This window comes from Nonomuraea sp. NPDC005692 (genome assembly GCF_040631115.1).
In the GTDB taxonomy this organism is placed as follows: Bacteria; Actinomycetota; Actinomycetes; order Streptosporangiales; family Streptosporangiaceae; genus Nonomuraea.
Genome location: NZ_JBEXYU010000056.1, coordinates 1 through 46,318 on the forward strand (window position 1 = coordinate 1; position 46,318 = coordinate 46,318).

General features: G+C 70.5%; 44 protein-coding genes and 5 pseudogenes. 20 read left to right on the top strand and 29 right to left on the bottom strand.

Going from position 1 to position 46,318, the window contains the following annotated elements:
- Window positions 1–229: 229 nt before the first annotated feature.
- From ABZ459_RS50770 to ABZ459_RS50800, 7 genes are all read right to left on the bottom strand, one after another.
- Window positions 230–1,042, bottom strand: coding sequence for a hypothetical protein (locus tag ABZ459_RS50770; protein ID WP_357988137.1), 813 nt, complete (start codon window positions 1,040–1,042; stop codon window positions 230–232).
- Window positions 1,043–1,307: 265 nt separating this feature from the next.
- On the bottom strand, window positions 1,308–2,828 hold the full coding sequence (locus tag ABZ459_RS50775; RefSeq protein ID WP_357988140.1) for a pentapeptide repeat-containing protein: 1,521 nt from the start codon (window positions 2,826–2,828) through the stop codon (window positions 1,308–1,310).
- Window positions 2,825–3,133, bottom strand: coding sequence for a site-specific integrase (locus tag ABZ459_RS50780; protein ID WP_357988143.1), 309 nt, complete (start codon window positions 3,131–3,133; stop codon window positions 2,825–2,827). Before ABZ459_RS50780 ends, ABZ459_RS50775 begins: the two co-directional genes overlap by 4 nt.
- Window positions 3,134–3,813: 680 nt before the next feature.
- Window positions 3,814–4,053: a cold shock domain-containing protein gene (locus tag ABZ459_RS50785; RefSeq protein ID WP_357988146.1), complete on the bottom strand. Its 240-nt coding sequence runs from the start codon at window positions 4,051–4,053 to the stop codon at window positions 3,814–3,816.
- 606 nt (window positions 4,054–4,659) lie between these two features.
- The gene (locus ABZ459_RS50790; RefSeq protein WP_357988149.1) at window positions 4,660–4,845 is read right to left on the bottom strand and encodes a hypothetical protein; all 186 of its coding nucleotides are present in this window, start codon (window positions 4,843–4,845) and stop codon (window positions 4,660–4,662) included.
- Between the two features lie 533 nt (window positions 4,846–5,378).
- Window positions 5,379–7,865, bottom strand: coding sequence for an ABC transporter permease (locus tag ABZ459_RS50795; RefSeq protein WP_357988152.1), 2,487 nt, complete (start codon window positions 7,863–7,865; stop codon window positions 5,379–5,381).
- Window positions 7,862–8,572, bottom strand: a complete 711-nt coding sequence (locus ABZ459_RS50800; RefSeq protein ID WP_357988155.1) for an ABC transporter ATP-binding protein — start codon at window positions 8,570–8,572, stop codon at window positions 7,862–7,864. Before ABZ459_RS50800 ends, ABZ459_RS50795 begins: the two co-directional genes overlap by 4 nt.
- 130 nt (window positions 8,573–8,702) lie before the next feature.
- Between ABZ459_RS50800 and ABZ459_RS50805 the strand changes: the two genes are divergently transcribed.
- Window positions 8,703–9,914: a sensor domain-containing protein gene (locus tag ABZ459_RS50805; protein ID WP_357988158.1), complete on the top strand. Its 1,212-nt coding sequence runs from the start codon at window positions 8,703–8,705 to the stop codon at window positions 9,912–9,914.
- Window positions 9,902–10,546 carry a response regulator transcription factor gene (locus ABZ459_RS50810; protein ID WP_357988161.1) on the top strand — a complete coding sequence of 215 codons (645 nt, stop codon included), beginning with the start codon at window positions 9,902–9,904 and terminating at the stop codon, window positions 10,544–10,546. Before ABZ459_RS50805 ends, ABZ459_RS50810 begins: the two co-directional genes overlap by 13 nt.
- Window positions 10,547–10,562: 16 nt before the next feature.
- Here ABZ459_RS50810 and ABZ459_RS50815 read toward each other — a convergent pair whose 3' ends face one another.
- The 4 genes from ABZ459_RS50815 to ABZ459_RS50830 form a co-directional block, all read right to left on the bottom strand.
- Window positions 10,563–11,732 carry a serine hydrolase domain-containing protein gene (locus ABZ459_RS50815; protein WP_357988164.1) on the bottom strand — a complete coding sequence of 390 codons (1,170 nt, stop codon included), beginning with the start codon at window positions 11,730–11,732 and terminating at the stop codon, window positions 10,563–10,565.
- A gap of 135 nt (window positions 11,733–11,867) precedes the next feature.
- The gene (locus tag ABZ459_RS50820) at window positions 11,868–12,050 is read right to left on the bottom strand and encodes a hypothetical protein (RefSeq protein WP_357988167.1); all 183 of its coding nucleotides are present in this window, start codon (window positions 12,048–12,050) and stop codon (window positions 11,868–11,870) included.
- 256 nt (window positions 12,051–12,306) lie between these two features.
- Window positions 12,307–12,507 (bottom strand): hypothetical protein, encoded by a 201-nt coding sequence (locus ABZ459_RS50825; RefSeq protein WP_357988171.1) that lies wholly within the window; start codon window positions 12,505–12,507, stop codon window positions 12,307–12,309.
- A gap of 283 nt (window positions 12,508–12,790) precedes the next feature.
- Window positions 12,791–13,117 carry a hypothetical protein gene (locus tag ABZ459_RS50830; protein ID WP_357988174.1) on the bottom strand — a complete coding sequence of 109 codons (327 nt, stop codon included), beginning with the start codon at window positions 13,115–13,117 and terminating at the stop codon, window positions 12,791–12,793.
- Window positions 13,118–13,710: 593 nt separating this feature from the next.
- Here ABZ459_RS50830 and ABZ459_RS50835 point away from each other — a divergent pair.
- The 5 genes from ABZ459_RS50835 to ABZ459_RS50855 all read left to right on the top strand — a co-directional run bounded on the left by ABZ459_RS50835 (window position 13,711) and on the right by ABZ459_RS50855 (window position 18,874).
- The gene (locus ABZ459_RS50835; protein ID WP_357988177.1) at window positions 13,711–14,079 is read left to right on the top strand and encodes a hypothetical protein; all 369 of its coding nucleotides are present in this window, start codon (window positions 13,711–13,713) and stop codon (window positions 14,077–14,079) included.
- Between the two features lie 169 nt (window positions 14,080–14,248).
- The gene (locus ABZ459_RS50840; RefSeq protein WP_357988180.1) at window positions 14,249–15,499 is read left to right on the top strand and encodes a sensor histidine kinase; all 1,251 of its coding nucleotides are present in this window, start codon (window positions 14,249–14,251) and stop codon (window positions 15,497–15,499) included.
- Complete coding sequence (locus ABZ459_RS50845; RefSeq protein WP_357988184.1) at window positions 15,496–16,146, top strand: response regulator transcription factor; 651 nt, start codon at window positions 15,496–15,498, stop codon at window positions 16,144–16,146. The genes ABZ459_RS50840 and ABZ459_RS50845 overlap by 4 nt, the downstream gene beginning before the upstream one ends.
- A 753-nt stretch (window positions 16,147–16,899) precedes the next feature.
- Window positions 16,900–18,015 carry a hypothetical protein gene (locus tag ABZ459_RS50850; protein ID WP_357988187.1) on the top strand — a complete coding sequence of 372 codons (1,116 nt, stop codon included), beginning with the start codon at window positions 16,900–16,902 and terminating at the stop codon, window positions 18,013–18,015.
- Window positions 18,016–18,214: 199 nt separating this feature from the next.
- Window positions 18,215–18,874 carry a recombinase family protein gene (locus tag ABZ459_RS50855; protein WP_357988190.1) on the top strand — a complete coding sequence of 220 codons (660 nt, stop codon included), beginning with the start codon at window positions 18,215–18,217 and terminating at the stop codon, window positions 18,872–18,874.
- 47 nt (window positions 18,875–18,921) lie between these two features.
- Here ABZ459_RS50855 and ABZ459_RS50860 read toward each other — a convergent pair.
- From ABZ459_RS50860 to ABZ459_RS50875, 4 genes and pseudogenes are all read right to left on the bottom strand, one after another.
- Window positions 18,922–20,225: pseudogene (locus ABZ459_RS50860) on the bottom strand (IS256 family transposase).
- Between the two features lie 201 nt (window positions 20,226–20,426).
- Window positions 20,427–20,990, bottom strand: coding sequence for a cellulose binding domain-containing protein (locus ABZ459_RS50865; RefSeq protein ID WP_357988264.1), 564 nt, complete (start codon window positions 20,988–20,990; stop codon window positions 20,427–20,429).
- Between the two features lie 192 nt (window positions 20,991–21,182).
- Entirely contained in the window at window positions 21,183–24,290 is a 3,108-nt protein-coding gene (locus ABZ459_RS50870; protein WP_357988193.1) for a S8 family serine peptidase, read from the bottom strand.
- Between the two features lie 486 nt (window positions 24,291–24,776).
- Window positions 24,777–25,733: a YafY family protein gene (locus ABZ459_RS50875; RefSeq protein ID WP_357988196.1), complete on the bottom strand. Its 957-nt coding sequence runs from the start codon at window positions 25,731–25,733 to the stop codon at window positions 24,777–24,779.
- 82 nt (window positions 25,734–25,815) lie between these two features.
- On the opposite strand from ABZ459_RS50875, the gene ABZ459_RS50880 reads away from it, so the two are divergent.
- A complete protein-coding gene (locus ABZ459_RS50880) occupies window positions 25,816–26,199 on the top strand; it encodes a hypothetical protein (RefSeq protein ID WP_357988199.1) in 384 nt (127 codons plus the stop codon).
- 458 nt (window positions 26,200–26,657) lie between these two features.
- Window positions 26,658–27,095: a hypothetical protein gene (locus ABZ459_RS50885; protein WP_357988202.1), complete on the top strand. Its 438-nt coding sequence runs from the start codon at window positions 26,658–26,660 to the stop codon at window positions 27,093–27,095.
- A gap of 212 nt (window positions 27,096–27,307) precedes the next feature.
- Here ABZ459_RS50885 and ABZ459_RS50890 read toward each other — a convergent pair whose 3' ends face one another.
- The 3 genes and pseudogenes from ABZ459_RS50890 to ABZ459_RS50900 form a co-directional block, all read right to left on the bottom strand.
- Window positions 27,308–27,628, bottom strand: coding sequence for a hypothetical protein (locus tag ABZ459_RS50890; RefSeq protein ID WP_357988205.1), 321 nt, complete (start codon window positions 27,626–27,628; stop codon window positions 27,308–27,310).
- Window positions 27,629–27,699: 71 nt separating this feature from the next.
- Window positions 27,700–28,206: pseudogene (locus ABZ459_RS50895) on the bottom strand (WD40 repeat domain-containing protein); the annotation flags it as partial.
- Between the two features lie 14 nt (window positions 28,207–28,220).
- A pseudogene (locus ABZ459_RS50900) lies at window positions 28,221–28,568 on the bottom strand (hypothetical protein); the annotation flags it as partial.
- Between ABZ459_RS50900 and ABZ459_RS50905 the strand changes: the two are divergent.
- The 3 genes from ABZ459_RS50905 to ABZ459_RS50915 all read left to right on the top strand — a co-directional run bounded on the left by ABZ459_RS50905 (window position 28,527) and on the right by ABZ459_RS50915 (window position 30,007).
- Window positions 28,527–28,718, top strand: coding sequence for a hypothetical protein (locus ABZ459_RS50905; RefSeq protein WP_357988208.1), 192 nt, complete (start codon window positions 28,527–28,529; stop codon window positions 28,716–28,718). The pseudogene ABZ459_RS50900 and the gene ABZ459_RS50905 overlap by 42 nt on opposite strands.
- 409 nt (window positions 28,719–29,127) lie before the next feature.
- Window positions 29,128–29,280 (top strand): hypothetical protein, encoded by a 153-nt coding sequence (locus tag ABZ459_RS50910; protein ID WP_357988211.1) that lies wholly within the window; start codon window positions 29,128–29,130, stop codon window positions 29,278–29,280.
- Window positions 29,281–29,542: 262 nt separating this feature from the next.
- Window positions 29,543–30,007 carry a TFIIB-type zinc ribbon-containing protein gene (locus tag ABZ459_RS50915; protein ID WP_357988214.1) on the top strand — a complete coding sequence of 155 codons (465 nt, stop codon included), beginning with the start codon at window positions 29,543–29,545 and terminating at the stop codon, window positions 30,005–30,007.
- A gap of 318 nt (window positions 30,008–30,325) precedes the next feature.
- Here the strand turns inward: ABZ459_RS50915 and ABZ459_RS50920 are convergent, their stop codons facing one another.
- The 3 genes and pseudogenes from ABZ459_RS50920 to ABZ459_RS50930 form a co-directional block, all read right to left on the bottom strand.
- A complete protein-coding gene (locus ABZ459_RS50920; protein ID WP_357988217.1) occupies window positions 30,326–31,219 on the bottom strand; it encodes a hypothetical protein in 894 nt (297 codons plus the stop codon).
- A gap of 105 nt (window positions 31,220–31,324) precedes the next feature.
- Entirely contained in the window at window positions 31,325–31,732 is a 408-nt protein-coding gene (locus ABZ459_RS50925; RefSeq protein WP_357988267.1) for a hypothetical protein, read from the bottom strand.
- 28 nt (window positions 31,733–31,760) lie between these two features.
- A pseudogene (locus ABZ459_RS50930) lies at window positions 31,761–31,961 on the bottom strand (response regulator); the annotation flags it as partial.
- Window positions 31,962–32,019: 58 nt separating this feature from the next.
- On the opposite strand from ABZ459_RS50930, the gene ABZ459_RS50935 reads away from it, so the two are divergent.
- The 4 genes from ABZ459_RS50935 (at window position 32,020) to ABZ459_RS50950 (ending at window position 35,271) form a co-directional block, all read left to right on the top strand.
- Window positions 32,020–32,259 carry a hypothetical protein gene (locus ABZ459_RS50935; RefSeq protein WP_357988220.1) on the top strand — a complete coding sequence of 80 codons (240 nt, stop codon included), beginning with the start codon at window positions 32,020–32,022 and terminating at the stop codon, window positions 32,257–32,259.
- 151 nt (window positions 32,260–32,410) lie between these two features.
- On the top strand, window positions 32,411–33,079 hold the full coding sequence (locus ABZ459_RS50940; protein WP_357988223.1) for a hypothetical protein: 669 nt from the start codon (window positions 32,411–32,413) through the stop codon (window positions 33,077–33,079).
- Window positions 33,080–33,351: 272 nt separating this feature from the next.
- Window positions 33,352–33,867 (top strand): peptidase inhibitor family I36 protein, encoded by a 516-nt coding sequence (locus ABZ459_RS50945; RefSeq protein ID WP_357988226.1) that lies wholly within the window; start codon window positions 33,352–33,354, stop codon window positions 33,865–33,867.
- Between the two features lie 585 nt (window positions 33,868–34,452).
- Window positions 34,453–35,271 (top strand): transposase, encoded by an 819-nt coding sequence (locus tag ABZ459_RS50950; RefSeq protein ID WP_357988229.1) that lies wholly within the window; start codon window positions 34,453–34,455, stop codon window positions 35,269–35,271.
- Window positions 35,272–35,828: 557 nt separating this feature from the next.
- Here the strand turns inward: ABZ459_RS50950 and ABZ459_RS50955 are convergent.
- Window positions 35,829–36,167, bottom strand: coding sequence for a hypothetical protein (locus tag ABZ459_RS50955; protein ID WP_357988232.1), 339 nt, complete (start codon window positions 36,165–36,167; stop codon window positions 35,829–35,831).
- A 159-nt stretch (window positions 36,168–36,326) separates the two neighbouring features.
- Complete coding sequence (locus ABZ459_RS50960; protein WP_357988235.1) at window positions 36,327–38,858, bottom strand: LuxR C-terminal-related transcriptional regulator; 2,532 nt, start codon at window positions 38,856–38,858, stop codon at window positions 36,327–36,329.
- Between the two features lie 66 nt (window positions 38,859–38,924).
- Between ABZ459_RS50960 and ABZ459_RS50965 the strand changes: the two genes are divergently transcribed.
- Complete coding sequence (locus tag ABZ459_RS50965) at window positions 38,925–39,995, top strand: phosphotransferase (protein ID WP_357988238.1); 1,071 nt, start codon at window positions 38,925–38,927, stop codon at window positions 39,993–39,995.
- A gap of 115 nt (window positions 39,996–40,110) precedes the next feature.
- Here ABZ459_RS50965 and ABZ459_RS50970 read toward each other — a convergent pair whose 3' ends face one another.
- The 4 genes from ABZ459_RS50970 to ABZ459_RS50985 all read right to left on the bottom strand — a co-directional run bounded on the left by ABZ459_RS50970 (window position 40,111) and on the right by ABZ459_RS50985 (window position 42,707).
- The gene (locus tag ABZ459_RS50970; RefSeq protein ID WP_357988241.1) at window positions 40,111–40,458 is read right to left on the bottom strand and encodes a hypothetical protein; all 348 of its coding nucleotides are present in this window, start codon (window positions 40,456–40,458) and stop codon (window positions 40,111–40,113) included.
- 244 nt (window positions 40,459–40,702) lie between these two features.
- Entirely contained in the window at window positions 40,703–42,016 is a 1,314-nt protein-coding gene (locus tag ABZ459_RS50975; protein ID WP_357988244.1) for an ABC transporter permease, read from the bottom strand.
- Window positions 42,013–42,195 carry a hypothetical protein gene (locus ABZ459_RS50980; protein ID WP_357988247.1) on the bottom strand — a complete coding sequence of 61 codons (183 nt, stop codon included), beginning with the start codon at window positions 42,193–42,195 and terminating at the stop codon, window positions 42,013–42,015. Before ABZ459_RS50980 ends, ABZ459_RS50975 begins: the two co-directional genes overlap by 4 nt.
- Entirely contained in the window at window positions 42,144–42,707 is a 564-nt protein-coding gene (locus tag ABZ459_RS50985) for an ABC transporter ATP-binding protein (RefSeq protein WP_357988250.1), read from the bottom strand. Before ABZ459_RS50985 ends, ABZ459_RS50980 begins: the two co-directional genes overlap by 52 nt.
- A gap of 178 nt (window positions 42,708–42,885) precedes the next feature.
- On the opposite strand from ABZ459_RS50985, the gene ABZ459_RS50990 reads away from it, so the two are divergent.
- Window positions 42,886–43,206, top strand: coding sequence for a hypothetical protein (locus ABZ459_RS50990; RefSeq protein ID WP_357988253.1), 321 nt, complete (start codon window positions 42,886–42,888; stop codon window positions 43,204–43,206).
- A 158-nt stretch (window positions 43,207–43,364) separates the two neighbouring features.
- Here ABZ459_RS50990 and ABZ459_RS50995 read toward each other — a convergent pair whose 3' ends face one another.
- Window positions 43,365–43,958 (bottom strand): winged helix-turn-helix domain-containing protein, encoded by a 594-nt coding sequence (locus tag ABZ459_RS50995; RefSeq protein ID WP_357988256.1) that lies wholly within the window; start codon window positions 43,956–43,958, stop codon window positions 43,365–43,367.
- Window positions 43,959–44,159: 201 nt separating this feature from the next.
- Between ABZ459_RS50995 and ABZ459_RS51000 the strand changes: the two genes are divergently transcribed.
- Together ABZ459_RS51000 and ABZ459_RS51005 are read left to right on the top strand one after the other, a co-directional pair.
- The gene (locus tag ABZ459_RS51000) at window positions 44,160–44,336 is read left to right on the top strand and encodes a hypothetical protein (protein ID WP_357988258.1); all 177 of its coding nucleotides are present in this window, start codon (window positions 44,160–44,162) and stop codon (window positions 44,334–44,336) included.
- A 189-nt stretch (window positions 44,337–44,525) separates the two neighbouring features.
- Window positions 44,526–45,221, top strand: a complete 696-nt coding sequence (locus ABZ459_RS51005) for a hypothetical protein (RefSeq protein ID WP_357988261.1) — start codon at window positions 44,526–44,528, stop codon at window positions 45,219–45,221.
- A 53-nt stretch (window positions 45,222–45,274) separates the two neighbouring features.
- On the opposite strand, the pseudogene ABZ459_RS51010 reads toward ABZ459_RS51005, so the two are convergent.
- A pseudogene (locus ABZ459_RS51010) lies at window positions 45,275–46,318 on the bottom strand (ISL3 family transposase); the annotation flags it as partial.

Sequence of the window (46,318 nt, forward strand, 5' to 3'; positions counted from 1 at the left end):
ATCCAGTCCCGTAACCCACTCCCGCAGATCAGCAGCGGTTAAGTCATCTGGCATGTTTACACGCTACAGATCTCAAAGCCTCGCTGTAGTACTAGGACGCTGGTCAACAGCCGCCCATCGTCATGCCGTGCGCTGGTCGCTGATGCGCTGGAGTGTTCGGTGGGCGCAGGTCACCGAGGCATGTAGTGGTGGAGGTTATGCGCCCAGGCCGGCGGCGAGACGGGCCGCGCTATCCCGCCTCGCCCTGTGACGCCTGCTCGATCGCCATATGGGGCTCGCACGGCAGGTTGGCCACGCCCCCCGTGAAGAGGAGCGCGTGAAGGTCAGCGGGCCTGCGCTGAAGGTCCGGTCGTGCCTGAAGAATACGCACTTCGGCAGGGGTCAGTTCTATGCCGTAGGGGATGCCGTCAACCCGTAGGGCAAGGAGGTTCCCCAGGAGGATGAGGCCGTTTTCGACGTCGCCGATGGAGTTCAGCATGACCTGAAGCGCTTCGGCGTTGGTCTTGTTGATCGACGCCTGGGTCTCCCCGTAGACCTTGTTCTTGATGGCCGCTGCCCCGTACTCGCCAGCCCCGTTCGCGAGCTCCGGTCTGGCCTCACGCTTGAAGACCGCCACGAAGGCTTGCCAGACGCTGCCCCGGACGATCGGCGTGGAGTCGCGGATCTCCCCACCAAGCTCGCGGATCGCCTTCTTGACCTGGTCTAGTGCGGCGTCGTCGTCCCGTGACTCCAGATAGACGATGACGAGCGGCAAGGCCTCGTCTGAGGAGCTAAAGATGGGGGCCACCAACCGGCTCCTCAGCTGCTTGATCAGCTTCCTGAGCTGGCTGTCGGAAGGTGCTGGTGAGCCCTGCACCGGGGGGATCCTCGACACGCGACTGAGGTCAGGACCTGTGTGCCGCTTGACGACTTCCTTGTATGCATGGAAGTCGTCGGACCCGTTGTAGCTAAGGTCCAGGTGTCCCAGGCACGGGTCCCGATCTTCTGGAAGGGCGAGCAGGGGCCAATTCTCTTGCGAATCTTCAGGGGGCAGTTTGCCCATGACAGCCTCCAACAGCGTGGGAAGTGGCCCGTGCCCCTGCTACGTGGAATCTTCGCCTGCGCCGGGCTCTGCGGGGGAACTACTCGGCAAGCGTAGCCGCTTGACCGCGGCTCGGCGGGTGGCTTTCGGCCGCCGGCCGTAGCAGGCGGTCGTAGTGGTGGAGGCGTGACCGGCGAGGGCTTGGGCGGTTAGGGCCTGTCCACGATCTCGTCATCCTCGGTCGGCAGGAGAACATGGCCCTGAGGATCGAGCACGACCTCGACCGTCACTTCTCCTTAAGGTATTCATCGCGCGATAACGGCCCGAACCGTGTCTGGTCGTCAACGGTTGCAGCCGCGCGTATGTCTTTCTCTACGATGCCCTCAATACCGCGCAGGTCCGTGCCCCGTAGATCAGCTTTGTACAGGTTGGCTCCGCTCAGGTCCGCACGGCCTAGATTGGCTCCGCGCAGGTCTGCGCTGGTCAGGTCTGCGCCCTGTAGGCCCGAGCCGCGCAGTTCCACTCCGCGCAGGTCCGCGTTGGCCAGCTTCGTGCCGCGCAGGTGCGCTCCGCGCAGGTTCGCTCCGCGCAGGTTCGCTGCGCTCAGCATCGCTCCGCGCAGGTTCGCCCCGGACAGGTCCGCGCCGTGCAGATCCGTGTACGGCATGGTCGCGTCACTCAGGTTCGCGATGGCAAGATTCGCGCCGCTGAGGTTCGCATATATCGTGAACGCTCCGCGCAGGTTCGCTTTAGTCAGCTCTGCCCTCCGCAGGTCCGCCCTGAACAGGTACGAGCGACTCAGGTTCGCGCCATACAGGTCCGCGTGACGCAGGTCAGCCTCGCCCAGGAGGACGTGCGACAAGTGTTCGGCTCCAAACTCTGTGGCAGGGAAGCGCACTTGAGTGAAGTCAAGGGCAGTTTCGCTGCCGCGTGCCAGATCGACGGCGACGGTGAGTGCTGCGGCCACGTCCGCCTCTGGCCTAGAACGCGATAACTTGACCAGCTTGTCCAAGCTCTTGACGGTACAGGACGGGGGGAGTTTTTTCTGGTCAGCCGGAAGGGCGCAGACATCATGGCCACGGACGTAGGCAGACAGTACGCTGCGCACGGTGTCTCTGTCGCGTGGAGAGTCGCCGACGAGGCGCTGGAGTGCGTAGATGCCGCCCAGACGCACGTCCTGTTTCTCTGAGCCGAGCTGTTCGACGGCCTTCGTGTAGCGGTCGGTGATCTGACTTTGCTGTGCTGTCTCTACCGTGCGGGCGGTGTACCAGAGGCCGAGGGCGGTGAAGGCTACGCCGCCGATGACGACGAGGCCGGTGGCAGCCTGGATCAGGGTGTGGCGGGCGGCGTTGAGCGCTTCGATGCGCTCGGTGACGGTCATCTGCTTGCGTTCGGTCTCGGTGATCGGGGTGCGTTCGCCGGACAAGTAGCGGGCGGCGGGGCCGATCAGGAGCGCGATGACCAGGCAGATGGTGGCGCCCGCTGCCAGGGTGCCGAGGGTCCAGCGCGTCCAGGCCAGCAGCAGGGGGTTGAGGGCGGCCCAGGTTGCGGCTGCGATGCTGGCGAGGAGGAGGACGAGGCCGAGCGTTCGCAGCAGTCGTCTGCGTCGTAGCGGAGGCGGGGACGTGGCCGGTGGCGGGGGTTGCGCGGGTTCGGGGGCGGGGGCTGGCGGAGGGCTGGGCGTTGAGGTTCGGGCGGAGGCGAGGGCCGCGCCCGCCGCGCCCGCCGCAGCGGACGCAAGGATCGCGGCCAGCGCTAAGGCTGTGCGGGCCCCCCAGGAAGAATCTGCACGATTGCGGTAGCTCACTGGTCAGCTCCTGGCTGTGGGGGCCGGTTGGGCAAGCGTAGCCGTTTGACCGCGGCACGGCGGGTGGCTTTCGGCCGCCGGTCGTAGCGGGCAGTCGTGGTCGGTGAGGCGTGCCCGGCGAGGGCCTGCGCGGTGGCCAGGTCCACGCCGGCGTCGAGCAGGTCGCCGATGAACGTGCGCCGGAAGTCGTGCGGCGCGACCTTCTTCCCGGCGATCGTGGGCTCGCTCTGGGCGGCCTGTTCGAAGCGTTTGAGCAGTATCTTGCGCAGGGCCTGCCCGGTCATGTGGGCGGGCCGGCCGTCCACTCAGTCCCGACCAGACAAGCCCGAGTAGCAACACCCATCACCCCAGCATCGCCGCTGCAGCCATCGCCACCGCGAAGCCCGAGGCGAGTCTCCACAGCGCTGAGGTTCCCAGGAGACGGTGAGCGGCCGATGAGCTTCCGTTCGCGCGGTGATCGCCTCGGAGCCGAACGAGACTACAGCGACCGTCAGCATGACCGCCGCAGCCCAGAGGTTATTGCGCTCGGGACACCCACATCGCGATCACCGACGTCGCGAACGCCCCCGACCCCACTCATGATCCGTGCAGATCACCGGTGCACAGCCGCCCCTTGGAGGTATGCAAGCCATCGCATGCCCCGCCAGAACACGGGCGGCGTCGGCAGGGGTAGAGCCCCGAATCGTGCGACGGTCTGGCGTGCGGGCTGGACCCTCTCCGTGACGATCTGCCGCCCCGCGGTGCGCGTCCGGGGAGCCACCATGACGAAGGCGCGGTCGCGTACTGGCGCAGCCAGGAAGCGACGAGCCTGCTCACCACCACCTCGACATCGGCTACGCGCTCGTCATGGCACCCACGGACGTGAGCAACACCCAGGAGTCCGTGGCGCGGCGCGCGGCGTAGTACTCGCCACCCGCGTCTCTGGTCGGCCTGTGATGACTGGAGAGGCTTGATTCGCCCGCTGGCCGTCGCCACTCGTCCTCCCCTACAGGAGGCGGACGTTCTCGGCCACGTAATCGAAGCTGTCCTGTGACCGTTTGACGACGTCGAATTCGACCTCGTCACCTGCCTCCAGAACGCGACGCCCACTCGCCGCGATATCGCTGAAGTGCACAAACGCATCACGATCTGCCGGAAGGTCAGGAGAAGAGATCGCTCCCCAACCCTTCTCAGGCAGAAAGAACTTCACCGTGCCTCTAGTCATGATCGTACTCTCGCTGTCCATCTCTGAGGTCATCCTTTCGGAGGGACCGGATGACGGGCTGGTGATTCCCCACCATCAGCAAAGTGCGGCGGGCACTGCCGCACGATGCCATCACGGTGGGCGGCCTGCAAGGCGGCCTGCCCGGTCTCAGACACCCGGTACCGCATGGGGTAGCTGCCGGGGACGGGCATCTCCCAGCGGCCCCTGTCCACCAGGGTGCTCCACCAGGCGCAGCCCGGGTCGGGAACCCCGTGGTAGGGCTGCCGGTCCGGAACGACTTCGATCTGCGGGGATCGAGCGGCCGGCCGGTGTGTTCGTCGAAGAAGCGGCCACGGATCCACAGGCTCAGATGTCCGTCGTCGATGTCGGCCAGCGTGCGGATCAGGGCCATTTCGGCACGGCTCCGTGAGCCGTCGTCGTGGCCCGCCTGGTGCGCGGCCGCCGTGTGCGTGTCCCGGGCCCGGCACGCGGGGCAGCACCGCTCGAAGGTCAGCCGTCGCTGCTCGGTGCAGGCATCCAGCGCTTCGCCGCAGACCTGACAGGGCGCGAGGTCGGTGTCAGGCACGTTCACCTTCTCTTCAAGATGTCCATGGAGACTTGTCGTTCCGAGCGGATGCCAGCGCGAACTCAGGCTTCGGCATCGGGCTGGTCTCGCCCGCGCACCGTGTCCAGGACGTTGTCCATGCGCTGGAAGCGCACCCATTCCTGGGCTCCCGGCTCGAACAGGTGGCGGGGCATCCATTCCACGTCGCAGTGCGCGCATTCGGGCATCGTGGCCCGCCGCGGCTGGCCGTCCGGCGTGGATACGGTCATGGTTCGGGAGGTGAGGGGCTGCAGGCACTCGGGGCAGAACCCTTCGGCCACGCTCGGCTGGGCACGCGACCAGTGGTCGGGCCCGGGATTCTCGGTGTAGGGGCACGGGGGACGTCCTTTACGTCAAGACTCATGCGACTGTGCCGCAGCTGCCGCCGCGGTGTCGGTGAACAGGGGAGCGGGTGCCGCCCCCACAGGCGGTGGCTCGCCGGCCCTGGCTGCTGCCAGAGCGGGTTCCTGTTGCCCGGAGTCCGCCGGGCAGCTGGAGTCGTGGCTGGGCAGATCGTGTGGCTGCGCGCGGCCGGGGTCTGCGGTGGGGGCGTCGGCGGCCCGGCCGGGGTCGGGAGAAGGTTGCCGGGTGAGCAGTTCGGCGAGCCGATGCACGGCATGCTTGTCCATCTGAGGTTCCCGCTCAGATGGTCAGGGCCACGTTGATCACGACGGCGACGACGACGATCGCCAGCAGGGTCCAGGGCCACTGCCGCCTCTGCTTCGGCGGCGTCCAGCGGGGTTCGGTCATGTCGATCTCCTTGTCAGGTGCGGCCGTTGAGGGCCTGGACGGGACGCGTTCGCAGGGCGATCCGCGCGGGGACGAGCACCGACAGCACGCCGAGCGCCGAGGTGGCGCCGACCACTGCCAGGTAGGTCACGGGCTGGACGGTGGGCAACGGCAGCCCGGTCAGGCCGTAGGCGATCATCGTCAGCGGCAGGAGCGGCGCGGCGGTCCCGATGCCGACCGCGAGCAGGACGGTCAGCACCGACTCGGCGCGCAGCATCCGCATGACCTGGCCGTGGTCGCCCCCGACCAGGCGGAGCAGCGCGAACTCCCTGGTCCGCTCGGTGACCGCCAGGATCAGGGCGTTGGCCACCGACACCGCCAGATAGCCGAAGACCAGCAGCAGTGGAAGCAGCCCGCCGAGCATCGCGGCGGCCTCGCCCTCCTCCTGGGCAGCCCGCATGGCCGCGCCGTCGCTGACCACCAGCCCCGGATGCGCCCGTACGAGCGCGCCCAGATCGGCCGACGGGCCGGCGCGCACGAGGACGGCGTCATCACGGCTCGCCGGCACCACCGCGCGCGGCAGCGTGAGATCGCCGAAGCCCGAGCCGCGGCGGTAGATCGCCACCACTTGTGGCCGGTACGGCGTTCCGTCCCCCAGGTACAGGGTGAGCGTCGAACCGACCTTCGCCGACAGCGTGCCCGCGGCGGCCCGGCTGATCGCCACCGTGCCCGGACGCAGCCCGGCCAGCGACCCGGCCTCCACCCCCAGGTCGACAGTGCCGGCGAGCCCCGCCGGATCGACGGCCTGCGCCTGGTAGTCGAGCACCTCCGGGCTGTCGAGCAGGCGGATCGCGGCGTAGACGCGGGTGCGCACGATCGGCGTGACCGCCCGTACCTCGGGCAGTCCGGCGGCATCCGCGCGCACGCCGGGCGGCAGGCCCCACTCACCGCCGGTGAGGGTGTGCGTGGCCAGTGTGCCCCCTTCCAGATCGCGCCGGGCCGCGGCGGCGGTCGTGGCCGGCAGGCCGATCTGCAGGAGCGCGAAGCCGATCGCGAGAACCATGGGCGAGACCGTCGCGGCCAGCCGCCGTGAGTGGGCGAGGCTGTTGGCCACGGCCAGATGGCCCGCCGCCCCGTACCTCCGGCGCAGCCGTCCGGCGAGCATCCTGGTTCCCAGCCGCACGATGGGCGGTCCGAGCACGCTCAACGCGATGATCATGATCAGGCCGCGGCCGGCCGCGAGCGCCACCGCGTACACGCTGTTCCACCACAGCGGCACCAAAGACGCGGCGACACCGATGATCAGCAGCAGCACGCCCGAGGCGAGCCGGACCGCCGGCAACCGGGCCGGCTCCACCGACACCTCGGTCAGCGCCTGCGCGGGCAGCGGCCGCAGCACCCGGCGTCCGACCGCCCAGGCGGCGGCCTGCGAGACGAGCAGGCAGGCGGCGACCGCGGCCAGCATCGGGACCGGCCCCACGGAGATCTCGAAGTCATCGGGCGTCAGGCCCACCAGACGCAGCGCGTCGAGGAGCAGCGCAGCCAGCAGCCCGCCGGGCAGACACCCGAACAGGCCCGCGAGCAGCGCGACGGCGGCGGTCTCGGCGGCGATCATCCTGGTGACGTGCCGCGAGCTCGCGCCGACCGCCCGCAGCAGCGCGAGTTGGCGGCGCCTGCGGTGGGCGGTGAGCGAGAGCGCGCCGGTCAGCACCAGCCCGGCGATCACGACCACGCTGCCGATCAGCGAGGCGGCCAGCTCCTGGAGGTCGGAGCGCGCCTTCCGCACGTCGCCGAACTCGGCCCGGCCGCGCGCCTCTCCCGTGGCGATGGTGACGGAGTCGCCGAGCGCCTCCTTGAGACGCCCGGCCAGTTCCTCCGGGTCGCTGCCGGGCCGGGCCAGCACGCCGATGGCGTCGAGCGTCCGCGGCCCGCCGTACAGGCGGATGGCCTCCTCGTCGGGGAAGAGCACCAGCGGGCGGCGCAGGCCGCCGCGGACGACACCGGCCACGCGGTAGGCGGCGGCGGGAGCCGTACCGGCGACGACGGTGACGCGATCGCCCGGCCGCAGCCCGGCGGAGGCGTCCACGACGACCTGGCCGGGGCCGGGGGCGTGCCCGGCGGCGAGGGTGAACGGGGCCAGCGGCGCGGTGGACCAGCCGTGCCCGGTGGCGGCCGGCGAGCCGCCGCCGCTGACGAGATCGACCGGGAAGCCCCGGTCGGGGACGGCGGCGCGCACGCCCGGCACCGCGGCCACCCGTTCGAGCAGGGCGCTCGGCAGAGTCGTGGGCTCGGTCAGCGGCTCGGTCTCGCTCTCCCCGCCGATCGTCACCCGTACCGAGTCGGGGCCGCTCACCACGACGTCGGCGGCGGCGTACCGCTCGGCCTGGACCCCGGCGGCCAGGCCCGACTGCAGGATCAGCCCGCAGGCGGTCAGCAGCGCCGAGGCGGCGAACAGGGCGGCGAACGCGCCGGCCAGGCCCGCCTTGTCGGCTTTGAGGAGCTTCCAGATCAGGTCGGTCATGACGCGCCCAGTTGCGTCATGCGCTCGGCCACCCGCTCCGGCGTGGGCCGCAGCGCCTGGCCCGCCAGCCGCCCGTCGGCGAGGAAGACCACGCGGTGGGCGTAGGAGGCGGCGACCGGGTCGTGGGTGACCATGACGAGGGTCTGTCCGGCCTCGTCCACCAGTTCGCGCAGCAACGTCAGCACCTCGCGGGCGGTCCGCGTGTCCAGCGCGCCGGTGGGCTCGTCGGCGAAGACCACCTCGGGATCGGTGATCAGCGCCCTGGCCAGCGCCACCCGCTGCTGCTGGCCGCCGGACAGCTCGGCCGGGCGGTGGCCCAGCCGCGCGCCGAGCCCCACCCTGGACGCGATGGCCATGAGCCTCGCCTCGTCCACCGGGCGGCCGGCCAGGCGCAGCGGCAGGGTGATGTTGTCGGCGACGTCGAGCGCCTGCAGCAGGTTGTAGGCCTGGAAGACGAAGCCGATCCGCTCCCGGCGCAGCGCGGCCAGGGCCGGCTCGTCCAGCGCCGTCACCTCCACGCCGCCCAGGAGCACCCGGCCGGAGCTCGGTGTGTCGAGCCCGGCCGCGCAGTGCAGCAACGTGCTCTTGCCCGAGCCCGAGGGGCCCATCATCGCGACGAACTCGCCGTCGGCGATCTCCAGCGTGACCCCGTCGAGCGCGGTCACCTTCCCGTATGTCTTGTGGAGCTCCTCCACCCGAACCGCCAACGCAGCCCCCCATCGATCTCTCCTGGACCGCACCAAACGTAGGAGCGAGGGGTGAGGGGGCGACATCCCACCGATGGGCGTCTTGATGGTGGTGCGGGCACCACCATGCAGAATGTGCAGAATGTCGGCCATGAACGTCCTGACGACCACGCGGAACGCCGCGCTCTTCCTGTTGCGCGGGTCCGGCGCGGCGCTGCTCGCGCTGCCGCTGTTCTGGCTGGTCGTCTGCGTCGTGCTGCTGAGCCTGGCGGGGGTCGGCCTGCCCCTGATCCCGCCGGTGACGCGTCTGGTCAGGCGGTTGTCCGGGTGGCAGCGCCGCCGTCTGGGGGTGCCGGCTCCGCCGTACCTGCCGTTGGAGGGGCCACTGCCGGTACGCGTGCGCGCGGCCGTGGGCGACCCCGCCACACCGCGGGAGGTGCTCTGGCTCCTCGCGCACGGCCTCACCGGCATCGTGCTCGGCTTCCTGGCGCTCGGCCTGCCCCTGGCCGCGCTCAACGCGGCCACCCTGCCGCTGTGGTGGCGGCTCACGCCGGGCAGCCCGCCGTCGGTGCTCGGCTACGCCATCGACTCCTGGCCGCTGGCGCTGACCGGCCCGTTCGTCGCCGCGGGCTATCTGGGCGTGGCCTGCCTGGTCCTGCCGGCCGCCGCCGCCCTGTCCGGACGGCTCAGCCGCCGCCTGCTCGAACCCGTGGGCCGGGTACGGCTGGCGCAGCAGGTGGCGATGCTGACCGCGGCCAGGGCCTCGGCGCTCGAAGCCCACGCGCAGGAGCTCAGGCGCATCGAGCGCACGCTCCACGACGGCACGCAGAACCGCCTGGTCGCCGTCGTCATGCACCTCGGCATGCTCGAACGTGCCCTGACCGCCGCTCCCGACGGCACCCGGCAGCTGGCCGTACGCGCCCAGGAGGCCGCCTCCGACGCCCTGGTCAACCTGCGTGACGCCATCCGGGCCATCCATCCGCCCGTCCTCACCGAACACGGGCTCGACGGCGCGCTCACCGCGCTGGCCGCGCGCAGCCCCGTCCCCTGCGCCGTCGAGACCGCCGGCTTCCCCCGCCTGCCCGCGGCCGTCGAGGCGGCCGCCTACTTCACCGTCGCCGAAGCGCTCACCAACGTCGCCAAGCACAGCCGCGCCGGCAAGGCGGCGGTGCGCGTGCACCTGGACGGCGGCCTGCTGACCGTGGAGATCGAGGACGACGGCGTGGGCGGCGCCGAGAGCGGCGCCGGCAGCGGCCTGACCGGAATCGACCACCGAGCCGCCGCCTTCGGCGGCCGGAGCACCCTGACGAGCCCGCCCGGCGGGCCGACCCTGTTGAAAGTGGAGTTGCCATGCGGGTTGTGATCGCCGAGGACGACGCGCTGCTGCGCGAGGGGCTGGCGCTGCTGCTGGCCGCCGAGGGCGTCGAGGTGCCGGCCGCCGTCGACAACGCCGCCGACCTGCTCGCCGCCGTCGCGGCCGAGGAGCCCGACGCGCTGATCGTGGACGTGCGGCTGCCGCCGGACTTCCGCGACGAGGGCCTGCGTGCGGCGATCGAGGCCAGGCGGGCCCGGCCCGGGCTGCCCGTGCTGGTGCTGTCCTCCTACGTCGAGGACACCTACGCCTCCGCCCTGCTCAGCGAGGGTGGCGTGGGCGTCGGCTACCTGTTGAAGGAGCGCGTCGGCAAGGTGCAGTCCTTCCTGGACGCGTTGTACCGGGTGGCCGGGGGCGGGACCGCGATCGACCCGGAGGTGATCGCCCAGCTCCTGGTCCGCCGCCGGGCCGGCGATCCCCTCCACGCATTGACCGCCCGCGAGCGGGAGGTGCTCGCGCTCATGGCCGAGGGCTTGTCCAACACCGACCTCAGCGAGCGGCTGGTGATCAGCGAGGGGGCGGTCAACAAGCACATCAGGAACATCTTCGCCAAGCTCGGCCTGCAGCCCTCCGAGAGCGGCCACCGCAGGGTCCTGGCCGTGCTCGCCCACCTCAGGGCCTGACCCGGGGCCTTGCCGCTCAGCGGGTTCCCGGCCGTCCTCCGGCGCAGAGGGCGGTGTCGAGGGCGGAGTCGAGGTGCTTGTCGGCCTCTGCCGTCAGGGCCTTCTCGGTCGCGACGACGGTGGCTGACCGGCCGTCCTCGGTGATGCCGTCGCGGGTCGAGTACCCGCCGACGTCACCAGGGTGCCCCCAGGCGAGGCCGCCGCAGCTCAGCGCGATCTTCGTCAGCCCGAGGCCGTACCCCCACCCGCGTGGGGCCCCGGGCACCGGGACGGTCTGCTTCATCTGCTCCAGCATGGCCGGCTTGAGGAGTCTGCCGCCCAGCAGCGCGCCCAGGAACCGGTTGACGTCCCGCGGTGTGCTGACCAGCTGCCCGGCTGCCCATCCGCGCGACGGATCCATCTCCGACACGTCCACCGGCTCGCCACCGGGCCTGCCGGTCCTGGACTTGTAGGCCCTGGGGTGGGCGCCCCGGATCCGCTGCTCGCCGGCATGAGGCCAGTAGGTGTCATCGAGCCCCAGCGGCCTGATGATCCGGTCGGTGATCTGCACGCCGATCGGCCGGCCGGTGACCTTCTGCACCAGCAGGCCGAGCAGGACGTACCCGGTGTTGCTGTAGCTCCAGCCGTTGCCGGGACCGAACTGCGGCTTGCGGGTCAGAGCCAGATCGACCAGGTCCCTGGGCTCGAAGTAGCGGTGCCGGGTCTCGAAGAACGTTCCCGCGATGGCCCTGCCGTGCTCCGGCAGGCCCGAGGTGTGCTGGAGCAACTGGCGGACGGTGATCAGGCGGCCGTCGTTTCCCTTGCCGCGTACCAGCCTCGGCAGGTACGTCTCGACCGGTACGTCCAGCTCCACCTTGCCCTCGCCGGCCAGTTGCAGGACGACCGCGGCGGTGAAGGTCTTGGTGGCGCTGGCGATCCGTGCCTGCCCGTTGACCGGGACCTTCGCCCGCGTGGCCAGGTCGCTGACGCCTGCGGTGTAGTCCCGGCCGCCTCCGCCCGGTTCCCTCACCGCGGCCAGCGCGCCGGCGAACTCGCCGCCGCCGACCAGTTCGTCCAGCGCTTTTTGTACAAGGTCGCCCGGCTGGTTCGGCGGAGCGGCGTCGGCGGCCGCCGGGCTCACGGTGGCCAGCGCGAGGGCCAGGACCGCCGCGGCGCTGCGGAAGGTGAGGGCAGGATGCTGAGACACGGAAAACTCCCTTGACGGCGTGATTGCGATGTCACCAGCATGTCGGCGCGGCCGGCTCGCGATCGATCCCACACGTGGGTGTCTCCGCACTACAGCCAGCGCCACCACCGCCCCCGGAACCCGCCTTCTACCGCGTCAGGGCGCCCTCCCGCTCGGCCAGCCGCCGAGCTCCTGGGCGTCCGGGTCGCGCAGTGGGCGCAGGGCGCCGGCGGCCGGGGCTGAGGCGGCGAAGCTGTAGCGACCGAGCAGGTTCAGGTTGCAGTGCTTGAGCGGCGAGCCCCTGGCGATGTCGAAGACGTTGGAGCGCCGGGTCCGCACGCCCTCGTCACAGTCAGGGGGCCGTGCACGACCGTGACCGGAATCTTGCCCTGCGTTGCGAGCGTGGCATCAGCCAGGACCGCACGCTCGGCCAGTCGTGGGGTCCAATCCGGCTGCTCTGGCCTATCCGGTGGGGCACCGTCCTCGAGCGGGTCAGGCCGCTTGTTGGTAGTCATCTGGGAGATCTCCCTTCGTTCACGGGGATCACGCGGTAGCGGGGAGAAGATGATCGGCGTGGGTTCCCTGATGGGGGTGATCAGGGAAGTCCGGAGGAGATGGCCAGGATCGCGATGGCCAGAGCCCGCCCGTGGGCGGGTGAGTGCTCCGGGTCTCCGAGCCGGATCTGGCTGTCGTGGCAGTGGAGCACCACGGCGCCATCCGGGTGCCGGGCGACGGCCTCGATGCCGGCGTCGGGCAGCGCCACGCCGTGCACCCCATCGCCGAGGTCGTCGCTCAAATCGGTCAGCTCGGGCAGCGCCAGACCGGTGGCGGCCTGGGCGGCGGCAAGCTGGCCGCGCGCCTGCTGCAGCTCCTCTCGGGTGACCTGCAGGCGGGTCTCAGCGGCGGTGACCTGGGTGGCCGCTCGGCTCCAACTCCATGATCAACAGCGACGCCATGGACCCCGGCCGGCGGGACATGCCTCTGCCGCGGCGCTGCAGCCTGCGCCAGGCGCCATGGTGCTGCGGAGTACACGCGGCACGGCACGGCACCCGGCGGCCGCCCAGCCGCGCCGACTGGATTCACGGAGCTCGGGGGTGAACGCCATCATCACCGGCGACGGCATCCAGGCGTTTACCGTCCGGCGGAAGGACCCAGCTTCTACCGCAACGGTTCAGGCCGTCGAGTGGGCCGCCGTCTGGAACGCCAGCCAGGTCCACGACGTCCTGGCGGTCATGGGGATCGACGCGCTCAGCGCGATGGATCAGCTCAAGGCCATGGGTGTCAGCCAGATCGATCGTCTCCCGTGCGGAGACGGAGAACATGCGGCGGCCCGCGGGGACGGGGCCGTGACGAAGGGACAGCAGCACGCGCCCGCCCGGGACGAGCAAGCCGGCCAGTTTGGCCATCCCCGCCACTCTAAGCGGGATTCCTCCGCTCAGGCCCATGCCACGGGCCGCAAATCAGCTGCGAGTAAACCGGGGCCGCTCGATGCCGGCGAACCGAGCCCCGCCCTGCCTGGCCGCGCGTGGCCGCCACCTCCTCGGCCGACGGCCCAGGCACCGCGATGAGCAGTTCTACATCCTGCGGCGACAACCGCCAGGATGTGGCCTCGGGCAGAGGCTGGCGCGTAGGGTCGTAGAGCTGGCCGAATACCGGCCGGAAGGGCATCGTCATGTCTCGATTGAACCTCGGTCACACCCTCTCTCCGCCGCGGCGGTCAGAGCTCGGCCGACGGCACTCTGTCGCAGGTCTGGAGCCGCACCGACAATGCTGACCAGAAATGGACCTTGCCCGCATGAGCTGAGCGCTCACCGTCTTCGCGTCCGTGGCAGCCGTCTCGGCACGGAGTGCTCGGTGAGGGCGTGCTCCACCGATCGGTTGATCGGCTCCACCACCTGAACGGTCACCCGAATCCACCGCCCACTCGGAGGATCGGGCGATCCGCGCAGAGGGCCTCCGTTGCGACGCTGGATCCCGTCGGCGAGCACCAAGGACGGAGATGGTCGAGATGCGCAACATGGTGTGGCTGGTCAGAGGGTACGTCCTGGTCAGCGTGCTGACGCTGGTCACGATGGTCGTGTTCCGGAACGACGCGGCGATGGTCCCCGACTCGGTGTGGATCCGCGGCACGCTCGTCGCCGTCGCTTCGCTGGTCACATGGTTCTTCGCGGTACGCGGGGCCAAGGGTGCGCAGACGATGCTGCTGCGGCTGCGGATCGTCACCTCGATCATGCTCGTCGCGATCGTGGTGATCATCGCGTTGCCCGGCCTGTTCCCGCTCTGGTTCAAGCTGGAGCAGGGTGTCTGCGGCCTGCTCCTGCTGCCCGTGGTCGTCCAGCTCAACCGGCGGCCGGCGGACCGGCGCTGAAGGCGTCGATCGACGAGGCGGCGCAGGAGCGCGCCGACCCGAGGGCGCCGGACGGCTTCCAGCGGCGCGGGAGTCTCGACGGCGGCGGACGGCGCTTCCAGCGGCGCGGGGGTCTCGACGGCTGCGGCTAGATTGTTCTGGGAGCAGGTGAGCGATGGACAATTGGCGGATGGCCGCGCCGGCTGGCTGGGAGCGACGGCTCCTTCCCATGGTCACCGTGGTTCCGTACGTGCTGCTGGCCGTCATGGCCGCCCTGACGATCGTCGTCAAGCACGACCAGCCGGGCTCGCTCGCCCTCGACCTCGCGCTCTGCGCGGCAGCCACGGTGTGGAAGCTCGTGCTCTTCACGCTGCACCCGCAGTGGCGCGGGCGAGTCGGCGTGATGAGCGTGTTCATCGCGGGCCTGAACCTGTTCGGGCTGGTCATGGTCGTCCGCGATCCGTGGTTCGGCGTCTACACGCCCGCGCTGTACTTCTACGCCTTCCGGATCATCGGCTGGCCGCGTGAGCTGTACTTCATCGCGGGCGTCGCGGTGGTGGCGGGCACGGCGCAGTCGGCCGGCCTGGACGTCGGCACCTGGATGGGCCTGCTGGAGTATCTGGGAGTCCTGGCCGTCAACGTCGTGCCGATGTGCCTGATGGCCTGGCTCAGCGAGGTCGGCGCACGCTACTACGCGGCGCGGGAGGCGGCGCTGCGCGAGAGCAGGGCGGCCAACGCCCGGCTGGCCGCGGCCCTGGCCGAGAACGCGGCACTCCAGGAGCGGCTGGTCGAGCAGGCTCACGAGACCGGCGTCCTGGACGAGCGGGCCCGGATGGCGCGGGAGATCCACGACATCCTGGCCCAGGGCCTGACCGGCATCGTCACGCAGTTGCAGGCGGCCGAGCAGGCGGCCGACGACCCGTCCGCGTGGCGGCGGCACCACGCGGCGGCGACCGCGCTGGCCAGGGAGAGCCTCACCGAGGCGCGGCGCTCGGTGGACGAGCTGCGCCCCGAACCCCTGGAGTCCGGCCGTCTGGCCGACGCCGTCAGCGAGGTCGCGGCCAAGTGGTCGGCACGCCACGGCCTTCCGGTCCAGGTGGCCGTCACCGGCGAGACCCGGACGATGCCCCCGCAGGCCGAGGTCGCCCTGTTACGGGTCGCGCAGGAGGCGCTGGCCAACGTCTTCAAGCACGCGTCCACCGCCACCCGCGTCGGCCTCACCCTCTCCTATATGGATCGGCAGGTGGTGCTCGACGTCCGCGACGACGGCCCCGGCTTCGACCCGGACGTGCGCGCCGGTCACGACGGGGGCTTCGGGCTGGTGGCGATGCGGCAGCGGATCGAGGCGCTGTCGGGCGCGTTGCGAATCGAATCAGAGGTGGGCGGCGGGACCGGGATCTCGGCCTGTCTGCCCGCGGACACGCCGGAGGCAGGCACATGAGTGACGCCGTCAGGCTGCTCGTGGTCGACGACCACCCTGTCGTGCGTGACGGGCTGAGCAGCATGTTCGCCCGCGATCCCGAGTTCGTCGTGGTGGGGGAGGCGTCGGACGGGGCCGAGGCCGTCCGGCTGGCCGAGGCCCTCGCACCGGACGTCATCCTGATGGACCTGCGGATGGCGGGCATGGACGGCGTCACCGCGATTCGCGAGCTGGCCACGCGCGGCGTGCCGGCCCGGGTACTGGTGCTGACGACGTACGACACCGACAGCCACGTGCTGCCCGCGATCGAGGCGGGCGCCACCGGTTACCTGCTCAAGGACGCGCCGCGCGAGGAGCTCGTCCGTGCCGTACGCTCGGCCGCGCGCGGCGAGGTCGTGCTCTCGCCGTCGGTGGCCGCCCGCCTGGTGAGCCGGCTCCGCACCCCGGCGCCTTCGACCGGGCCGTTGAGCCAGCGCGAGCTGGAGGTGTTACGGCTGGTCGCGGCCGGCCACAGCAACCGCAAGGCGGCCGTCCGGCTGTTCATCACCGAGGCCACGGTCAAGACGCACCTGCTGAACATCTACGCGAAACTCGACGTCAACGACCGCGCGTCGGCGGTGGCGGAGGCGTACAACCGTGGCCTGCTGGGGACGCCCGAGCGCCCGTAGCCCTCGCCGCCCGGCCCGTTCGGCGAACCTGTTCGGCGAGTCCCGGCCTGGGGTGGTGGGAGCGGGTCACAGACGGATCAGGTCGGCGACCTCCGCGGGAAGGCCAGGCGACGTCATGACGTGGCCTGTGCCGGGCACGACGTGTAGCACCGCGTCCGGGATAGCGACGGCCCGCACCTCGCCGTGTCCGAGATGGTAGACGTGGTCCTGGTCGCCGTGCACGGTCGTGGCCGACGGGATAATCGACGATCGAGGGGAGCAGGTTGGGGGCGAATGACGATCAAGGTGTCAAGCATCAAGCGAGGCCAGAGTGTCACCCCTCAAGCAAGACAGGACAACGGCCGGTCGGCGCGGATTGCCGAATTGTTCTTGTGGGGATCAGGTAGGGCGGCTCTGCCTCAGCCCGGCCTGGTGAGGCTCACGGGTGCGGGGGACGGTCGAGGGCGTGGACCCCGAGCAGGAGCAGGAGAAGGTAAGGCCCGCGGGTGCGGCCCACGGGCCTACCCGCGGGAAGGTACGCAGTTGCTCGGCCTTGGCCGTCCGCTCCACGTGCAAGGGCCATAACGGCGATTGCCGACCGTCCCCCGTCAGACGGACTGTTTGGGTGTTGTAGCGCCGGCTGTCCCATCGGCCCTCCGCTCCCGAACATGGCCCCAGCCCCAAAGTAGGTTCTGATCGGCCCTCCGCTCACGAAGGCCCAGCAGGTTAGCGTGGGTGATCTTGAATATGACGCAAGCGTGCGATAATCCGCCGATGCCTTCACCCGTGGATGCCGTCGTCGTCGCCGAGATCGAGGATCTGCTCGCTGTCCCCGTCGTCCGCTTGGAGGAGCTGGACGGGCACCCCTGGGTGCTCCGCGCCAACCTCGCCGACGGCTCCCCTATCATCGTCAAGCGCCCGCGTCCCGGCGGCTACGGCCTGCGTTCCGCCGCGGAGTTGATGCGCTGCGAGCGCGCCGCGTTGGAGCTGCTCGACAAGGACTTGGGCCTCGCCCACCTGGGGCCGCGGCTGCTCGCGGCGGAACCCGACACCCAGATGCTGGTGATCGAGGACCTCGGCCCACGCACCGAGCTTGCCCGTCTGTTGCGCCACAACGGCCTCACCCCGGAGCTAGACGATCGGCTCACCGATTTCGCCGCCGCCGAGGGCGAGATCGCCGCCGCCTCCGCCGGCCGCGCCGCGGACTTCGCCACGCGCCGCGCCGAGCTGGGCACCCCGGCGCAGGAACTCGGCGACGGAGAGCACGCCTGGACCGGGCTGTGGCGCACCGCGCCCGAGCGGGCCGCGGAGTTCGGTGTCCCGATGCCGGACGCAGCGGAGCGCGACCTGCGGGCCGCTGGGGCCGAACTCGCCGAGCCCGGGCCGTTCCTGGCCTTCACCAACGGCGACCCCGAGGCGAATAACTATCTCACCATGCCAGACGGCGACGGTCGGTTGATCGACTTTGAGGGGGCGGGCTTCCGCCATGCGCTCACTGCCGCGGCCGGGTTCGCCGTCCCCGGCTCACTGTGGATGGCGGTCTGCGGGGAGCGCCAGATCGCTGCGTTCCGCACTGCCCTTGGGCGCGGCATCCCCGAAGCCGAGGACGACCGGCGGTTCGGGTTCGGCCTCGCCTCGGCGGCTGTGGTCTGGACGGCGATCCGCTCCAACGAACTGCGCAAGCGGGAAGCGCGCGAGCCCGGCGACGACTCCCGGATCCAGCTGGTGGCGGGCCTGGAAGCCGGGGCGCGCACCGCGGATGCCTACGGGGTCTTCCCCCACTTCGCCGCCTGGTGCCGGTCGACGGCCGAGGTGCTGCGCCGCTGCTGGCCCGACACCGACGTGGACACTGCGGCCATTGCGCCCTACACCTGGAGGTCGCGGCCCTAGCCAAGTGCACACGGGCCGAAGCCTTCGGTGTCCTCAAATGATGATTTACCGACACCCTCTGATCGGGTTCCGCAGCCCTCCCGGAAACCGGACATCGAGCGACGAACCGTGACGTCAGATGGCCGGTTTCGCACACGAATTGACGACAGGATTTTCCGACAGAAGAATCGGGCTCCCACCCCTTCTTGAGGAGAGCTCGGTGCAGATCGTCTACTCCCGCGTCTCCACCGCGACCCAGTCTCTGCTGCGGCAGCGCCACATCCTCACCGAGGCCGGCCTTCTCGTGCGCACCGAAGGCGTCGCCGAGGGATTGCGGCCTGCCGACGGCGTCCTCCTCTTCGAGGACCCCGCCACCACCTCCAAGATCCCCGCCCTTGACCGGCCCGCGTTCGGCAAGATCGCCGCAAAGGCGCACCCCGGCGACACCCTGACGGTCTCGGAGCTGTTCCGGCTCTGCCGCGACCTGCTCGACATCCACGCCGTCCGCAACTGGTGCCAGGCCCGCGGCGTCGCCCTGCGCGTCCTGTCCGGGCCGCTGTCGAACTTCCACGATCTGGCCGCAGGCGACGCCACCACCGCCGTCATCATCAACGTGATCACCGCCGTCGGCCAGTTTCAGCGTGACATCCAGAACGAGCTCACCGTCGAGGGGATCGCCGCCGCCGAGGCCGAAGGCCGCTACCGCGGCCGCCCGCCCGCGCTGGACGGTGACCGGCGCGAGGACGTACGGGCAGCCTTCGGCGAGGGCACCTCGATCGCGGCCCTGGCACGGGCTCATGGGGTAAGCCGGGCGGCCGTGCGAACCGCCCTGGCCGACCTGCTACCCGGCCAGGGCGTCCCGCCCCGGCCATCGGCGTAATCACGGGAGGGACTGTCTAGAGAACGGTGTTTCTCGATCTTGATTAGTTATCGGGTTGTCGGGGTCAGGTGGCCTTCGAAGGTGATAGCGAAGGCGTTCAGAGCGGCTTTCCAGCGGGTGATCCAGCGTTTGCGGCCCTTGCCGGTCGGGTCCAGGCTCATGATCGCCATGTAGACGCACTTGAGCGCGGCCTGCTCGTTCGGGAAGTGGCCACGGGCCTTGACCGCCCGCCGAATACGCGCGTTGACCGACTCGATGGCATTGGTCAAGCAGATCACCCGGCGGATCTCGGTGTCGAAATTGAGGAAAGGCACGAACTCGGCCCAGGCGTCCTCCCACAACTTCACGATCGCCGGATACCTGCCACCCCACGTCTCGGCGAACTCCAGGAACCGCTCCAGCGCGGCGGCCTCGGTCGGAGCGGTGTAGACCGGCCGGAGCGCCTTGGCGATGACGTCCCAGTGCTGGCGAGCGGCATACCGGAACGAGGCGCGCAGCAGGTGAACGACGCAGGTCTGCACGACGGCCTGAGGCCAGACGGTCTCGATGGCCTGCGGCAGGCCCTTGAGGCCGTCGCAGACCACCATCAGCGCATCGGCCACGCCGCGGTTCTTGATCTCGGTCAGCACGTGCAGCCAGAACTTTGCGCCCTCGCCGCCGTCGCCGGCCCACAGCCCGAGGATGTCGCGCTCGCCGTCCATGGTGACGGCCATGGCCACGTAGATGGGCCGGTTGGCGACCTGGCCGTCGCGCAACTTCACGTGGATGGCGTCGATGAAGATCACCGGGTAGACCAGGTCGAGCGGCCGGTTCTGCCACTCTGCCATCCCCTCCAGCACCTTGTCGGTGATGGCAGAGATGGTCTGCTTGGACACCTCGGCGCCGTAGACCTCGGCCAGGTGCGCGGAGATCTCCCCGGTGGTCAGGCCCTTGGCGGCCAGCGAGATGACCATCTCATCGACCCCGGACAGGCGCCGCTGCCGCTTGCGGACGATCTTCGGTTCGAAGCTGCCGTCCCGGTCCCGCGGCACGGTGATCTCCACGGGCCCGACGTCGGTGATGACGGTCTTGGATCGGCTGCCGTTGCGGTGTTACCGGTCTCGTTGCCAGAGCGTTCGTGCTTGTCGTGGCCGAGATGGTCGGTGATCTCGCCCTCAAGCGCGGACTCCAGCACCAGCTTGGTCAACCGGCCCAGCAGCCCGTTCTCACCGACCAGTTCCATGCCCTCGGCCCGGGCCTGATCGACGAGCCGGGCCACCAGCTCCCTGTCCGTCGAGTCCTCCGGCTTCTTGCGCGCCACCGCGGCGTCCTCCAGGTCGATCTCCGTCGATGCCTGGATCACAGTACTCATCAGGTGTGTCCTCCGTGATCAGGAGTTACACCGTTGTTCTTACAGTCCCCGAACCCCCGGGGGTTACTGCTGGCCGGGGGTGCGTAGCGGCCGGAAGTTGCCTTCGCGGACGGCTTCGGGCAGGGAGAAGTTGTAGCGGCCCAGGAAGTTCAGCCATTCAAATCTGGACGGATTCGCGGCCCTGGTCGGCGACCAGGGCTCCTAGGCACGTGCCCGTCTGTGAACGCGTTCCAGCCGCCGAGGCGCTCGCGGGCCGCCGTACGGCCGCCTCGGGTCTGGTTGCAGATGAGCACCGCCACCGTCTACGTCCACCGCTTCGACGCGCCTAACGGCGAGGCGACCGGCGTGCTCGGTGGCGCCGAACCTGGCCACTGCGCCCGATGGCCTGCTGCCAGGTCCGCTGACATTCCCCATGCCGTTTTGACATCTGCAAGCGCGCCAGACAGCGGAAGACCTCCGGGGCGGAGTTGGGCCCCGAGGCGGTGCGTGCCGACAAAACCGAACGTCACGGACCGTGACCCGCTGGCCGCCAGGGAACGACCAGCTCAGGGTCCAGCCGTTCACGCTCTCCTTGCCGGTGTTCTCGATCGCGATCTGGCCGGTGAAGCCGCCGGGCCACGAGCCGTGCGCCGAGTTCCAGTTGATGGTCAGCTCGTTGGTGGACCAGAACTCATCGCACCGGAACGTCAAGGCATCGCCTCTGCCATGGCCTTCACCACCCGGCAGATCCAGCGCGGTCGGATCGGCCGTCCTGGTCGCCGTCATCAGGACCGGCCCTGCTGGCGTCGCGACCACTGGTGGATTACGCACCGCCGGCTTGCTGACGGCAGCGACGTCGATGGGAACGGCCGCGGCGCACTCCCCGGTCCCTGATCGCAGAGTGCGCCGACGGTGGGACAGGGCCGTCCGCTGAGCACTCCTGCTCCGTGCCACGGCCCCTTCCCGATTCCGGGTCGATCAGCTGACGGCGTAGGCGCGAACGATGGTCTCCCTGACGGTAGTGCCCGAGGTGTCGGTGGCCGTCGCCCTCACCGAGACGCTTCCGGCCGTGCGCGGGTTGGGCACGGCGGCGATCCAGCGGGATCCGACCGCGACGGCGGGCACCGGCACCCAACTCGCGCCGTCATCGACGGACATCTCCAGCCTGAGCGACGTCACCCGAGCTTGCGGCGCACCGGGATTACGCTCCACCCAGACGGGCACCCTGGTCACCGTGCCGACACGGGCCCGGCTGAAGGCGTCGAGATCCTCCGGCGCGTAGCGGACGGCGAGCAGCGGGAGCGGCTTGGCCCCGGAGGTCCGCTCGGAGGTGAACGTCCAGGCTGTCTCCACGCTCGACGACAGCAGCGAGTGCGGGACCTGCCTGCGCATCGACGTGGTGAGTGTGTACTCCGCCCGCTGCGCGGGCAGTGCGGCCGTGAGCTCGCAGATCCCGAACCTGCAGCCGGACAGCGTGGTCTCGGCGATCGTCCGGCCGCCGCTGGCGAGGGTGGCCATGCCGGTGGCTGCGTCGTCCACGCCGGTGCGGCCCTTGACGCCGTCCGCGAAGAGCCGGCTCGCCTCGAAGGAGAGCTGGTCGGCTGTACGGCTGCCGTTCGGCTGCGCGAACGAGGGGCCGGCCACGGCGGCGTTCCACACCTCCTTGGCGGTGCCACGCTTACTGACCTTGCCGACGTCCCACACCCGGAGCGTGCCCGCCTCCCAGGAACTGTCCCAGGTGAGCCCGGGAGTGCGGTAGTAGGTGGCGGCGGCGGGGAGCGTCACGTCCTGCTGGAGTGTGTCGGAGAACTCGTTCCCCGGCTGGTCGCCGAACCTCGGGGAGAAGTGTGGCGAGCCCTGGGCCGCGACTCCGGAGGCGACGAAGGCCGCCTCCACCTTGGCCAGGTCCGCGCGCCTGGCTCGCTGCCCGATGTCCGCCGGGATGCCGCCGGTGCGGGCGTCGACCAGGTCGTAAAGGACGCCGCCGGCGGAGTCCCACACGGACCTCAGGTGGTAGCGCAGCCCTTCCGTGCGGACCGGGACGGCGTAGAGCTCCTGGTTGACGTCGAGGAAGGTCCGCCAGCCGAGTGACCAGGTGCCGAGTCCGATGGTGAAGTCGACGGTCTTCCTGGCCGTGGCCGCCGGGTCGTCGATGGCGAAGCGGGCCGGGCGGCCCTGGCGGGCGTCCAGGGTGATCGTCTGGTCGCTGTTGCCGACGCGGATGATGGTGTGGGTGAGGGTCAGCGTGGTGGGACCGGACAGGTCGGCGTAGAGGTTCCACTGGCCCTTCGGCAGGCGCATCCTGGCCGTGCCGTCCTTGAAGACCGGCGTCCGTGCGGCGCCGGTCGCGGGGTCGTAGAGCTCGGAGTAGATGAAGAGCTCACCGGGCTCCCTGCCGATGGTGTTGATGGTAACGTCATACGACTCCGGCTCGACGTACGCGCCGGCCAGCGTGCGGATCTCGCCCTGGGCCGAGACGGCGGTGACGGCGCCGGGGTAGTCGCCCGGGGCCTTGCCGGTGGCGTCGATGGTCAGCGTGACGGACGCCGTGCCGTTGGCGGGCACCTCCAGGCGCTGCGTCGACAGCTTCAGCACCTGACCCCCCTGCGTGGCGAGGTCCAGGGTGATGGGGGTGTCGCCGGTGTTGGTATACGTGATGGCCTTGGTCGAGACCCGCTCGTCCTGGCTGTCCCAGGGGAAGGCGGTCCACACATTGGCGGGCTCGGCCACGACCGGCTGGGCCAGGGCCCGCACGAGGTCGACGCGGCCGCTGCCCTGCTCGTACGGCGTGGCTCCGGTGGTGGGGACGGCGCTGCCGATGAGGGCGGCCTTGAGCTGGCGGCCGGTCCAGTCGGGGTGCCGCTGGGCCATGATCGCCGCGGCTCCGGCCACGTGCGGAGCGGCCATCGAGGTGCCGCTGTGCTCCACGTGCGTGCCGCTCGCCTCGGCGGCCATGATGCGCACACCGGGGGCCGTGATGTCCGGCTTGATCGCGTGGTCGCCTTCCCGGGGGCCCCGGCTGGAGGAGCCGGCGATCTGGTCGGTGTCGTCGACGGAGCCGACTGTCAGGGCGGCGTCGGCGCTGCCGGGGCTGGACACCGAGGCCGGTCCGCCGCCGTTGCCGGCGGAGACGACGAACAGCGTGCCCGTCTGCTGGGACAGCGTGTTGAGCGCCTGCTCGACCGGGTCGAGTTCCGGGACGTCGGGGCTGCCCAGGCTCATGTTGACGACCTTGGCCTTGACTTCGGTCGCCGCCCACTCCATGCCCGCCAGGATCGAGGAGTCCTGGGCGCCGAAGCGGCCGCCGATCTTGGCGACGGCGAGGTTCGTGTCCGGGGCGACGCCGCGGTACTGCGCGTTGTTTCCGGCCACGATGGAGGCGACGTGTGTGCCGTGTCCGACGTTGTCGCGGATGTCGGGCTCGTTGGAGAAATTCCGTTCATGGGTGACCACACCTTTGAGGTCGGGATGGTCGGGGTCGTAGCCGGAGTCGAGCACGGCCACCGTGACGCCCTTGCCGGTCATGCCCTGCTTCCAGGCTTCGGTGGCGCCGATCTGCTTGGTGCTGTGGTCGAGGGACCAGGGGCGCAGGCCATCCAGCCAGAGCTTCGACTTGCCGGCGGTCAGCGCGCGGGCGCCCTGGCCGGTCAGGTCTTTCCAGGTCTGGGCGGCGTTCTTCTTCGGGATCCGGAGGGTGGACATGCCGAGCCCGGTGAGCCGCCGGGCCCCGGGCACGTCCGCGGACTGGACGATCACCGGGATGTCGGGCCGGTCGGCGTCGCTGTACCGCCATTGCAGCAGTTGCGTCACGTCGAACAGCCGGGGATCCAGCACTCCCTGGGCGAGTAGGGGACGGGCGTCGAACGGGATCACGTTCAGGTGGCCTCCGATCACCTGGCGGGCGAATCCCGTCCGCCTTCCAGGACCGGGTTGCACGCGCACGCCCGTGCCGGTGACCACGACGCGGTCGCCGGTGATCAACGTGACGACGCCGTCCGCCATGGCGGGCGCCGGGCGTTCCGGCGATGGTGCCACGATCATCGTGCCGGCAAGGAGGGCCGAGGCGAGTGTGCCGCCTAAGTTCATGAGCTGCCTCCAGCAAAGGGGGATCTTGACTGCGAGCGCGACCATACTTCTTTGAACGTAGTATGGTCAAGATCCGCAGAAGATCCCCGCCGGGGAGTCGGCATTAGGCTTGCTGGCCGAGGCCAAGGACCTCAAGCCGCGCGGAATTCCATCTGCCGGCGCACTCGTCGTAGGCGGCCCAGCGGGCACGTAAGGCCGGATCGGCGAAGGCGCCGGACAGCATGGAATGTTCCTCGTGGCCGCCTTGCTAGGTCGTGCCGATCCATGGAGACGGGGGCCCGCCGAGCGAGGTGTCGGTGCCGAGCCAGGTTCCCCCTGCATGGTGATGGTGGTCGGCCAGTACTGGTGCGGCGAATCCGGCCGTCCGGCACAGGCCGAGATGGCGCGGGTCGACCGGGACGGTTCTTCGGGGGCGCAGAGCCAGGCGAGTGCGCGGGCCGGGTGCCCACGCGAACCATCTCCTTTCGGCGATCAGGCCCCCGCCGGTCAAATGTCGTAGATGCGCGTCATTGCGGTCAGCGTGTCGGTGAGGCGTTCACGCAGGTCGGCGGGCGCGAGAACTTCGACGTCGGCGCCGAGTCTGAGGATTGAGGCGACGGCCCGATCGATGGATTCGATCGGAATGGTCACCTGGATCCAGCCGTCGGAGTCGGCCGCCGTCGCGGTGTCGCGCGCGGCTTGGACGACGGCCCGGTCCATGAGGTCGGGCAGGCTCGCCAGAGCGTCGGGAGAGAGCCGGATGGTCGCCGTGTCCTGGTGGCGGCGCTCGTCGAAGGACTCCAGGTAGGTCTGCCAGTATTCGGCCAGCGCGAACCGGCGAGGTCGTGCGAACTGTTCCTCCAGGACCTGGAGGTCGAGGATGCGGGAGATGCGGTAGGGACGAATCCGTCCCTCCGACCGGGCGACCAGGTACCAGTGTCCTGCCTTGAGAACCAGCCCCAACGGCTCCACCGCCCGAGTGACCTCGTGCGGCTCAGCCCAGCGGAAGTACCGCATCCGTACGACGCGTTCGCCCCACACGGCGTCCGCGACCGCCGTCAGGTACGGCGTCCGGTCCTCCTCGCCGTACCAGGGCGGGGCATCCAGATGGAACCGCTCAGCGAACCGTTCGGCACGATCACGAAGTTCAGTGGGCAGCGCGGACATCAGCTTGAGCTCCGCGGCGGTCACGATGGCGCCCAGTCCCAGGTCGGCGGCGGCGCCGGGCAGCCCGGTCAGGAACAGCGACTCGGCCTCCCCCTCGGTCAGCCCGTTCAATCGGACGAGGAATCCGCCGAGCAGCCGATAACCGCCGTCGTGGCCCGGCTCGCCGTAAAGCGGCACGCCCGCCGCGCTGAGGGCGTCCATGTCACGGTAGACGGTACGGACCGACACCTCGAAGACGTCCGCGAGTTCCTGGGCCGTCACCCGCCTCCGGGTCTGCAGCATCAACAGGATCGACACCAACCGGCTCGCTCGCATGTCGTGCAGTCTGCCCAAGTCTGCTGACATCGGATGTCAGGGGACCGGTTCTAGCGTCCGCGGCATGGACATCGACATCGACATCGACGCGATCGTCGGCCGTTACGTGGCCGTGTGGAACGAGGCCGACCCCGTACTGCGCAGCGCCGCCATCGCCGCCCTCTGGGCGCAGGATGGGGTGGAGTTCGTGGAGTCCACCCAGTTTCGCGGGCTCGCGGAGCTCGAGAACCGGGTCGAACAGGCGTACAAGGAGTTCGTCGCGGGCCGGAGGTACGCCGTCACGTCCGCGGACGATGTGCTCGGCCACCACGACGCCATCACGTTCACCCTCCAGCTGACGACCGAGGACGGCCAGGTCGCCTGGGCGGCCCGGGTCGTCCTCATCGTCGGTGAGGACGACCTGATCCGGTATGACTACCACTTCACCGTTCAGCCCCTCGCCGCCTGACCTCGATTGCTCGACGCCGGTCGGATCGCATGGTGATCCGACCGGCCTCCCACGCACCCGAGCCCGGCCCACGCCGAGCCGGCGTTCCGATCCCCTCGCGCCCGTCCCGCCCGGGCGCGCCGACCCAACTCGACCCGACCGCCTATGACGTGCTGGCCGATGTTGTCACCGTTGGGACGGATGGGGAAGACACTGCGTGGAACGCCCATTGTGCGAGCCGTTGACCACCCTGCGGCCAGAAGTCTACGGCGGCTGGCAGTCAGAACAAGTGACCAGCGCCTTCAAAACCCTCGGCGTCAAGGCCGGCCCCACCGGCCACTGAATCCACGGCAAGAAGCACACCCGATGCGGCATCTACCGCTCTGATCTCGCCCGCGTCATCGCGGAACGTCACCAGCCCGCCCTGCCGGCAGCCGCCGGCAGGCGGGATCGAGGTTCTGACGGGCTCCCCGTACGGGATGCAGCTCATCGGCGGCCGGTTTCCGCTGTTCGACGCGTACGGCTGGGACCCCGAGATCGGGATCGACGCCGCGCTCGGCCTGCTCGGCTGGGAGTGCGGGCGCACGGACGGCGGGACGGCGGCGGCGCTCGACCGGCTGCGCCGGGCCTGCGAGGATGGCCCGGTGCTGGCCGGCCCGCTCGAGCTCGGCCTGCTGGCCTACCAGCCCGGGTCGGGCGAAGCGGTCGGCGCCGACCACTACCTGGTGGTGCTGGAGGTGACCGGCGACACCGTGCTCGTGCACGACCCGCAGGGCTACCCGTACGCCACTTTGACGGTCGGCGCCTTCGCGGAGGCGTGGCGCGGAGAGCTGATCCCCTACCTGCAGGTGGGCGATGACGTAGGCCGTCATGATGGCCTCCTCGTGGGGTCGTGTGCGGTTCGCTGCCGATCCTGACACGCCCCTCGTAGGCGAGGCGATTACCTGACAGGTTGGCGAGCTGATGACGCGGGCCGACCTTCGGCGCTGGGGGGAGCCGGTTGCCGATGATCGCGCGGAGGTGTCCAGGTCACTCTTCAGGGACTGTCGTTTGCCAAGCAACTGCATGCGGCCGGTGCGGGACGAGCTGACGGGGCGGCCAGTGCCTGACGATCTGACGGCGAAGGTCTTCAATCAGCCGCCCCGTCCCCACCGGCGGTGGCGAGCAGGTGGCCCTCATGAGACATAGAGGAGGTCTCGGAGACGGGCGTATTCGCCATGGCGGTGAAGTGGTTCACCTGCCGCGTCAGCTCATCACGTTCCGCCTGTAGGGCGGCGACCTCGCGCGCTAGCTGGTCACGGTTAGCCCGTACGGCTACGAGCCGCTTCCGCAGCTGGTCGACCCGTCGGAGCAATTGGTGCGGATCCGGTTCTTGAATGCTTCGCCACAGCCGCACCGTCGCGTCGTCGCTGGCGGTGGCGAGCAGGTGCCCGATGGGGTGGAAGGCCATAGCCGAGACACGTCGGTCGTGTCCGGTGAGGGGGCGCCGACCTGTTGGCGGGTGGCCACGTCCCACAGGCGCACCGTCGCATCCTTGCTGGCGGTGGCGAGCAGGTGCCCGTCGGGATGGAAGACCACAGCCGAGACGGCACCATGCCCGGTGAGGGGGGCGCCGACCTGCTGGCAGGTGGCCACGTCCCACAGGCGCACCGTCAGATCCTTGCTGGCGGTGGCGAGCAGGCCGCCGCTGGGGTGGAAGGCCACTGCGTCGACCCAGCCGGTGTGGCCGGTGAGGGGCTCACCGGCGGCTCGGCGGGTGGCGACATTCCACAGGCGCACCGTCGCATCCTCACCGGCGGTGGCGAGCAGGTGCCCGTCGGGGTGGAAGGCCACGGAAAATACGGCACCATGCTCTTTGAGGACCTGCTGGCGGGTGGCCACGTCCCACAGGCGCACCGTCGAGTCCATGCCGGCGGTGGCGAGCAGGTGCCCGTCGGGGTGGAAGGCCACCGCCCAGACGGGGCCGTCGTGTCCGGTGAGAGGGGCGCCGACCTGCTCGCCGGTGGCCACATCCCACAGGCGTACCATAAATCCGCGCTGGCGGTGGCGAGCAGGTGCCCGTCGGGGTGGAAGGCCACCGCCCAGACGCCGGCACCATGCCCGGTGAGGGGGGCGCCGACCTGCTGGCGAGTGGCCACGTCCCACAGCAGCACTGTCCCGTTCTCGTCGGCGGTGGCAAGCAGGTGCCCGTCGGGATGGAAGGCCACCGCCAAGGCGGGATCGGTGTGCTCGGTGAGGGGCTCCCCCGTCGCCTGATATAGCTCCAGCGACCCCTCGGTGGGAAGCGTGGCGGTTGCCCGCTGGCTGGTTCCCTCTGCCGCCAGCCACAGGGTACGGAATTCCTCAATATGGCCGCCATCGCCGGTGAGGGCCTCGACGATGATCTCCAACTGACCCCAACGCGGCAGCTTCTGACAGCGGATTACCGCGTGCGCGGTGGTATGGCTGACCGCGTTGCTGGTGCGCGCGGCCAGTTCGCGGTAGCTGGGCTTGCCGCGGTGGCGGTGGAGCTCCTGCAACCGGTCGCGGAGGATGCCTAGGGCGTCGTGGTTGGGCACGGGCGATGTGGTGTCGGGCATGGTGGGATCGAGCATCCCAGACCGTCAGAAAACGTAAAGCCGTTTCGTGTGAATTGGTGTCCGTAGTCTGCACCGCCCTCCCAGCGGCCGCGCGAGGAGCGCAAAAAACCGTCAGCGCCGCAGGTTAATGGTGTCAGCAGCCGTCACGCGCTGTACGACTTCATCCCGTCTCGTCAAAGATTGGTGGAGATCGTTAACGGGCCTTTCGCGTCCCCCAACCTGGAGTCACGCCGCGAATCCTCCGTCGGCGCCGCCCGGCACCGCACTCTGTGTGGGTGAGCGGGGTGGCGTGTACTGGCCCGTCGCAACCGTCGCCGGCACCACGCCACCCCGCGGGGCGCACTCCACCTAGGGGAAGGGACGCACCCCCATGACGATCCTGTCTCAGCTGACCGCCGTCGGCGCCATCGGAGCCCTGCTGTTGGCCATCCTCGCCATCCTCACGGTGGTCTATGTGTTCTCCGCTGACCCCGGCCGGCGGGCCCGGGCGCTGCGGGTGCTGCGCCTCCTGCTGCGCCGCTGACACCCCATCCTCCCGCAGGGGCAGAGGGCAGGCCATCACGGTGGCTGGTCAGCGGCGACGTGCGGCGGGATCCCGGCCTTCTTGCCAGCAGGCCGCGAGGAGACGCTGCGCGAGGCCAACACAGTCATCGTCGACCACCACAACGGCCTGGAGCTGGCGAGGGTGGGCGACGTGCCGCCGGGCGCTGCTGGTGGCGGACGAGCTCGCGGCGGCGCTGGCGGCGCGGCCGGGCGTGGTGAAGGAGCAGTCCCGGTAGTCACGCGTGAAGGGGACCAGGCCGCACGGCTCCCTGTCGGGGAAGGGCGACGTCGTGCACACGGTGACGAGGGAGCTGCTGCAGCTGCGCCGGGAGGTGGCCCGCCGCCTGGAGCTGGCCGACCTGGCGCCCGCCGGCCGGTCCGGGGTGGTGCGCTCTCGGTCGGTGACGTGGCTGGTGGACAAACTCGACCAGGTGCTGGCGCTCGACGGGCTGACGATGCTGTCGAGCGTCGAGGATGACGAGGACCCGGTGGAGCTCGGCGTGGTGGAGTGGGCGCTCGCCTGGGAGTCGCGCCTACGCAGGCTGGTGGACGACGAGCCCGGCCACACCGTGGCGCGCTGTCCCGGCTGCGACCAGCGGAGCTGCGAGTGGCGGCCGCAGGCGGGCTACTACGTGTGCAGCGACTGCGGGCGGCATGTGTCCGAGGTGGAGGAGCGGACGCTCGTCACGGAGGAGGCAGGCGCCTGAAGGATGAGGGAGGGAACCGATCAGCATTCAGGGCACAAAAACCTTACGCAGTCGCTCCAGCACTGGAAATCTCCCCCGCATTCTCTGGTGCACATGTCGTGACAGACAATGCATTGCCCGCCTGGAATAAACTCGTCGCCACCTCCACCACCAGCTGCCCTGGCGATCCGGGGGGCACCACCTCCCCTGGCGATCCGGGAGGCACCACCTCCCCTGGCGATCGAAGGGCGAGTGACCAGCTGTTCTGTGATGAGCTGCTTGAACACCTTCCCTTCCTCGGACTGGGGCTCATTGAATCGAAGAGCGGCTACGTGGTGATTATGGTCCTTGCACTTTTGGTTCCCCAGCAAGGTGATCGCCGCGATCATGCTCGCAGGGATGGTCACCCACGTGGTGCAGTCCCTGGTCAGCTGAATGGAGTCGCTGGTACCCTCTGCTGCTCGTACCATGCCCACAACGTGGACGGGAACTGTGAGCGTGCCGCCACGCAGGCTCTCTATGAACTGCGCGGGTTCCACCACTGCGCCCATGGCTGATTCTCCCTCTCCGCGGTGACCTTCGTTCGGCCAAGGCTGGCCCACGTATGGAGTTCCCTGACTCCTCATCCGCTGATCCCCGCTCGCTAACAGTTGATCGGCGCACCATTGGTTCTTTGCCGCTGGGACCCGCCGCGCGTGCTCGCGGAAGGAGCAGCCGGGCTCGCGGATCGCTCCACCGCTCCGACCCTTCGGCGAACACATCACGCCGACGCAGCGCGGTGTGCAGGTGCATGAGGGCGCACAGCACGAACGCGGCCTTGTCGACCTGCCCGTCGGGAAGATCGGGATTGCGGTACACCAGCGGCCGCCACGACCCGGTGATCAGCTCGTCGTGCGCGGCGATGTCACCGGGCGCGTAGCGGCGGCGGCTCTTGGCCATCGCCGCGGCGGCGCGCACCATGGCCAGCACCGGCGTGCCGGCCTCGACCGCGCGGAACCGGATCGTGGACAGCAGCGGCTCAATGAAGCCCTGCACGGTGCGGTAGCGCTTGACCAGCTCGGCCCGCCACTGCGCGGCCGCGTCGTCATCGCTGACCGGCACGAACGCCGCCACCGTCTCCACCGCCGAGGCCAGCTTCTCGCGCGGCACCACCTCCTCGATCGCCTTCCACACCTCCACCAGCGACACCAGCCGCTCCTCGGTCGCCTCCGGCAGCGCCATCAGTACCTCCATCGCCGAGGCCATCGTCCGCGCCGCCTTGCGCAACCTGGGGAAGGTCCGCAGCTGCTCGGCCTTGCCCGCCCGCCCGCTCCGCGCGGGCCAGCAGATTGGAGGAGATCAGCAGATCCAGCACGTCCAAAGCGTCATCGACCGAGGCGGTCTCCAGGTGCCGCACCGTGGCCAGCAGCGTCGCGCCCTGCCGATCGGCTGCCAGATCCCGCAGCGTGGGCGCCTTGGCCGCCAGCCCGTATCGGGCCAGCGCCCCCAGCTTGACCGCCGGCGCCGGATCGGTAGCCACCCCTCCGGCACAGCCAGCAACCCCACCAGCGCGGCGCGCATCTCGGCCGACAACCGGCCCGACAACAACGCGTGCAGCCGCTCGTTCTCCGCCCGCCGCACCTCGCCGACCAGCCGCACCAGCACGGTCATGGCCGGCAGCAGGATGCGCTCCTTGAGCATGTGCACCCGGGCCCGGTCGAACAGCGCCCGAGGCCCCTCCGCCGAGGCCCACACGTACTGGCGCACCTCGCTCTTGCACGAGCCGAAGTCGCGATGGCGGGTCGGCGGTGATGCGGCGGGTGGCCTCGATGCCGTCGGGCACAGGCATGCGGACGTCCATCAGCACCACGTCCGGGCGGGTGGCGCGGACCAGCCGCACGGCCTCCTCGCCCTGCCCGGCCTCGCCGGCCCGCTCCGGCTGCCCCGCTGGGCCACCGTCACCGCCGGCCTGGGCTGCGCGCCTTCCTCGCCGCAACCGCGTGGGTCAAGGCGACCGTGGGCGCAGACATCGCGGGGACGGTCACCGACGCCCAGTGGGAAGGCCCGGCCTGTCGGGCTTCCTCGCTCTGGTCCCCAAGATGCTGCTGTGCTCGGTCGGCTTCGCCGCGCTGGCCGTCGCCGGCTGGCGCCGCCGCGGCATCTCCCGCGGCGCGTGCGTCCCGCTCCTGCTCGCCACCCTGGTCGCGGTGCTGCTCTCCCCGCACCAGCCCACCGCTCTCCTCGGCGGCCTGGCCCTGGCCTGGGCCGGCAAGAACTCGGGATCCCGGAAATGAGTAGGCCCTACTCATGAGAAACCCGCTCGTCACACCCACTCTGGATCACATGAAAGGAAGAGTCACCATGTCCTCCGCAATGTCTTTCGCAGCAGTCCGCCGTGCCAGTGTCCTGGTTGCCGCCGCATGTGTGGCGGCCGCCTCAGGCGGAATGACCCCCGCCTCGGCCTCGGCCCAAACCGGCGTGGCCGGAGTGCAGGCATCGGCCGCCGGTCCCGCTCCGGACACCTGCCGCAGCGGCTACGTCTGGCGTGGCGCTCGCGCCATCGACCACGTGTGCGTAAGCCCGGCTGACCGTGACCGCACCGCCCGGGAGAACGCCACCGGTGTCTGGCACGACTGCCGCCAGGGGTTCGTCTGGCGGGAGGCCTACTCCGGCGACTACCGGTGCGTGGTGCCCGGCTCCCGGAGCGCCAACCGCGCCGACAACGCCAGCGCCCCCTACCGGCTCGCCTGGGTGATCATGACCCGCTGGCACCACGACGCCCCCAAGTCCAACTGCCAAGACGGTGTCGGCTGCTCCACCAACGAGAGCGACTACTACACCGCAGGCGTGCGCGGCTACTACCTGACCCCGGGTGCCCAGGTCACCATCCAGATCATCGACAAGAAGACCGGCGTACGGCTGTGGTCCGGCCGCGCCATCGCGGGGACCGGCGGCAAGGGACCGGAGGGCAGCTACGACCTCGACACCGGCAACCTGCTATGCCAGGGCGGCACCTTCGCCACGCCGTACAACGCCTACGTCCAGGCACGCCAGAACAACGGCCCCTGGTCACCCCAGGTTCCCATCTCCTTCCACAAGTGCAGCCACCTCTGACATTTCGGCATGGCCAGGCGTCACACGCCAAGCCTCAGCCTCATGTTGCGCTGGGCGAGGGTACGGCCGGGGCCCAGCAGGTCCTTGCGACGCTTCGCTGTCCTGTTGGAGCTCGGCCACCGGGCCGGCTTCGCGGTCGGCGAGGCGTTCCTGCTGCCCGCAACGCCACCACGCATAGCCAGCCAAGACGGTCTTCGCCCGCGCGGAGGCTCACCAGATCCCCCGCGAGAACCCTGTAACCGAGTCACGACCCCCGAGCCTGGAGAGTCTGCATGACTGGGAGCGAGAGGAACAGCGCCCTCATACCCGTACTGGTCGCCGTCATCGGCTTGGTCTCGGCTCTGGTGACCTCTCCGCTATGGGGCGAACCAGTATGCCGGGCAGCAGGGGTCTGCCGCGATGGCGGTGACCGCACCGGCTCGGCAGCCAAGCCCAAGAGCAGCCACGGCTCGACCGGCCGCACCAAAACCTCCAAGCAGCCATCCCAGCCGACCAACGGCGTGGCGGAGTGGAGCTGTCCCGGTGGACTGTTCTGCGCGTGGGAGGGCACTCAAGGGACGGGCAGCATGATCGTCCATAAGGACGCCACATGCGCTTTGCACGACATCGGGGGCGCCGGCGTCGGGGACCGGCTGACCTCCTATCAGAACCGGACCGGCACAAGCGTCGCGCTCTTGAACTGGACGGGTACCGAATGGCAGACCCTGGTCACGGTTCCCGACGGTGAGAAAGGCGACATGCCACAGGGGGCGGACAATATGGCGGACGGAGTGCAGGTCTGCGGCTGACCAACCGTGCAGGGGCCCCGGCATCCGCCATGCCGCGCTCCGCCCTTCGCCATACCTCTGCCCGCCCAGCGCCTCGCGCACCTGCCCGGTCATCGCCAGCTACCTCGGCACGCTGGCCGCCGCCGACGTGTTCACCATGGGCAACGCCTTAGGCTGCTGGAGTCCATGCGAATCGACACCGGCCTGCTCGGCCCCTTCGGCATCCGTCCCTGACCAACACGCCCGACCGCCGACGAAGAGCCAGCAGTCGTGGTCCCACGAACACCACCCCACACGCGACCAGGAAACGGCCGCGTGGGACACCGCTTCATGGACTGCCGTCTGGGCTGGTGATCGACATGATCTCATTAGTTCCCCCGTCCCTGCACGGGACGCCGCTCAGGCGGGAAAACAGGGTGGGTTGCCCGCCGACGTCGGTTCGTCTATGGCGCGGGTGAGGCCGTTGATGAGTTTGATCGCTGGGAGCTGCTTCAGGGGCCGCGCAGTGTTGCCATGAGCACGAGGGTCCGCCAAGAACGTGCCCGGCCGGGCCAAGACCGACAAGGCCGATGCGGTGTGGCTGGCCAAGGTGGCCGGGCGCGGCATGTGCCGGCCCTCGCTGGTTATCGGCGCTCGCTGACCGAAGACCGCACCCGGGAGATGCAGCGAGGCGAGAAGCTGCTGGAAGACGCTCAGGCGAAGCTGTCGTCGGTGATCAGCGACATCTTCGGGATCTCCGGCCGGCAGATGCTGCCGGCCTTGGTCGACGGTCAGCGCGATCCGAGGGCGCTGGCCGGGATGGCCTGGGGCAGCATGCGCGGCAAGATCCCCGTGTTGGAGGAGGCGCTGCGCGGCTTCTTCACCGATCACCACGCCGTGCTGTTACGCATCATGCTGGACAACATCGACCGGCTCGGCGAACAGGCCGCCCTGCTGGACGCCGAGGTCGAGCGGGCGATGAGCCCTTTCTCGGCGCAGGCGACCCAGCTCGATGAGATCACCGGCGTGGGCCTGGTGGCCGCCCAGGAGCTGATCGCCGAGATTGGCGTGGAGATGAGTTGCCTCCCCACCGCCGTCCATCTGGTGTCCTGGACTAAGTTCTGCCCACAGACGCATGAGTCGGCGGGCCGCAAGAAGGGCAAGGGCCGCGGCAAAGGCAACCGCTGGCTGGCCAGCACGCTCGGCCGGATCGTCTTCTCCGTCAGCAAGAGCGACACCTTCCTCGGCGAGCGCCATCGCCGCATTGCCCGCCGTCGCGGCAAACCAAGGCTCTGGTCGCCGCCGGAAACTCGGTGCTCACCATCGTCTACCAGCTTCTGTCCGACCCTCCGGCCCACTTCCACGACCTGGGCGCCGACTACGACGCCACCCGCATCAACAAAGACCGTCGTGCCCGCAGCCTGGCCAGCCAGCTCCAAGCCCTGACCGGCCAGAAGATCGTCATCCGCAACGGCAAGGCCGTCCTCATCGAGCCAGAGACGGCCTGACACACAACCCACCGCGAGTCGCTCTCGCTCACCACCACTCGGGGTTCGCTGCCGCCTGCCCACAAGAAGGTCGGATTTACGGGTCAGCCAGGACAATCCGGCGCGCACCAGCTTGCGCTCGGGGCGGAGCAGCAGCGAGTCCCACGCCTCCGCGAAGTCGTCGGGGGTGAGATCGCCGCAGACCCGCAGCCGTTTCATGGCCAGCTCGGCGACCGGCCCGGGGGAGGCGGGCAGCAGGCGCAGGTAGTCGCGGGTGTGGGCGGCGGATTCGGCGGGGGCGGGATCGAGGGCTTCGTGCTCGTCGAACCGGCCGCGCAACTCCTTCAGCAGCGCGGGCAACTGGGCCGCGACCTGCTTGCGGCCCTCGTCGTCCAGCGCCTTGACCGTCTCGGCGAGGCGGTCCGCGTGCCGCGATTCGATCAGCGTGCTGATCTCCGCCCAATGATCCATGCCGGGGACGGTAACCGGCCTCGCCGACACATTCCTCGAACGTCATCAGTGGTCCCGGTGGACGACCTCGTCGAACGGGCGGCGTTTCGAGTGCTTGACGGGCTTCAGCGGGCGGTCTGCGGGGGGCCGAGCGCGACCAGGTAGGCGCAGAACCGGTCGGCGGGCAGGCCGAGTACGCGGTGTGCGGCCTTTGGCCGCGGCCAGCATCATGCTCATCATGGCCTGGCCGAGGTCGAATCGGGCGTCCTCGCGCAGCCGGGGATCGTCGAAGTCCTCCATGACCAGCGCGATGGCGGTCGCCGAGCCGGGGAGGTGGGCGGCGTACTTGCCTGTCTGCGCCAGCTCGTCCAGTTGTGAGCGGTCGGTGACGAGGACGAAGTCCATGGCTGCCAGTTCTTGGACGACGGCGCCCGCCTGGCCGCCTCCAGGATCCGATCCAGGTCCGCCTGCGGGATCGGCCGGTCGGTGTACTGGCGGACGTTGCGTCAAGAGGTTTCCACGAATCCGGCCTATCCCACCTCGACCAGGGGAAACTGGCGCAGATCAGGGGTGGGGGCTGAGGAGGTCGGCGAGGGCGGTGCGGTCGTTGACGCCGGTTTTGTCGTAGATGGCGTGCAGGGTGTTGGCGACCGTGCGGATGGAGACGACGAGCCGGTCGGCGATCTCGCGGTTCGTCAGCCCCTGGGCCGCCAGCACGGCGATCTCGCGCTGCCTGGGTGTCAGGCCGGGTACGTCGAGGTCCAGCAGCGCGAGCGTGCGCGCGCCCTGGCAGCGTTCCATGAGCCGCCAGCTTCGGGTCCCGGCCGCCCGAGCGCCACGGGTCAGCCCGGCCTCCCGGTGGCGGGCGGCCGCCTGGGCCGCCGACTCGGCCGCGTACAGCAGCAGGCCGAGCCGTTCGAAGTCGTCCGTGACCGCGTCGAGCTCCGCGCCGTCGCGGGCCGCGGCGTGCCGGGCGAACAGCGCCACCAGCGGTCCTTCCACGTCGAGCGCGGCCAGCCGCGCGGCGACCAGGTTGGGGCGGCCGAGCCTGACCACGTCGTGCAGCGCGTACGGCACGTCGCACGGCAGTGCGCTGTCGGCGATCTCCAGGCTGAGTTCGACGGCGCCCGCGGCGTCGCCGCGCCCGGCCCTGGTCCACACCTGGGCGAAGCGGAGGGGTTCGACGACGAAGGGGCCGATCGGCGTGCCTTCGGCCTGGGCGCGTGCCAGTGCTTCCTCGGCCGCGGCGACCTCGCCGAGCAGCGCGTACGCGTGCGCCAGCTCGCCCAGGCACTGCCCGGCCAGCACACTGCGTACGGGCAGCCGGGCGGCGGTGTCGCGGGCCCAGGAGAGCGCGTCGGCGAGCCGCCCGCGCAGGCGCAGCACGCGTGACCTGAGCGCGCCGAACTCCAGGATCGCCCTGGTCCAGGTGCCGTACTGGCCGTCGAGGCCGTAGCCCTCGTCGGTGTGACGCTCGGCGGTGTCGAGGTCGCCGAGCAGCAGCGCGGCGTTGGCCGCGTGCACGGTGTAGGCGGCGGCGAGGCTCGGCATGGCGTCGGGCTCCCTCGCGAGCCCGGCGCGGATCTCCTCGACGCGGGCCAGGCAGTCGGCGGGGCGGCCCCTGGCCAGCATGACGGCTGCTTCGGGGCCGCCGATCATGCGTTTGCTGTGGGCCGTGAGCGGGCCCAGGCGCCGCGTCGCGGCCAGCAGGTCCTCGGCCGTGGCGCTGTCGCCGGTGACCGCGGCCAGGACGGACCGCATGATCGTCACACCCTGCCGCATCCCGGCCTCGCGGACGAGCCCGGCGGTCTCCTCCAGCACGGCCCGCGCCCGCGCGACGTCCCCGAGGCCAATGGCCAGGTTGAGGGCACGCTGCACGCCGAGGTCGGTCCTGGCGCGCTCGTCCATGTCCGCTTCCCAGACGGTGGCGAAACTCTGTTCGGCCTCGTCGTGCCTGTCGGTGTAGAACAGCACCGTGCCCAGTACGGCCAGCGCCCGCGTCCCGCCGCCCGCCGCGACGGCCGCGCGGCCGAGGCGTACGGCCATCTCCAGGTCACGGACGACCCTGGCGCGCTCGCAACCGGCCAGGAGCGGCTCGGGATCGTCGGTCATGCCGCCGTCCAGCCGCCAGACGGCCACTCTGAGCACGTCCTCGCGCCGCCGCAGCCCGGCCTCCGCGACCGCCCCGGCCATCCTGCGCATCATCGAGCGGGCCCGCAGCACGCCGCAGCCGTCGCGGATGACCTCGCCGTGCAGGGGGTGGGCGAGGCGTACCTGGAGCCGCCTGCCGTCGGGCTGCACGGTGACGAGCTGGCGGTCCTCCAGGTGCTGGACGGCGTCAAGCGAGCCGAGCGCGGCCAGCAGGTCCACGCCGAGCGGCTCGCCGTACGCGAGGAGTTCCAGGGCCTCGCGTTCGCGCGCGGTCAGCTCGCCGATGCGGCCGGCGATCGTCTCGCGCAGCGAGGGGGTGATCGTCAGCGGACCGCGCCAGCGCCACACGCCGTCGTCGTCGGTGAGCGTGCAGGACAGGACGAGTTCGCGCAGGTAGAGGGCGTTGCCCTGGCTGGCGCGCCACAGCCGGTCGACGGTCGCGGACTCCACCTGGCCGCCGAGCGCGCCCTTCAGCACGGCCTTGGTCTCGGCGGGGGAGAACGGCTGCAGCTCCAGCCGGGGCAGCAGGTCGTCCTTCCACAGGGCGAAGATCGCGTCGGGCACCGGCGTACCGCTGCGGAGTGTCGCGATCACCCGCGTGCCGCCGCGCGTCACGAGGTGGTGGACGAGCGCGGCGGAGGCTGAGTCGAGCAGGTGGGCGTCGTCCACGACCAGCACGGACGCCTGTACGGCGGCGGCCGCCCAGCCCAGCGGGTTGCCCGCGGGCGGCGTGGAGGGCAGCAGCGGGGCGAAGGCGCCCAGCGGGATCTCCGCGCCCGAGGCGGTGGCCCGCGCCCAGGCGACCCCGTCGAGACCGCGTACGGCCTCCGCCACCAGACGGCTCTTGCCCGTGCCCGGCGGACCGGCGACGACCATGCCCCTGGAGGCCGACCTGATTCGGGTGAGTTGTGCCGCACGTCCGGTGAACGGCCAGGAGCTTGCCACGAAAAGAGGGTATTTGAGTAGACCATGCTCATGCGAGGCCGTTTCCCTGACCTGCATGATGACCTCATGACCACGGCACTGACCACCGATCTGACGGACCTGGTCCGGGAGAGCCTGGGCGACCCGCTCGCGCAGATCGCGGAGCAGCACACCGAGCGGCTCGACCTCGGTCCCCGGATGTTGTCCACGGCCTCGCTGCACCGCGTGCACGGCACCACGACCAGCGGCGCGACCTGGGAGTTCTTCGTCAAGTCCGTCCACGGTCTGCGGCACTCGGACCAGTTCGAGAAGATCCCCGAGCACGTACGCGCCGAGGCGGTCACGCACTTCCCCTGGCGGGTGGACGCGGACGTCTACCTGGCCCGGCCGTGGCTTCCCGACGGGCTGCGGCTGCCGAGGACGTACAGGATCGACGACCTGGGGGACGACCGGCTGGTCATGTGGCTGGAGTACGTGCACGTCGCGCCCGTGGAGTGGGACCTGGACCGCTACCGGTCGGCCGCCCGCCTGCTCGGCGCCCTGGCCGCGGCCCGCCCCGTGACCGGGTCACTCAACCTCGGGCTCAGGCAGTACTGTTCGGGCCCGGTCGCCGGCCTGTTCCTGCCCGCCCTGCGCGATCCGGCGACGTGGCGGCATCCGCTGCTCGCGGAGAACGTCGACCCCCTGCTCCGCGCCGACCTGCTGACGCTGGCCGAACGCATCGGGCCGCTGCTCGATGCCCTCGACCGCCTCCCGCACACGTTCGTGCACGGCGACGCCTGCCCCAGGAACCTGCTGGTGCCCGCCGACGGCTCGGCGGAGTTCGTGGCCATCGACTGGGGCTGGGCGTATCCGGCGGCGGTGGGGTTCGACCTGGGGCAGCTGCTGGTCGGGCGGGCGCACACCGGCGAGCTGGACCCCGCCGACCTGCCCGCGATACACGAGGCCATCGAGAGCGCGTACGCCTCCGAGGTGGGCGCGGACCCCGCCGACGTCTCCTTCGGCTACGTCGCCTCGCTCGTCCTGCGCTGTGCCTTCACCGCGATCCCCACCGAACTGCTGGACCAGGAGCCCACCCCGGAGCTGTACGACCTTTTCCGCAAAAGGGCCGGCCTGGCCAGGTTCCTCGTCGATCTCGGGCGATCGTTGCGCGAATGATCAGCTTCGCGGCGGCAGGATCGGGGCGAGGATGAAGCCGGGGGTGGCCCAGACGGCGTACAGCAGGGGCGAGCACACCACCAGCAGGCCGATCACCGCCTTGACCAGATGATGGTTACGGCGACGCCCAGCACCACAAGGTTGGCCGCGGCCAGGTACCAGCGGCGCGCGACCAGATAGAAGCAGGCCGCACGAGCCCGCGCACGGTCCCGGCAGGCTCGGCGATGAGCACCAGCAGCGTGAGCACCGTGGCCGCCACCAGAGTCGCCGCGGTGACGAAGAAGGGCACCAGCACCGGAGGCACCCACGTCGCGTCCACGACCAGCACGCTCACCGCCGCCGCACCCGCGGCCCACACGGCCAGCGCCCTCCCGGCGGCGCGCCGGTAGGCCTGCCAGAAGGCGCGCGCCGGAGCGTCGAACCCGGCGAAGGCCCCGAAAGCCCCGCCAGCGCGGGTGCGCACACCAGCGACAGCACGGCGAAGAACGGCCACGGCGCCAGCGGGTCCCGCACGATCGCGAGGGCCGCGAGCAGCGGCGCGCACGACACGGTGAGCAGCACGTTCGTTCATGAGCCACGCGTAGACGGCGCCCAAGATCCGCTCGTACGTCTCCTGCAGTTGACCGGGACGCGGCTACGCAGGACGTACCCCTGACCGCACGGATTGCCTCCCTCGGCGGTCCGAGCACGGCGTCAGGTCTGCAAAGTCAATCGGGCACAAGGGCGCCGTGCCGTGCCTGGCGCGTGGCGGCCAGTCCTCCAGCCAAGCCGCTGACGGTGCAGACCAGCACCAGCCCGGCGTACTGCGGCAGGGAGTAGGCGAACCACGGCTCGCCGGTGGCGGCCTTGCCAAGCGTGGTGAGCGAGGCGGCGGCGATGCCCGTTCCGAGCAGCGTCCCGGCACCTGTCACGATCAGCATCTCCCAGCACACTGCTCTCGCGAGCTGCCGCGGCTTGGTCCCCACCATGCGCAGCAGCCGGATCTCTCCGGTGCGCTCGGCCATCGTCATGGCCGTCGCGTTGAGCACCGAGATCACGGTGTAAACCACCGCCGATCCCACCAGCATCGGGGCAACCCACACCCCCGGACCGGTACGGGTCACCCCCGCCGCCGCATCCGTGGTCGCCACGGCGAACAGGAAGGTGCACGCCAGCGCCACGGTCAACATCACCGGAGACGCCGCCGACATTGCCCGGCGTGGCTGAGCGACCAGCGAGGACCTGGCCAGCATCCCGGCACCCGGATCGAGCCGGGCCGCCACGGCTCCGAGCAGCCATCCCAGCCCCCGCAGCGCGACGGGGCCCAGCGCGGACGCGGCCACGCACAGCGCCATCGTCGCCCCCAGCGCGGTCGGCACCGCGTCCTTGACCTTGACCTGCGGCACGAGCCACAGCAGCGCGATGCCGCCGGCCAGCGCCGCCGCTCCGGTGACGGCCCTGGTCCAGGGCAGCAGCCGCCGCTGCGCCGCGCTGTCCCGCAGCACCTCCAGTGGGCCCACACCGACGGCCTTGCGCGCCGCGAGGCGGGCCGCGAGCAGCGTCACCGCCGGCCCGACCACGAGCGCCACGATGAACGGCCCCATCGTGACCTCCACTGGGATGCCCTCCGGTGCCAGCCCGGTCATCCGCATGAGCGCCGCCATCACCGCGGCGTACGGCACGGCCAGCACGCAGCCCGCCGCGCTCGCCAGCACGGCCACCACCAGCGCCTCCGCCGTGATGAGCCGGCCTACCTGCCGCGGCGTCATGCCGACCGACCGCAGCAGCGCCCAATTCCTGCGCTGCCGCAGCACGTGCAGGCTCAACATGCCCGCGACCACGAAGATCGACACGAATCCCGACACCGCGGCCGACAGCAGCAGCAGCCCTATGACGCCGTTCAGTTCCTTGCGCGTGGCCGCGCCGGCGACCACCAGGCCGCTACCGCCGACCAGCGTCACGGCCAAGGCCACCGCCACGAACGACGCGGCGAAGCTCATTCGGTTGGCCCGTACGTTGTTCCAGGCCAGGACGAGTGTCACCGGCCGCCGCCCAGCCGCATGCCGATCTGGTCGGCCGAGGGCCTGTCCAGGACGTCGACGATCCGCCCATCTGTCAGGAACAGCACGCTGCCCGCCCGAGCCGCCGCCTCCGGATCATGCGTGACCATCACCACCGTCTGGCCGAACGCGTCGACCGCCTCCCGCAGCAGCGCCAGCACCTCGTGTCCGTGCTGCGGTCCAGCGCCCCGGTCGGCTCGTCGGCGAACAGCACCTCCGGCCTGCCGAGCAGGGCGCGGGCGATCGCCACCCGCTGCTGTTGGCCGCCGGACAGCTGCGCCGGGCGATGCCCCTCCCGTCCGGCCAGCCCGACCCGATGCAGCAACTCGCGCACGTGTGACGTGTCGGGCCGCCGCCTGGCCAGCCTGCTGGGCAGGATCACGTTCTGCCAGGCGGTCAGCGACGGCACCAGGTTGAACGCCTGGAAGATGACGCCGACCCGGTCGCGGCGCAGCACCGCCATTTCCGTCTCCCGCAAGCGGGTGATGTCCTGGCCGGCGACGCGAACCGCGCCCGAGTCCGGCCGGTCCAGCCCTGAGGCACACTGCAGCAGCGTGCTCTTGCCCGACCCCGACGGGCCCATCACGGCGGTGAAACTGCCGCGCGGGAAGGCGACGCTGACCTGCCGGAGCGCGGCCACCTCGGTGGCACCCCTTCCATATGTCCTGGTCACTTCCTCAAGGAGGACCGCATGATCATTGATGATCAGCAGCGTGCCGGAGCGAGCGCACCCCAGCCATCCGGTATCTCCCCGAATGATCCCTGAGCCCGGCCGCACGCCTCCAGGGAGTGCCTGGGCACTGTGACAGTCAGGGGCGAGCAGGCCGGCGCGGGCAGCGTGGCCCGTCGACGTGGTCATCTCCAACTCCGCCATCAACCTGTCTACCGACAAACCCGCCGTCCTGGCCGAGCCCTTCCGCGTGCTGCGGCCCGGCGGCCGCCCGGGCTGCCTCAGAGACGTCATCGCCGACGACGGCCTGGACCCGGCCGCCCGCGCGACCGCCGAACCGCTCGTCGGCTACGCCAACGGCACCCTGACCGCCGGCGCGTACCGCGAACTGCTGCAGGCGGCCGGCTTCGTCGGCATCCAGATCACGCCCGTCACCGACGCCGGCGACGTGCCGCGGGAGGTCACGAAGGCTGTCGGGTCGAATGCCGGCAGGTCTGGCTGAGGGGTGACTCAGCGGGTGACGGCCGGGCTGATCAGGCATGCGACCGATTTTTGGCGCTGGCGAATACACCGGCGCGCTGTTTGCCGGGGAAGTTGATGGTCCCCGCTCCCCGCTGCCGGCGGCGCGACTGGGCGGCGCCGCCGGACGGGCTGTCGCCGCTACCGGTTCGGCCGGCTGAGCAGGGTCAGGCCGGTTTCGGTGGGGTTGTGCAGGACGTTGCCGTGATGCCGGCGCGTCGTGATCAGCCCCGCCTCCCGCAGCACGGCGGTGTGCTGGCTGACCGCCGCCGCGGAGATGTCGAGCCGGCCGGCCAGGGCGCCGGTGGTGGTCACCCCGTCGGCGATGGCGGTCAGCACCGAGGCGCGGGTGCGTCCCAGAAGGTTGCCCAGCGCCCCCGCCGGCGGGCCGGCCGCCCACACACCCGGCCCCTGATCGGGGCCGACCGGCGCCGGATAGATCAGGATGCACTCGGCCGCGTCGCGCGCGTCGTGCATCACCGCGGGCGTGCGCAGGAAGAACGAGGGCTTCAGGACCAGGCCTCGCCCGTCCAGGACGAAGTCTCCGTCCATCGAGGGGTCGCAGTCGATGCGCAGGACGGGCGGTGTCCAGCGGATGGTGCGATGCAGGCCGGCCAGCAGGCCGTCCACGTCGCGGTCGAGCATGACCGTGCCACGCCGGGAACGCTCGGCGCCCAGGTGCGCGCGGATGCCGCGCCAGTGCGGGCCGACCGAGGCCCGGTGATACGTCGCCACCGAACCTCCCGCCGGGCGCTGAGGGCGTCGGCGAGCCCGGCCAGCACGGACGGCACCCTGCCGTGGCGGCCGGCGTAGAAGTCCAGCTCCGCCCGGACGGCGGAGCGCGAACTGGACAGGAACGCCTGCGCGCTCTCGGCCAGGTCACGGCCGGGCCCGGCAAGGAAGGCCAGGTCGAAACAGGGCAACCGGCTGGGCGTGATGGCCGACAGCGCCGAGAAGCGCGCGTCGAGCACGCCGCGCACCCGGCGCCGCCACGCCCCGAACGTCGCCTCCTCCGCCCGCCCGCGCAGCGCCGTCAAGCTGAAGACCGTCTCGGCCATGGGCCCGAGCGTCGGCGCCACCCGCACCCGCGCCAGGTCGCCGGGCGTGAGGTGAATCCTGAGCATCGCCCTCCACATCGAGTCGCAGCAGCCCCCTGCGGCCGCGAGGGACGCTGGGCAGCGCGGTTAAGCCAGAACAGAAAAGCCTCACGGCACCCGATTTCTTCCTGCCAGGTGAGCGGGCCCCCTCGACGACGACCCTGAGGACACCCATGCAGGAAACCGCTCACGAACGGTCAGAGCGTTGCTGACAGCGCTCGCCGTCCTGACCGCCACCTTCGTCGCCCTGACCGTCTCCCCCGGCGCCGCCCGCGCCGACTGGGCCCATGACCAGTGCAGTTACGCCCAGCCGTACGAGACCACGAGCGAGCCGGAGGAATGGCTCGAACCCGTCGGCAAGATCTACCGCTACGGGTCACCCGATCGCGAAGTGAACGACACCATCCAGATCAGCGAGTCGGTGACGTCGCACACCACCCAGGACTTCGGCGTCTCTCTCGGCTTCAGCAAGATCGTCGAGATTGCCGGAAGCTTCCACTACACGATCCAGGAGTCCCTCGAGCACAACGAGATCGTGAGCCACCCGGTGAAGGCCCCCAAGGGCCAGTACTGGGAGGCGCGGCTGGTGACGGTGTGGAAGTTCGTCCGGACCCACAAGGGCTGGAAGACCGCCACCCGCTACTGCGGGTCGCATCTCGACAGCATCGTCCGCTGGCCACACGCCTACCACATCTGCGACTACCCGGCGGGCTCCCGGCCCGAGAGCCACTGCCGGGACTGGAAGTACGTGCTGCCCAGCGGCGGCGCCGGCAGCGGCGGCTCGGTCACCCCGCCCTCGTCCGGCCCGGCGCCGCCTTTGTCCGGCCAATGCGCCACCATGTGGCCGGACAATGGCCCCCCACGCGGCGCCCAAGGGGCAGGGCCGGGTCTGTCTAGATAACGGCTCTGTCGCAGAGAGATCGGCTCTGGCCCTCTTTCAGTGGTGACGGAGCGTTAGGCCAACAGGATGCGGTGGCGGAGCAGCGTGAAGCCGGCGCGGCCGTGCATCTGGCGCATGGTGCCCTTGGTCTTGGTGTTCACGCCTTCGGTGCCGCCGTTGTGGAACGGCAGAGTGACGGCCGCGTGGACGGCGTCGCGGTCCTGGTCGAGGCCGCGGATGAAGGCGTGCACGTGATGGAGGTCGGCGGTGCGGGCAGTGGTGATCCACGTGCTGAGGCGGTCGGCGTTGCCCATGCTCGGCCGGAGCAGGTCGGCAGAGTCGCGGACGAGCCCGGCCAAGTCGATCATCTCGGGGCAGGCCGTGGTGAACTCGTTGAGCAGCCGGCGACGCTCGTCTTTGAGGTTGTCGGGCCGCGTGAGCAGGAGCTGGGCGAGGCGGCGTGGGGAGATGGGCAGGCGGTCGGCTTCAACCCGGCCCTGGGTGATGTAGCGGTAGAGGAGATTGAAGCTGCCCGGGTAGCCGAGGGCTTTGATCTCGTTGAACAGGTGCAGGACGGGGACGGCGGGGTCGTCGGTTCGGCGGCGTTTGAGGTGGTCGCGGTAGGGGTCGACGAGGGTCGGCCGGTACTGCGGGGCGCGTTGCAGGCGTTCGGGTTCAGACACGCGCGCGTGGCGTTTGACGGTGTTGAGGCCCAGATTGAGGCGGCGGGCGCACTCCAGCAGGCCGACTCCCTTGCCGAGCAGGTCGTGGACCTGCTGCCAGCGCTCGCGGGTGCTCTGGGCGCGTTTGCCGTCTTGATCGGGGGCCCGGCCTTGGCCCAGCAGGCACTATGTGTGGCGACTTCCTTGGTGACGGCCTCACCGAGGTCGTGCCATCGATGCCAGCGATCACTCACCTGGACGGCGTCAGGCAGGGCGCGGTGGATCGCTTCGGCGTAGGCGCCCGAGCCGTCTCGGCACACGATCTGCACTCCGGGATGGGTGCGCAGCCACGCCTCCAGCACATCGGCGGTGCGGCCGGGTAGAACGTCGATGCGCTCTCGGGTCTCGGCGTCGATCAGCACGGTGGCGTAGCGGTGGCGCCGACGCAGGGCGAAG

What these genes read in the sequence shown, in the direction of transcription:
- ABZ459_RS50850 (WP_357988187.1), top strand. Translation starts at nt 16,900, where the DNA reads ATGCCTTCACCCGTGGATGCCGTCGTCGTCGCCGAGATCGAGGATCTG.
- ABZ459_RS50885 (WP_357988202.1), top strand. Translation starts at nt 26,658, where the DNA reads ATGCAGCTCATCGGCGGCCGGTTTCCGCTGTTCGACGCGTACGGCTGG.
- ABZ459_RS50905 (WP_357988208.1), top strand. Translation starts at nt 28,527, where the DNA reads ATGGCCGCCATCGCCGGTGAGGGCCTCGACGATGATCTCCAACTGACC.
- ABZ459_RS50770 (WP_357988137.1), bottom strand. Translation starts at nt 1,042, where the DNA reads ATGGGCAAACTGCCCCCTGAAGATTCGCAAGAGAATTGGCCCCTGCTC.
- ABZ459_RS51000 (WP_357988258.1), top strand. Translation starts at nt 44,160, where the DNA reads ATGGCCGACAGCGCCGAGAAGCGCGCGTCGAGCACGCCGCGCACCCGG.
- ABZ459_RS50830 (WP_357988174.1), bottom strand. Translation starts at nt 13,117, where the DNA reads ATGGCCAAACTGGCCGGCTTGCTCGTCCCGGGCGGGCGCGTGCTGCTG.
- ABZ459_RS50940 (WP_357988223.1), top strand. Translation starts at nt 32,411, where the DNA reads ATGACCCCCGCCTCGGCCTCGGCCCAAACCGGCGTGGCCGGAGTGCAG.
- ABZ459_RS50845 (WP_357988184.1), top strand. Translation starts at nt 15,496, where the DNA reads ATGAGTGACGCCGTCAGGCTGCTCGTGGTCGACGACCACCCTGTCGTG.
- ABZ459_RS50790 (WP_357988149.1), bottom strand. Translation starts at nt 4,845, where the DNA reads ATGACCGTATCCACGCCGGACGGCCAGCCGCGGCGGGCCACGATGCCC.
- ABZ459_RS50965 (WP_357988238.1), top strand. Translation starts at nt 38,925, where the DNA reads ATGACCACGGCACTGACCACCGATCTGACGGACCTGGTCCGGGAGAGC.
- ABZ459_RS50795 (WP_357988152.1), bottom strand. Translation starts at nt 7,865, where the DNA reads ATGACCGACCTGATCTGGAAGCTCCTCAAAGCCGACAAGGCGGGCCTG.
- ABZ459_RS50920 (WP_357988217.1), bottom strand. Translation starts at nt 31,219, where the DNA reads ATGGAGGTACTGATGGCGCTGCCGGAGGCGACCGAGGAGCGGCTGGTG.
- ABZ459_RS50955 (WP_357988232.1), bottom strand. Translation starts at nt 36,167, where the DNA reads ATGGACTTCGTCCTCGTCACCGACCGCTCACAACTGGACGAGCTGGCG.
- ABZ459_RS50810 (WP_357988161.1), top strand. Translation starts at nt 9,902, where the DNA reads ATGCGGGTTGTGATCGCCGAGGACGACGCGCTGCTGCGCGAGGGGCTG.
- ABZ459_RS50785 (WP_357988146.1), bottom strand. Translation starts at nt 4,053, where the DNA reads ATGGACAGCGAGAGTACGATCATGACTAGAGGCACGGTGAAGTTCTTT.
- ABZ459_RS50865 (WP_357988264.1), bottom strand. Translation starts at nt 20,990, where the DNA reads ATGACGGCGACCAGGACGGCCGATCCGACCGCGCTGGATCTGCCGGGT.
- ABZ459_RS50910 (WP_357988211.1), top strand. Translation starts at nt 29,128, where the DNA reads ATGACGATCCTGTCTCAGCTGACCGCCGTCGGCGCCATCGGAGCCCTG.
- ABZ459_RS50870 (WP_357988193.1), bottom strand. Translation starts at nt 24,290, where the DNA reads ATGAACTTAGGCGGCACACTCGCCTCGGCCCTCCTTGCCGGCACGATG.
- ABZ459_RS50880 (WP_357988199.1), top strand. Translation starts at nt 25,816, where the DNA reads ATGGACATCGACATCGACATCGACGCGATCGTCGGCCGTTACGTGGCC.
- ABZ459_RS50840 (WP_357988180.1), top strand. Translation starts at nt 14,249, where the DNA reads ATGGCCGCGCCGGCTGGCTGGGAGCGACGGCTCCTTCCCATGGTCACC.
- ABZ459_RS50945 (WP_357988226.1), top strand. Translation starts at nt 33,352, where the DNA reads ATGACTGGGAGCGAGAGGAACAGCGCCCTCATACCCGTACTGGTCGCC.
- ABZ459_RS50890 (WP_357988205.1), bottom strand. Translation starts at nt 27,628, where the DNA reads ATGGCCTTCCACCCCATCGGGCACCTGCTCGCCACCGCCAGCGACGAC.
- ABZ459_RS50805 (WP_357988158.1), top strand. Translation starts at nt 8,703, where the DNA reads ATGAACGTCCTGACGACCACGCGGAACGCCGCGCTCTTCCTGTTGCGC.
- ABZ459_RS50835 (WP_357988177.1), top strand. Translation starts at nt 13,711, where the DNA reads ATGGTCGAGATGCGCAACATGGTGTGGCTGGTCAGAGGGTACGTCCTG.